Origin of the sequence: Hymenobacter negativus (assembly GCF_017571495.1) — a bacterium.
Classification (GTDB): Bacteria; Bacteroidota; Bacteroidia; order Cytophagales; family Hymenobacteraceae; genus Hymenobacter; species Hymenobacter negativus.
Window position 1 is genome coordinate 1 of record NZ_JAGETZ010000013.1, and the last position, 57,671, is coordinate 57,671.

At 58.0% G+C, this 57,671-nt stretch carries 49 protein-coding genes and 2 pseudogenes; 11 read left to right on the top strand and 40 right to left on the bottom strand.

Annotated features, from left to right (window positions below; all coding sequences use genetic code 11):
- Positions 1 to 690: 690 nt before the first annotated feature.
- Both rodA and J4E00_RS22065 read left to right on the top strand, forming a co-directional pair.
- On the top strand, positions 691 to 1,986 hold the full coding sequence (gene rodA / locus J4E00_RS22060) for a rod shape-determining protein RodA (protein WP_208177453.1): 1,296 nt from the start codon (positions 691 to 693) through the stop codon (positions 1,984 to 1,986).
- A gap of 236 nt (positions 1,987 to 2,222) precedes the next feature.
- Positions 2,223 to 3,341, top strand: coding sequence for a hypothetical protein (locus tag J4E00_RS22065; RefSeq protein ID WP_208177454.1), 1,119 nt, complete (start codon positions 2,223 to 2,225; stop codon positions 3,339 to 3,341).
- Here J4E00_RS22065 and J4E00_RS22070 read toward each other — a convergent pair.
- Both J4E00_RS22070 and J4E00_RS22075 read right to left on the bottom strand, forming a co-directional pair.
- A complete protein-coding gene (locus J4E00_RS22070) occupies positions 3,310 to 4,311 on the bottom strand; it encodes a hypothetical protein (protein WP_208177455.1) in 1,002 nt (333 codons plus the stop codon). The genes J4E00_RS22065 and J4E00_RS22070 overlap by 32 nt on opposite strands.
- Before the next feature lie 49 nt (positions 4,312 to 4,360).
- Positions 4,361 to 5,542, bottom strand: coding sequence for a hypothetical protein (locus J4E00_RS22075; RefSeq protein ID WP_208177456.1), 1,182 nt, complete (start codon positions 5,540 to 5,542; stop codon positions 4,361 to 4,363).
- Between the two features lie 37 nt (positions 5,543 to 5,579).
- On the opposite strand from J4E00_RS22075, the gene J4E00_RS22080 reads away from it, so the two are divergent.
- The 4 genes from J4E00_RS22080 (at position 5,580) to recO (ending at position 9,911) form a co-directional block, all read left to right on the top strand.
- Positions 5,580 to 5,912, top strand: coding sequence for a 2Fe-2S iron-sulfur cluster-binding protein (locus tag J4E00_RS22080; RefSeq protein WP_208177457.1), 333 nt, complete (start codon positions 5,580 to 5,582; stop codon positions 5,910 to 5,912).
- A 165-nt stretch (positions 5,913 to 6,077) separates the two neighbouring features.
- Entirely contained in the window at positions 6,078 to 6,704 is a 627-nt protein-coding gene (locus J4E00_RS22085) for a thymidine kinase (protein ID WP_208177458.1), read from the top strand.
- A gap of 93 nt (positions 6,705 to 6,797) precedes the next feature.
- Entirely contained in the window at positions 6,798 to 9,149 is a 2,352-nt protein-coding gene (locus J4E00_RS22090) for a hypothetical protein (protein WP_208177459.1), read from the top strand.
- A 42-nt stretch (positions 9,150 to 9,191) separates the two neighbouring features.
- On the top strand, positions 9,192 to 9,911 hold the full coding sequence (gene recO / locus J4E00_RS22095) for a DNA repair protein RecO (protein ID WP_208177460.1): 720 nt from the start codon (positions 9,192 to 9,194) through the stop codon (positions 9,909 to 9,911).
- A gap of 101 nt (positions 9,912 to 10,012) precedes the next feature.
- Here recO and J4E00_RS22100 read toward each other — a convergent pair whose 3' ends face one another.
- The 5 genes from J4E00_RS22100 to J4E00_RS22120 all read right to left on the bottom strand — a co-directional run bounded on the left by J4E00_RS22100 (position 10,013) and on the right by J4E00_RS22120 (position 14,359).
- Positions 10,013 to 10,969, bottom strand: coding sequence for an FKBP-type peptidyl-prolyl cis-trans isomerase (locus J4E00_RS22100; protein WP_208177461.1), 957 nt, complete (start codon positions 10,967 to 10,969; stop codon positions 10,013 to 10,015).
- A gap of 64 nt (positions 10,970 to 11,033) precedes the next feature.
- Positions 11,034 to 11,534, bottom strand: a complete 501-nt coding sequence (locus J4E00_RS22105; protein ID WP_208177462.1) for an FKBP-type peptidyl-prolyl cis-trans isomerase — start codon at positions 11,532 to 11,534, stop codon at positions 11,034 to 11,036.
- A gap of 14 nt (positions 11,535 to 11,548) precedes the next feature.
- Complete coding sequence (locus J4E00_RS22110; protein WP_208177463.1) at positions 11,549 to 12,142, bottom strand: FKBP-type peptidyl-prolyl cis-trans isomerase; 594 nt, start codon at positions 12,140 to 12,142, stop codon at positions 11,549 to 11,551.
- Positions 12,143 to 12,230: 88 nt separating this feature from the next.
- A complete protein-coding gene (locus J4E00_RS22115) occupies positions 12,231 to 13,274 on the bottom strand; it encodes an FKBP-type peptidyl-prolyl cis-trans isomerase (protein ID WP_208177464.1) in 1,044 nt (347 codons plus the stop codon).
- A 38-nt stretch (positions 13,275 to 13,312) separates the two neighbouring features.
- Entirely contained in the window at positions 13,313 to 14,359 is a 1,047-nt protein-coding gene (locus tag J4E00_RS22120) for a DHH family phosphoesterase (protein ID WP_208177465.1), read from the bottom strand.
- A 220-nt stretch (positions 14,360 to 14,579) separates the two neighbouring features.
- On the opposite strand from J4E00_RS22120, the gene J4E00_RS22125 reads away from it, so the two are divergent.
- A complete protein-coding gene (locus J4E00_RS22125) occupies positions 14,580 to 14,990 on the top strand; it encodes a nucleoside-diphosphate kinase (RefSeq protein ID WP_208177466.1) in 411 nt (136 codons plus the stop codon).
- Positions 14,991 to 15,101: 111 nt separating this feature from the next.
- On the opposite strand, the gene J4E00_RS22130 is transcribed toward J4E00_RS22125, so the two are convergent.
- The 7 genes from J4E00_RS22130 to J4E00_RS22160 form a co-directional block, all read right to left on the bottom strand.
- Positions 15,102 to 16,196, bottom strand: coding sequence for an AAA family ATPase (locus tag J4E00_RS22130; RefSeq protein ID WP_208177467.1), 1,095 nt, complete (start codon positions 16,194 to 16,196; stop codon positions 15,102 to 15,104).
- Positions 16,197 to 16,245: 49 nt separating this feature from the next.
- Positions 16,246 to 17,529, bottom strand: coding sequence for a nucleoside permease (locus J4E00_RS22135; protein ID WP_208177468.1), 1,284 nt, complete (start codon positions 17,527 to 17,529; stop codon positions 16,246 to 16,248).
- Positions 17,530 to 17,671: 142 nt separating this feature from the next.
- Entirely contained in the window at positions 17,672 to 18,802 is a 1,131-nt protein-coding gene (locus tag J4E00_RS22140) for an alkene reductase (RefSeq protein WP_208177469.1), read from the bottom strand.
- Between the two features lie 263 nt (positions 18,803 to 19,065).
- A complete protein-coding gene (locus J4E00_RS22145; protein ID WP_208177470.1) occupies positions 19,066 to 19,680 on the bottom strand; it encodes a superoxide dismutase in 615 nt (204 codons plus the stop codon).
- 101 nt (positions 19,681 to 19,781) lie between these two features.
- Positions 19,782 to 20,213 (bottom strand): nucleoside deaminase, encoded by a 432-nt coding sequence (locus J4E00_RS22150; RefSeq protein ID WP_236050052.1) that lies wholly within the window; start codon positions 20,211 to 20,213, stop codon positions 19,782 to 19,784.
- A 56-nt stretch (positions 20,214 to 20,269) separates the two neighbouring features.
- Positions 20,270 to 20,821, bottom strand: coding sequence for a hypothetical protein (locus J4E00_RS22155; RefSeq protein ID WP_208177471.1), 552 nt, complete (start codon positions 20,819 to 20,821; stop codon positions 20,270 to 20,272).
- 226 nt (positions 20,822 to 21,047) lie between these two features.
- Positions 21,048 to 21,482, bottom strand: a complete 435-nt coding sequence (locus J4E00_RS22160; RefSeq protein WP_208177472.1) for a hypothetical protein — start codon at positions 21,480 to 21,482, stop codon at positions 21,048 to 21,050.
- A 443-nt stretch (positions 21,483 to 21,925) separates the two neighbouring features.
- Between J4E00_RS22160 and aspS the strand changes: the two genes are divergently transcribed.
- The gene (aspS, locus tag J4E00_RS22165; protein ID WP_208177473.1) at positions 21,926 to 23,689 is read left to right on the top strand and encodes an aspartate--tRNA ligase; all 1,764 of its coding nucleotides are present in this window, start codon (positions 21,926 to 21,928) and stop codon (positions 23,687 to 23,689) included.
- Positions 23,690 to 23,770: 81 nt separating this feature from the next.
- Here aspS and J4E00_RS22170 read toward each other — a convergent pair whose 3' ends face one another.
- The 11 genes and pseudogenes from J4E00_RS22170 to J4E00_RS22220 form a co-directional block, all read right to left on the bottom strand.
- Positions 23,771 to 24,805: a phytanoyl-CoA dioxygenase family protein gene (locus tag J4E00_RS22170; protein WP_208177474.1), complete on the bottom strand. Its 1,035-nt coding sequence runs from the start codon at positions 24,803 to 24,805 to the stop codon at positions 23,771 to 23,773.
- Between the two features lie 124 nt (positions 24,806 to 24,929).
- Entirely contained in the window at positions 24,930 to 25,439 is a 510-nt protein-coding gene (locus tag J4E00_RS22175; protein WP_208177475.1) for an NADH-quinone oxidoreductase subunit J, read from the bottom strand.
- Positions 25,440 to 25,511: 72 nt separating this feature from the next.
- Complete coding sequence (locus tag J4E00_RS22180) at positions 25,512 to 26,090, bottom strand: NuoI/complex I 23 kDa subunit family protein (protein WP_196281458.1); 579 nt, start codon at positions 26,088 to 26,090, stop codon at positions 25,512 to 25,514.
- Positions 26,091 to 26,223: 133 nt separating this feature from the next.
- Positions 26,224 to 27,303, bottom strand: coding sequence for an NADH-quinone oxidoreductase subunit NuoH (gene nuoH, locus J4E00_RS22185; RefSeq protein ID WP_208177476.1), 1,080 nt, complete (start codon positions 27,301 to 27,303; stop codon positions 26,224 to 26,226).
- A gap of 91 nt (positions 27,304 to 27,394) precedes the next feature.
- A complete protein-coding gene (locus J4E00_RS22190; protein ID WP_208177477.1) occupies positions 27,395 to 28,408 on the bottom strand; it encodes a 2Fe-2S iron-sulfur cluster-binding protein in 1,014 nt (337 codons plus the stop codon).
- A 132-nt stretch (positions 28,409 to 28,540) separates the two neighbouring features.
- A complete protein-coding gene (nuoF, locus tag J4E00_RS22195; RefSeq protein WP_208177478.1) occupies positions 28,541 to 29,881 on the bottom strand; it encodes an NADH-quinone oxidoreductase subunit NuoF in 1,341 nt (446 codons plus the stop codon).
- A gap of 30 nt (positions 29,882 to 29,911) precedes the next feature.
- Entirely contained in the window at positions 29,912 to 30,484 is a 573-nt protein-coding gene (gene nuoE, locus J4E00_RS22200; RefSeq protein ID WP_208177479.1) for a complex I 24 kDa subunit family protein, read from the bottom strand.
- Between the two features lie 18 nt (positions 30,485 to 30,502).
- A complete protein-coding gene (nuoD, locus tag J4E00_RS22205) occupies positions 30,503 to 31,690 on the bottom strand; it encodes an NADH dehydrogenase (quinone) subunit D (protein WP_236050053.1) in 1,188 nt (395 codons plus the stop codon).
- A gap of 93 nt (positions 31,691 to 31,783) precedes the next feature.
- Positions 31,784 to 32,341 (bottom strand): NADH-quinone oxidoreductase subunit C, encoded by a 558-nt coding sequence (locus J4E00_RS22210; protein ID WP_208177481.1) that lies wholly within the window; start codon positions 32,339 to 32,341, stop codon positions 31,784 to 31,786.
- 109 nt (positions 32,342 to 32,450) lie between these two features.
- Positions 32,451 to 33,008 carry an NADH-quinone oxidoreductase subunit B gene (locus tag J4E00_RS22215; RefSeq protein ID WP_213017978.1) on the bottom strand — a complete coding sequence of 186 codons (558 nt, stop codon included), beginning with the start codon at positions 33,006 to 33,008 and terminating at the stop codon, positions 32,451 to 32,453.
- A gap of 166 nt (positions 33,009 to 33,174) precedes the next feature.
- Positions 33,175 to 33,555: pseudogene (locus J4E00_RS22220) on the bottom strand (NADH-quinone oxidoreductase subunit A); the annotation flags it as partial.
- A gap of 278 nt (positions 33,556 to 33,833) precedes the next feature.
- Here J4E00_RS22220 and J4E00_RS22225 point away from each other — a divergent pair.
- Both J4E00_RS22225 and J4E00_RS22230 read left to right on the top strand, forming a co-directional pair.
- Positions 33,834 to 35,000, top strand: a complete 1,167-nt coding sequence (locus J4E00_RS22225; protein ID WP_208177483.1) for a sensor histidine kinase — start codon at positions 33,834 to 33,836, stop codon at positions 34,998 to 35,000.
- Positions 34,981 to 35,382: a two-component system response regulator gene (locus J4E00_RS22230; protein ID WP_208177484.1), complete on the top strand. Its 402-nt coding sequence runs from the start codon at positions 34,981 to 34,983 to the stop codon at positions 35,380 to 35,382. Before J4E00_RS22225 ends, J4E00_RS22230 begins: the two co-directional genes overlap by 20 nt.
- Before the next feature lie 125 nt (positions 35,383 to 35,507).
- Here the strand turns inward: J4E00_RS22230 and pruA are convergent, their stop codons facing one another.
- The 12 genes from pruA to J4E00_RS22290 form a co-directional block, all read right to left on the bottom strand.
- On the bottom strand, positions 35,508 to 37,172 hold the full coding sequence (gene pruA / locus J4E00_RS22235) for an L-glutamate gamma-semialdehyde dehydrogenase (RefSeq protein ID WP_208177485.1): 1,665 nt from the start codon (positions 37,170 to 37,172) through the stop codon (positions 35,508 to 35,510).
- Positions 37,173 to 37,740: 568 nt separating this feature from the next.
- Entirely contained in the window at positions 37,741 to 39,075 is a 1,335-nt protein-coding gene (locus tag J4E00_RS22240) for a hypothetical protein (RefSeq protein WP_208177486.1), read from the bottom strand.
- A gap of 150 nt (positions 39,076 to 39,225) precedes the next feature.
- Entirely contained in the window at positions 39,226 to 39,774 is a 549-nt protein-coding gene (locus J4E00_RS22245) for a hypothetical protein (RefSeq protein WP_208177487.1), read from the bottom strand.
- A gap of 151 nt (positions 39,775 to 39,925) precedes the next feature.
- Positions 39,926 to 40,123 carry a PID-CTERM protein-sorting domain-containing protein gene (locus J4E00_RS22250; protein ID WP_208177488.1) on the bottom strand — a complete coding sequence of 66 codons (198 nt, stop codon included), beginning with the start codon at positions 40,121 to 40,123 and terminating at the stop codon, positions 39,926 to 39,928.
- Positions 40,124 to 40,200: 77 nt separating this feature from the next.
- Positions 40,201 to 44,256: an Ig-like domain-containing protein gene (locus J4E00_RS22255; protein ID WP_208177489.1), complete on the bottom strand. Its 4,056-nt coding sequence runs from the start codon at positions 44,254 to 44,256 to the stop codon at positions 40,201 to 40,203.
- 301 nt (positions 44,257 to 44,557) lie between these two features.
- A complete protein-coding gene (locus J4E00_RS22260; RefSeq protein ID WP_208177490.1) occupies positions 44,558 to 44,923 on the bottom strand; it encodes a hypothetical protein in 366 nt (121 codons plus the stop codon).
- 231 nt (positions 44,924 to 45,154) lie between these two features.
- Positions 45,155 to 45,850: a YjjG family noncanonical pyrimidine nucleotidase gene (locus J4E00_RS22265; RefSeq protein ID WP_208177491.1), complete on the bottom strand. Its 696-nt coding sequence runs from the start codon at positions 45,848 to 45,850 to the stop codon at positions 45,155 to 45,157.
- A gap of 59 nt (positions 45,851 to 45,909) precedes the next feature.
- Positions 45,910 to 46,848: a geranylgeranylglycerol-phosphate geranylgeranyltransferase gene (locus J4E00_RS22270; protein WP_208177492.1), complete on the bottom strand. Its 939-nt coding sequence runs from the start codon at positions 46,846 to 46,848 to the stop codon at positions 45,910 to 45,912.
- 140 nt (positions 46,849 to 46,988) lie between these two features.
- Positions 46,989 to 47,183 (bottom strand): cold-shock protein, encoded by a 195-nt coding sequence (locus J4E00_RS22275; RefSeq protein ID WP_208177493.1) that lies wholly within the window; start codon positions 47,181 to 47,183, stop codon positions 46,989 to 46,991.
- Between the two features lie 154 nt (positions 47,184 to 47,337).
- Positions 47,338 to 47,574, bottom strand: coding sequence for a Fe-S cluster assembly protein IscX (gene iscX / locus J4E00_RS22280; protein ID WP_208177494.1), 237 nt, complete (start codon positions 47,572 to 47,574; stop codon positions 47,338 to 47,340).
- Positions 47,575 to 47,714: 140 nt separating this feature from the next.
- On the bottom strand, positions 47,715 to 48,050 hold the full coding sequence (locus J4E00_RS22285) for a 2Fe-2S iron-sulfur cluster-binding protein (RefSeq protein WP_208177495.1): 336 nt from the start codon (positions 48,048 to 48,050) through the stop codon (positions 47,715 to 47,717).
- A gap of 69 nt (positions 48,051 to 48,119) precedes the next feature.
- Complete coding sequence (locus J4E00_RS22290) at positions 48,120 to 48,920, bottom strand: Rossmann-like and DUF2520 domain-containing protein (protein WP_208177496.1); 801 nt, start codon at positions 48,918 to 48,920, stop codon at positions 48,120 to 48,122.
- Positions 48,921 to 49,143: 223 nt separating this feature from the next.
- Here J4E00_RS22290 and J4E00_RS22295 point away from each other — a divergent pair, with 223 nt between their 5' ends.
- On the top strand, positions 49,144 to 52,761 hold the full coding sequence (locus J4E00_RS22295) for a T9SS type A sorting domain-containing protein (RefSeq protein ID WP_208177497.1): 3,618 nt from the start codon (positions 49,144 to 49,146) through the stop codon (positions 52,759 to 52,761).
- A 112-nt stretch (positions 52,762 to 52,873) separates the two neighbouring features.
- On the opposite strand, the pseudogene J4E00_RS22300 reads toward J4E00_RS22295, so the two are convergent.
- The 3 genes and pseudogenes from J4E00_RS22300 to J4E00_RS22310 all read right to left on the bottom strand — a co-directional run bounded on the left by J4E00_RS22300 (position 52,874) and on the right by J4E00_RS22310 (position 57,646).
- Positions 52,874 to 53,628: pseudogene (locus J4E00_RS22300) on the bottom strand (IS5 family transposase).
- Positions 53,629 to 53,934: 306 nt separating this feature from the next.
- The gene (gene ccsA, locus J4E00_RS22305; protein ID WP_208177498.1) at positions 53,935 to 56,535 is read right to left on the bottom strand and encodes a cytochrome c biogenesis protein CcsA; all 2,601 of its coding nucleotides are present in this window, start codon (positions 56,533 to 56,535) and stop codon (positions 53,935 to 53,937) included.
- Between the two features lie 22 nt (positions 56,536 to 56,557).
- On the bottom strand, positions 56,558 to 57,646 hold the full coding sequence (locus tag J4E00_RS22310) for a hypothetical protein (protein ID WP_208177499.1): 1,089 nt from the start codon (positions 57,644 to 57,646) through the stop codon (positions 56,558 to 56,560).
- Positions 57,647 to 57,671 lie beyond the last annotated feature (25 nt).

Below are 57,671 nucleotides of genomic sequence, written 5' to 3' on the forward strand. Positions count from 1 at the left end.
GTCGCCGCCAACCTTGTTGCCCAATGCCCCGCGCCGCTTTCACCAGCCGCCCGGGGCATTTTGCGTTTTAAGTGTTTGTATTACTGCTAATCCGTCAAATACGACTCTGCGCTAGGGCATACGAGTGTAGGCTTAAGTTACTGCCTTTATAGTAACTAGGCAGCGCAAGACATATACATCTTATGTGTCTGCCTGTGAGCCGATGCATTGTTTCTCGGTTATAGATAGTGGAAGTTGACGTTTCTTATCCGCCGCTTTATCTGACTGCCTCGGCCATCGGCTTAACAGTTGAAGCAGACTATCTTGTGGTTGTTGTGAGTCAGTCGGTTTGATGGGGTGCGCCAATACCTGATATGCGCATGAGGCTTTGAAAGCGGATGTATTCTTTTGTATGTGATGACCATGCTACAAGGATTCTATTTTTCAGTCATGGCTCAGTCATAGCATTGAAGAATAAGCATTGACACTGTTCAAATTCATCTGGAATTTCGGCAATCTTGCTGTTTTTGCAGCGATTGTGATTTCCAAAGCTTTAGAGCTACTCTAGGCTACCATTTGCCCAACTGTATTGTATGAAATCTGTCCAGGCTTACTTCTTTGCCCAGTTTTACCGGACCAATTCATAGAAGCGAATTAGGTGCGTATTTTTGTTTGATTATTTCTTATTATATAATCTTAAATTAGTGATTGGTGCAAGTCTCTCCCGCACGTTATAGTCGTAGTATTGATTGGATTACAGTACTGCTTTATGCATTACTTGTTGGATTAGGGTGGGTTTGCATTTATGCTTCTAGTTATTCGCCTGATGCTCCTGCTAATCCACTGAAAAGTATGGGTTTTGACAAACTGATGGCATTTAACTGGTTCAAACAATTGCTGTGGATTGCTACAGCGGTGGTATTGATAGTGGTGCTACTGGTAGTGGATTACAAAGCCTACGACACCTTTGCTTATGCGCTGTATGGTGGGATGATAGTGCTACTATTGGTGACAATGGTGATAGCACGTCCAATTGCGGGGTCAAGGTCTTGGTTAGAATTGGGGCCGGTTCGTCTGCAGCCAGCTGAATTTGCCAAATTCACCACTGCTTTAGCTGCCTCACGATTTATGGCCAGCATTAATCTGCGATACCAAAATTGGCGGGACCAGTTGGTGCTAGCTGGCCTTACTTTATTGCCGCCACTGCTGATTGTGGCTTCGAATGAATCTGGGCAAGCGCTGGTTTTTGGGGCATTGTTGCTGGCGTACTTTCGAGAAGGTATGTCACCGCTTATTTTATTGCTGTTAGCGGTAGCAGGTATTATTTTATTATTGGCCTTGCTGGTGCCGAAGTTATGGCTGGTTACAGGGTTCACGTTGATATTAGTAGGTGTTCTGGCTTTGAATCGGCGCGTGCTGCGCCATCATTTGATTTTGGCATTGGGTGTGTGGTTGGCAGTGGTGGGCATGGTGGTAGGGGTAGATTTTTTCTACAATAATGTACTACAGCCCCACCAGCGGCAACGCATTGAAATACTCATCAATCCTTCTTCCGACCCATTAGGCAAGGGTTGGAATGTGACTCAGAGCAAAATTGCTATTGGTTCGGGAGGATTGTTAGGCAAGGGTTTCTTGCAAGGGACTCAGACGAAGTTTGATTTTGTACCCGAGCAGAGCACCGATTTTATCTTTTGCACGGTGGGGGAGGAGTTCGGCTGGGTTGGAAGTCTGGTTGTCATAGCGCTTTATCTGACGTTGCTTTGGCGGATTATTTACGTGGCCGAGCGTCAAAAAACAGTATTTGGAAGGACTTATGGGTATTGTGTGGCATGCGTCCTTTTTTTTCACATCACTGTGAATGTGGGTATGACAATAGGATTGGCGCCAGTAGTGGGCATTCCGTTGCCCTTTTTTAGCTACGGGGGGTCGTCGCTGTGGTCGTTTACCATCCTGCTTTTTAGCCTGCTGGCATTGGATGCCTACCGCAAGCAGGATTTGTTGCGCTGATGATTGGCGGGCGGGTACCACGCTGGGTATGGAGTGTATTGGTGTTGGCACATGGGCTGGCTTTGGCCTGGACGCTGCAAACAGCTAACTGGAGCTTTCCTGATTCGGATAGATACGTGCAGGCTGCACTGAATTTGAGGGAACATAGACAGTTATATGCGCGTCCGTGGCCTGTAGCGCCACCGGTAGGGCAAGCGGTACAGGAGTTTTCAATTCGAACTCCGGGTTATCCAGTCTTGATTTTAGCACTGGCAGGTGAAGGTTCACGACCGGTGGTCTTATTGATGTTTCAAAACTTGTTAAGTCTGTTTGCTATTGGAACGGTATTTTGGGTTTGGGCCTGGTGGGCCCGGCCTTGGGGACGGCAATGGGTTTGGGCCGTGTTGTGCGCGCTCACGTTTCCTGCGCAACTCATTTATGCCAATGCAATAATGAGTGAGATTATGCTGCAAGCCGTGGTGCTGGCATTGTTGGCGGCTTGTCTAGCCTATATCAAAACGCTGAAACTGATTTATTTCTTTGTAATAGCTGGTACTGTAGTTACAGCGCTGCTGCTTAAGCCCGTATTTTATCCTTTTGCGGGGTTTGTAGGTATAATGGGGCTAATTGAGGCGTGGCGTATGAAGCATTGGAAACCGGCGCTGGTGGGCTTGCTTCCGGTGTTGGCTGTGGTGGCATATATGGAGTGGAACTATCAGCGAACGGGCTACTTTCACTTTTCCAGCATTACGGATATTAATATGCTGCATTACAATGCGGCAGGCGTTGTACGACAGTTGAATGGCCCAGAAGCTGAAGAAGCCTGGGTTGCAGGAGTGCTGCGCGAAGCGCACAGGCAACCTGATTTTGCGGCGCGACAGCAGCTAATTCAGCAGCGAGCAGGTGCCGTGCTGCGAGCACACTCGATAGTATATGCCAAGCAGCATATACTAGGCATGGTGACTTTTTTCCTTGACCCTGGTCGTTTTGACCTCAGTGAATTCATGAATTTAGCACCATTAGCAGGAGGGGGGCTATTGGCACAGGTGAGAACTGGGGGCTTATGGGCAGCAGTACAGCGTTTGCCATGGGGCTTGCTGGTGGGATTGGGGGCTGTGCTATTGGCCAATGCCGGGCGGCTGGTGCTGGCGGTGCGTGGCTTTCTGCGCTTGCGTGGCGGGCCTGGCTGGGTCCATTATGGCCGCTGGGTAGCATTTGGGCTGCTAGGCTACGTGGCCTTGCTAACAGGACCGTTGGGAGCGGCGCGTTTTCTGGTGCCCGTATGGCCACTACTGCTTGGATTAGCACTGGCAGGCATCAAAAGCCGCAAAAATGCTGTTCCGCCTACGCCTGCAACAGCCGCCGCCAATGAGTAAAGGCCAGCGCCAGCATGGCACAGAAGGCCGGCGCCGCTAAGTATCCCATCCGGCCAAGGTCACCGGAGAGAAGCATGTGTGCTCCTACAACAATAAATAGCCCAAGCTCAGCCTTGCCTATGCTGGCAAAAATAACGGTATATGTTGGATTTCGACGGGACTCAATCCAGCGGGCTAGAATCGGAATCAGTGTGAACAAACCAAATATGCTGAGCAACTCCCCAATGCCTTTGGGGGAGCAGGCCCGGCGAATCGAATACAGTAAGTTGTCTGCGTGAGCCAGGGCATTGGAAACAGATTGGGTAGCAGGTGCACCCAAGTGGCTGTCGATAATGTAATGCACCATAAACAAGACGGCCAAGCCCGTGCTTAAGGCCAGCAACTGCCGAGGCCAGGTAAGCGCCGGCCGGCCAAACCACAGTAGCCACGGCACTAAAAAGAAGAAGGATTCTTTGGCCAATGGTCCAAGGAGCAGTGCTGCTATCAGCGCCCATGCACCACCTACACCCCGGCGCACACCGTAGTAGCCCAGGCCAAAAACCAATAAGTAGAGGCTGTCGGTAAGGGGAAGGCCGGCAGCGTATTCGGCCCATCGGCTGCTGAGGACGGCTATCATGGCGAGTACTGCCGCTTCAGGTGATGCGCCAGCCTGGCGGGCGCCATTGAACCAACAGGCGCCGGCGGCCGCTAGTAATAAGCAATTGACTATGTAAAAAGCGAAGCGCAAAGGCCATTGGCCAGCCGGACGTTGTGGCCACACCTTGCCGTATACCTTTGCAACTGGGGCCGCCACTACGGCCGCAGCAGCGGGCACTAGTATGCGGTAGCGGTGCGTGACCCGGATGCTATCGAACTGACCGGCTGCCATCCGCAGGTAGCTGCGCGTATCCGGTGAATGCGAAAAATCGAAGTGCACGTACATCGGGTATGCCAGGTTGGCCAGCGTGGCTAGGGCTAGCAGCCATGGCAACAGCCAACGACGGGCCTGGGGTCTAAAAGAGAGCCCCGAAGAAGCGGAACTAGGCAAATTTGCGCTCAATGAGTTTGAGCAACTTGTTGACATGTTCTTCCTTGCGGCTCCAATCGTAGCGCTGTGAAAGGTCGCCGGTGACGTAGGCGCGGGCTTGGTCGGCGGTGGGCAAAGAATCAAGGTGTTGAATGGCAGCGTGATAATCCATGTTTTCGCCACCAAAAAGCTCGTTAATAAAGCTGAAGCGTTGGTTGATGGAAATGGCTTCGCGCAGGGTTTCAACTTTAGGGCCCGACCGTTCAGCCAGGGAGGCCGGGACGGCCGCACTACGAAGCGTCTCGGCCAGTGCGGGGGCGGCAGGCTGGGTGGCTTTCAGCTTTTCGTGCAAGGGAACGTTAGCAAGCTCGGTAGCTGGCAAGGGGCGCGCTGGTGCCGGGGGGGGCATTACCATTGGCTGTTCGGGAGCAGGAGCGGGTGCAGCAGGTTGTGGAGTAACGGTAGCAGCAGGTGCCACGAAGGTTGGCGGTGTTACTGGCACAGGGGCTTCCGGTGCAACTGGGGCAGTTTCTGGCGTTGGTGATGTCGGCGCTGAAACGGGCCCGTCTTCCAATAAGTCGGCGGTGGTGAGAGGCAGCAATGCGCTGAGCTCAGTCACAAGGCGCTGCATGGGCTGGTGCGCTTTGTAATTGGCAGCATGGTACAGCTCGAAACGATGGATCAGGAAGTCGTGGCTGAGGTCGTTGCTTGCTGGCAGGCTATCGACGAAGCCCTGATAAAATGGCTTGTCGATATCAAAATAGCGCAGGCCATCGCGCAGGCTTGCCAGCGTAGGTTGCTCAGTGGAACCAAGGAGCAGACGTTGGAAACTGCTGACTGGGTCGGCTACAATGCCGAGCGCATCGGCAGCGGCCTGGGCCAGCAACGGCTCGAAAATGGCGCGACTTAGGCTGATATGGCGGGAGAGCACATTCATGAACTGCGTTAGCGCTGTTTGTACAGGCGCGGCTTCGAAATCGAAGTAGGGGCTGCGCAGGCGAGCCGTTTCGGCCTGCCACTGGCCCAGGAGCTGCCGCATCACCAGCAGATTGAGCTGGCGAATTGGGGTGAATTTGAGCACGGCCGGGCCGTCGAGTGTCGCAGCGGCTTGAGCGCCGAAGTACTGGTCACAGAGCCGGGCAGCCAGGCGGCGGCCGTAATGGGCGCACTTGGTGGGGCTATATTTGTCGTTCATAAAAAGGCCGTTTTTCGGTGGCCGAAGTTAGGCACAAATGCCCCTGCTAACGATTGAAAACTTGCCCGGTGCCGTAGTAGACGTGCCTGCTGGTGCCAATTTATTGGCGGCCCTGCAAGCTGCCGGACACGACTGGATGCACGCCTGTGGAGCCAAGGGCCGCTGTACCACCTGCCGTTTGCAAGTATGCACCGGCTTGGAAAACCTGAGCCCGCTCACGTCTGCTGAACTGCGTTACCGCACTGCTGGCCGCTTGCGAACCGATGAGCGGCTGACCTGCCAGGCCCAACTGCCCACCGGTGATGTACTGGGCCGGGTGCCCGAGGCCACCCAACTGCCTCACCTGCGCTACCTCGCCAACGACGTATAGTGCTTTCATCGCTCAGTAGAAATCCTGGCTTCGCAAGCCATTGGTTGTGTGTAAATAACCTCCAAAGGCTGGCCGGCAAGCTTGAGGCAACCCGACGCAGGCCGTACTTTAGAGGTTCCGTTTGGGAGCTGCTGCTCCAATTGTTCACCTGCTTATTTCCTGCTTGTGTTTATAGAACCCCGCGTCGGCAATCGCCACAATGCTCCGCGCCGGGGCTGGATTGAAGTAGTGTGTGGCTCCATGTTCTCGGGCAAAACCGAAGAGCTGATTCGCCGCCTTACCCGTGCCCGCATTGCCCGGCAACGGGTCGAAATTTTCAAACCTGCCCTCGACACCCGCTACCACGCCGAAGACGTAGTGAGCCACAACGCCGCCCGTATTCGCTCGACACCGGTGGCCATTGCCTCCGAAATTCTACTACTCGCGGCCGGTTCCGACGTGGTCGGCATCGATGAAGGCCAGTTTTTTGACAGCTCCTTGGTAGATGTTTGTGCGCAACTGGCCAACAATGGCACCCGTGTCATCGTAGCTGGCCTCGATATGGATTACCTCGGCCGGCCCTTTGGCCCCATGCCAGCCCTACTGGCTACGGCCGAGTTTGTGACGAAAGTGCACGCTGTATGCGTATGCTGCGGTGAAATTGCTTCCTATTCCTATCGCATCGCAGCCAGCGAAAGCCAGGTACTGCTCGGCGAAACCGATTCCTACGAAGCGCGTTGTCGGCCCTGCTTTCTGGAGGGCATGCAGGTGAAGGCGCCCAACCCGGCAGCCAGCTCCGCGGCTGCGCACTAAATGGCGGGCTTGTGCGTTGGCACAATGGCCCTTCTGGCTTCCGTTTTCCAATCTTGTGTTCTTGCTGAGCGTATGCTTCACCTCTTCCGTTTTGTGCTTGGTCTCGCCGGGCTATTGCTGATTACTACGTCATCTTGGGGGCAAAACACGGCCGGTTATGGCGACTGGCAGCTCCACTTGCCCACCAACCATCCCTTGCACCTAGCAGATGCTGGCGACCGGGTGTACGTAGTGACCGAAAACTCCTTTTATTTTCTAGATAAGAACCAAAACACCACCCAAACGCTGTCGAGCCGCGACGGCCTGAGTGATGTGGGGGTGGTAGCAGTAGCCTACGATTCTGTAACCAAGCAGACGGTGTTGGCTTATAAGAATGGCAACATTGACATTCTACGTCCCAACGGAAGTGTGCGTAATTTGGGCGATGTGTTGCGAAAGCTGAGCCAGGGCAGCATTCAAGCGGGTGATGCTCCTATAAAGCAATTATCCATTGCAGGAGGAAAAGCCTATCTGTCGACCAGTTTCGGGGTTGTTGTTATTGACTTGGCTAAACTCGAAATCAGCAATACCTATACGAATATTGGGCCGGGAGGCAGTGTGGTTACGGTGTATGATGCGACGTCAAACAATGGCTATCTGTACTTGGCCACGTCCGCCGGCCTGATGCGAGGACGGCTAACTGATAATTTGCTTGACTACAATAGCTGGCGTATTTATACCCCTACCGGCCCCGCTGCAACGAACGGGTCGACGTATCCATTCGTGGTTTCTTATGGCAGCCAAGTTTATGCAGCTGCTGGGGGCTCGGTGTATAAATATGCCCTCACTACTGACAACTGGGTATCAGTAAATAATACTTATACAGGTCAGTTTCGCAAGCTGCGTACGACCGGAGCTGGTGTACTTATCATCAACGATGACTACGGGGTACGCCTTATTAATCGCAATGAAACATTGTCGACCATTATACCGCCTGCTGACATCCTTATAGATGCTGTGCGAATACGTGATGGGAGCTATTACCTTGCCAATTATTACAAAGGCCTCCAACGGATTAAGTTGGGTGCGGGTGGAATGCTGGAACTGTATGCCGCTAATGGTCCAACTAGTGCATATGCTTTTAGCTTGCTAGCTGATGCACGCAGTAATAAGGTGAATATTTTTACCGGTCAATACTCCGAACGCTACTTCCCTTCCGGGCGAGCTGAAGGATTTTATGAGTATGCGGCTGGGCAGTGGACTAATTTCAACTCTCAGGCGTTTCCCAGTCTCACCGATTTCCCCAATCCTACCAGTCCAGTCCGCGGCACTCGTACTCCTAATGGTACACTATATGTAGCCAACTACGGGGGCGGCTTATTGGAATGGAACGCACCCGGTAACTTCCGGCTGTTTGGCGAAGGCATTCCGGCTGGTAGCCCACTCTTTGGTACATTTGGACTTGGTAATAGCCGGGTTGAAATCACGGACTTATTGGCTACTACCGAGGGCAAAGTTTGGGTTGTAAACCGTCACATGATACCGCGTATTTCGGGCCTGTCTCTGTTTGACCCAAGCGCTAATACATGGCAAACAATTCCTTATGTAGATGGGCTCGATGCGCTGGAGCGAATTGCCTTGGATGACAACGGTTACGTTTGGGCATCGGTAGCGCGTAAGTCGGACCGAAGCAACGGTACAAAAGCCGCGCTGGGAATATTCGCCATTGACCCAACTAACACCAACCCGCCACGGTTTTTCACTAGCTCATCCGGGCTGCCTTCGGAAGAGATTTATGAGCTGGCCAAAGACCGGCGGGGCTATATCTGGGCGGCCACTATCAAAGGCGTGGCTGTTTTTAATGACCCTAGTGGCCCATTTTTGTCGCAGCTAGGATTCAGCCTGCCTATTGTGCGGCGGGGCGATGGTACCGGCTTTCCTGCGTTGTTCAGTGAATCTGTGCGGTGCTTGGCTGTAGATGGTGGCGACCGCAAGTGGTTCGGTACCGACAATGGTCTGTGGCTCTTCAGCCCTGATGCTGATGAGGCCTTGCTCCATTTCACTACCGATAATAGCCCGCTGCCCTCCAATCGCATTGTGGACGTGAAAGTGAACGACAAAACAGGTGACGTGTGGGTGGCGACCGATGCTGGGGTGGTCTCTTACCGGGGCTCGGCCACAGTCACCGAAGGTGCACCACACTGCTCTGCCGTATTTCCCAATCCCGTCCGGCCCGATTTTGCTGGTACCGTTGGCATCAGTGGCCTGGCCAACAACGCGCTGGTGAAAATAACCGACGTGGCCGGGCACCTAGTGTACGCTACCACTGCCAGCGGTGGCACAGTGACTTGGAACATGACCAATCCAAGTGGTGAGCGGGTGCGCTCCGGTATCTACTTGGTATTATCGTCGGATGCCGATGGCAAGAATGGCTGCGTAAGCAAAGTGGCCGTACTTAGCAAATGAGGACTAAAGCCCGCCGGCTTTCCTCATTCCTCTTTTCCAGCTATGCTAATTAAAACGCGGGGTATCGTCCTCAGCTTCCTCAAATACCGCGAAACCAGCATTATTGCCCGGGTGTACACCGAGCGACTGGGGGTGCAGAATTACATCGTGAACGGTGTGCGAAAGGCTAAGCCGCCAGGACGCATTGCCCTGTTTCAGCCCTTCACGATGCTGGAGCTGGTGGCCTACGTGGCGCGGGGTAACAGCGGCCTTACCCGACTATCGGAGTATCGCTGTGCCGAGCCGTTCCAGACCTTGCCCTACGAGGTGCAAAAGAGCAGTGTCGTCCTATTTCTTTCCGAAGTGGTGAGCCGGGCCGTGCGCGAGGAAGAGCAAAACGAACCGCTTTTCCAGTTTCTGCACGATTCTATTTTGGCCTTTGACCGCGAAACTGTAGGGACCGAAAACTTTGCCCTGACGTTTTTGCTGGAACTGGCTACTTACCTGGGTTTTGGCATCAGCTCTGGGGGCGAATTGACCGACCAGGTAATTATGGCTGGTCATGCCGCGATGACACAGGGAGTAACGGGGCCGCCTACGCTGCGTCTGCGTGAGTTCGACGGCTACTTTGATGAACTGCTGCGCGACTCTGCCACCAGCACTATCCCCAACGGCCGCGTGCGCCACGAGCTACTGCACGTGCTCATTCGCTATTACCAGCTGCACGTGGAGCAGATGGGCGAAATTCGCTCCTTAGATATTCTATCAGAAGTGCTGAATTAGTGCCCGTAATAGCGCAGCCGAGGGGCGACCCGCGTGCAACAATGCGGGCCGTTTCGGCTGCGCTCTGAATAGACTAGAATTGGATGAGTGATTCTCCACGGCTATTTAAAGTCCACTAATTCTACTTCGAAGCGAAGCACAGAGTTAGCCGGAATATCGGCACCCATGGCTCGGGGACCATAGGCCAGCGGCGAGGGAATAAGCAGTACGGCTTTGCTGCCTTTGGTGAGCATGGCAATGCCCTGGTCCCAGCCCTGAATAACCTGGCCAGCCCCAAGCACAAAAGAAAAAGGGTCGTTGCCGTGCTTGGCCGAGGCGTCAAATTCCTGGCCCGTGGTCAGGATTGTGCCGCGGTAGAGTACGCGCACAGTCTGGCCTTTTTTAGGCGGCAGGCCGGTACCAAGCTTCTTGATGATATAATAGGTGCCACCGGGCGTTTTGCGGGCTGTGGCATGGTTCTTTTTCAAATAAGCTTGAATGGTAGCATCATCCTTTGCTGTTTGAGCTGCTGCCAGCAGTTTGCCCTGCTTGATGTTTTCTTCCTGGGCTTTCTGATGGCGGGCATTCATTTCGGCCATTGTGACCAACTCGCGGGCACTGGCCAGCACCACCAGTGTATTACCGCTTTTTTTGATAAACGGCGGCACCGGCTGGCGGAATGTTTTGGCAAAGATGGTATCGGCCGGAAAGCGGAAGATGGCGCTATCGCCGGGCAATAGCAGGCCCAAGGCTTCTTCCATGCCACCAGGCGCAGTCTGCGCGGGTAATGCCACCGGCTGGGGCAGTGGCTGCATCAGGCGAGAGTTCATCAACACCGAGTCGCGACCGGTACGAAACTCCATGAAAACAGTGAGCACCTGCCCAGCACGGCTGGCATAAGGCGCGTCGGTAGGCGCGAGGGCGCGGGGCTGGTAGCGTCCGGCGGCGTCTTTTCGAAACAGCCGGTACTCGGTGCCCGTGGGCAGGCGTGAGAATTCGCCGCTCGAAGAGGTTTGAGCGAATGCCGGATTAGAACAGGCAAACAGGGCGCAAAAAGCAGTCAGCAAAAAGAGCTTCATTTTGGTCAGATTTCTTCTAAACAGTATATTCTTGGCTGCACAATCAGCCTGCTAGCAGCGGCAGTTACCGCACACTCACAACCAATAGCTCAAAAAGCAACTCGGTATTGGGTGGAATTAAAAAGCGGGTATCGTCTTCGGGGTCGGGTACGCCCTTGGCGCCGTAGGCCAGGGCGGCCGGTATCCAGGCCCGAACCCGCGAGCCTACGGGTAGCTCCGGCATCAGTTCATCAAGCCCCGCAATTACCTCCTTGCGTCCCACCCGAAACCGCAGTGGCCCGCCCGATGCCGCCGAGGCATCAAAAATGTGCCCATCGGGCAGAAAGCCGGTGTAGCGCACAGCTACACGGCTGCCAGGCGTGGGCAAGGCGCCCGTGCCACGCTCCCAAAACACAAAGCGCACCCCTTGCTGCGTGTATTGCAGTTGGTGGTGCGCCGTGTCGGGGGGAATGTTGGTGGGAGCCACTGGCTGCGGCATTACCTGTGCAGTGGCAGGCCGAGCCATTAGCAAAACAGCTGTGGCCAGCAGCCCTGCATATTGCCAGCTATGCCGGTAGAGCTTCATTGGGGCGGGTACGCTTAGTAGACGTCAAGGATTTCGACGTCAAACATAAGGGCTGCATCGGGCGGGATATTCGAGTTGCCAGCTGGGCCATAAGCCAGGCGCGACGGAATGAGTAGCAGTTTACGGTCGCCTTTGCGCATCAGCAGCAGGCCTTCGTTAAAGCCAGCAATGGCACCGCTGCCCGCTGTGAAAACTGCGCAGCCACATTTGGAGTGGTTTTCAGTAGAGTTATCGAAAATGGACCCAGCGGGGTACAACGAATTACCGTACGAAACGGGATAGCCCGACGATTCGGGGTGGGCACCGTTACTCAGAAAACGGCCGATGTACTTTACGCTCACTTGCCGGCCCGTTGTAACAGGCGTACCCTGGCCATCCACGAGGCTCACTACGTAGAGGCCCGAACTGGTACGCGTGGCTTTGTCCAGCAAGTTGTTGCGCACCAGGTAATTGTGAATGGTGTCCTCGTCAATGATTTTCAGCTGGTTTTCGTGGTCGGCCAGTTGCTTCTGGTAAGTGGTTTGCGTGTTGCAGCTCCAGATGGCTGGCGCGGTCAATAAGCCCAGGGCCAACCCAAAGTAGCGGAAACGAAGCAAAGATTTTTTCATGGCGAGAAGGATAAAAAGATTCCGGCCAACGGTGGAGCAGGCAGTTGCGCCGCACCGCCCGTTGGCCGGAATCAGAGCTAATTAAAGGCTATTGAACATCAACAAGTTCCACCTCGAAGCGCAACGGCGAATTGGCGGGAATGTCGGTGCCCATGGCGCGGGTACCGTATGCCAGCGGCGAAGGAATGAGCAGAATGGCTTTGCTGCCTTTGTTGAGCAACGAAATGCCTTCGTCCCAACCCGGAATAACGGCGCCCTGGCCGATGGGGAATTCAATTGGTTTGCCGGCTTTGGCAGACGAGTCAAACTCCTTGCCGCTGAGCAGCGTGCCCAGGTAGTTCACGCTCACGCTCTGGCCGCTTTTGGGCGTAGCGCCCGTGCCGGGCTTTAGTACTTGGTAGTAGATGCCGGAAGGCGTCTTCTTCACGGTCAGGCCGTTTTTCTTGATGTAATCCTGCAGCAGTACATCTTCCTTCTTCATCTGCTCTTGCACGGCGGGCGTAGCCAGCATTTTGGCTTGCGCGTCCTTCTGGTCCTGCATCTGCTTCTGATACTCCGGCGAAGCCATGCGCTGCTTCAACTGAGCGGCGCTGGCGCGCTTCTGTAGCTCGGGCTGCATGGCCTGAGCTTCGGCTTCGGTGATTAGTTTAGGCTCGGTGGCTACGTACATCAGCACCACGTTGCCGCCCTTGCGCAAGAACGGGGGCACCGGCTGGCCCGATTTCGGCTTAATGAGCGAATCGACCTGGAAGCGAAACACGCCGCTGTCGCCGGGCTGGAGCAGGGACAGGGCCTCATCGGGCATGCCTTTCTGTTTCAGCTCTTTCAGGGGTAAGGGAACAGCCATGCCTACGTCGCGGCGGGTGTTTTGCAGCACTGAGTCCTTGCCGGTGGTGTAGCGCATGTGGCCGAGGAGGAATTTGTTCAGGCGGTCCTTATAAGTCGGGTCGCCGTCGGGGCTGATTTCGCGGCGCTCGTAGCTGCTGCCGACTTTTTTGTAAATCTTATACTCGATGCCTGACTTAGTCTTGGCAAACTCACCCCCGTCTTTGTTACAAGCCGTGAGGGAAGCGAAGCTCAGCACGCCGGCCGCCAGGGCCAGCTGCCGCGCAGAGCGGGAGGAAAAACGCATGAAAATGTTAAAAGTGAAGAGTCAGAAACGGTTCAAAGTTACGCCACCGGCGGCGCTACGGCGGCGGGGACGCCCGTCAGCTGCTCCTTATACTCGGGCAGGATGCCAAGGAAGCGCTCCACGGTTGCATCCAGCGTCTGGTAGCTGATGCCGCCGGAGGCGTTGTGGTGCCCGCCACCGTCGAAATGACGGCGCGAGAAGTCGCTGACCGAGAAGTTGCCCACCGAGCGAAAAGAAATTTTTACAGCCACGCCCCGGTCGATGAAAACAGCCGCAAATACGATGCCCTCAATACTCAGTGCGTAGTTCACGAGGCCTTCGGTGTCGCCGGTTTTGCTTTGGTACTGGCGCAACTCTTCCTGCGTGATGGCAATGTAAGCCGTGTTGAACTCGCGGTTTACCACCAGCTTATCCTTCAGAATAAAGCCTAGAAAACGCAGCCGGATTTCGGAGTGCGAGTCGTAGATGCGGCGGTGTACCGACGAGAGGTCGATGTTGACTTTAAGCAACTCGGCAATAATCAAGTGCACATTACGCGAGGTGCTGGGGTGGCGGAACGAGCCTGTATCGGTCATGATGCCCGCATAGAGTGCTTCGCCCATGCCTTTAGTGATGAGGTCCTGGTCGCCGAGGTCGCGGATGATTTCAAAAATCAACTCGGCTGTGGCGGCAGCAGTAGGTACCGAAAAGGTAATATCGGCAAAGTCCTCGGGCTCCTGGTGGTGGTCGATGAGGACCTTGATGGCGCCAGCCTGACGCACGTATTCGCCCAGTTCGTTGATGCGGCCCAGACAGCTAAAATCGAGGCAGCAGATGACCTCGGCACGGGCTACCAGGTCGCGCACCTGGCGGTCGTTCTGACGCTTTTCGTACACCACCACTTCGTCGTTGCCCTCCATCCAGTTCAGGAAAGCGGGATAGTCAGAAGGTGTAACTACGGTTACGTGGTGGCCCTTTTGTTTGAGGTAGCCGGCCCAGGCCAGCGACGAGCCCAAGGCATCGGCATCGGGCTTGTGGTGCGTAGTGATGACAATCTGCTTTGGTTGCGCCAGCAATACCTGCAGAGCGGAAATGGAACTAGACATCGACAACATAAATGGCCCTGTAACAGAAAGCGGGCCGGTGGCTTACAAATAATTGGGCCGGCAAAAGTCGGAAGAAATCTTGTCTTAACAACGCGCCCCCCCCGGAAGGTTCTCATTGGCTATCTCAATGGTCCCTTGGGCCCGATGAAGAAACGACGTCGGCTTTGTGGCTACTTTTGCAGCTAAATAAGTTTTCAACCAACCCTCTTTAGCCCTACAAATGGCCACCAACCGCACATTCACGATGATTAAGCCCGATGCCGTTCAGGACAACCACATTGGTGGTATCCTGAGCATGATTGAGGCCGGCAGCTTCCGCATCGTGGAACTCCAAAAAGTTACCCTCACTGCCGAGCGCGCTGGCCAGTTCTACGCCGTGCACGCCGAGCGTCCTTTCTACAACGACCTCGTGAAATACATGTCGAGCGGCCCCATCGTGGCTGCTATTCTCGAGAAGGACAACGCCGTGGCTGATTTCCGCACCCTCATTGGTGCCACCAATCCCGCCAACGCCGAGGACGGTACAATCCGGAAGAAGTATGCCAAAAGCATCGAGGCCAATGCCGTGCACGGCTCGGACTCAGATGAAAACGCCCAAATTGAAGGCGACTTTTTCTTCGGTACGAAGTAATTCGCACTCAGGAAATTGCTAAAAAGTCCGCTCTACATTGCGCAGAGCGGGCTTTTTATTTGTGCCAAATACTGACTTTTTTTATACCAAATTTGTATTGATGAGCTAAGGCTAGCGGCTAAATCCGATGCGCTTGTTGCTGGTTTCCAATTCGGTAAAGGTATTGGGTTCGCGGTTATAGAGCTCGGCTAGCGAGGTAGGCTCCGTAATGGGTTCCGTTTGACCGAGGGAGGTGGCGAGGGCTTGGGCCTTGTCCACCGACAAGGGGCCAAAATGGTAGGCCGCGATGAGCCGGCCCTTACGCAGCAGGGCTTTATCGATGCGCGACAACTCGGTGTTGAACGTGCAGATAATCTGGATGTGGAAACCGTCGGAAAGCAAGCCGTCGGACAGGTTCAGCAGGTTGCTGACGGCATTCCCGCCTACGCCATCACGCTTAACGAGCAACTCTTCAGCGTCCTCAATGAGCAGGATAGAATTGGTATTATCGTGAAGTTGATTGATGAACTCTGGGTCGGCAATGCGGGCGGCCAAGTTAGGCGGAATGAATAGCTTGGGCTTATCCGTGAGGCCGCAGAGGTGGCGAATGTAGCTGGTTTTGCCGTTGCCGGGCGGGCCGTAAAGGATGATGATGCCCTTCTCATTTGGCTTCTGGAGGCGCTGCAGAATGGTTTCGTGGGCGGGCAGCAGGTCGTCGTTGTAGTGCGTGGCCAGGTTCAGCTCCGGGATGGTGATGGGCAGGGGACTGAACTCCATGTCGCCGGTGGTCAGGCGCAGCACCTGGATGCGCTTGTGCTCCACTTTGCCGGTTTCGAGGTGTGCGGTGAACAGGGCCCGGAGCTGGGCCAGCAGGGCCGGGTCTGTTTGGGGCGAATAGTACAGCTGCGCTGCTTGGTCGCCGTAGATGCCGCGGTCGTAAAACCAAAGCAGCACATGCGGAGCTAGCGTCAGGGCGTGGTACTGGAGTTCGGGGGCCTTGCCAACTTCTTCCACGTACACGGAATGCACCACCGTAGCGCGGTCCATGTCGTGGGTTTCAGCCAGGGTATTTAACACGGCCTGACGGGCTTCGGTGGAAGCCAACTGGTAGATTTCGCGGCGGGGCAGCTCACCAAAAGTTGCGTAGAACCATGCCACGGGCTGGAAGCCGTGTTGGGTGTAGCTCAGCGAAAGGTCGGGGGTAGGGGAAACGGAAGAGGGCGTCATGCCAGGGAATCAGGCCAGGGGAAGCAATGGGTGAGAGTGGCGTCAAAGGCTAAGCCTGCTCCACCGAGAGCAGGCCTTCGGGATGGGTTTCCGGCGCTGGCTGCGTGGTGTGCTTATGTTTGAATATAAGCACGAAGAGCACGGCTATGGCCAGCGAGTAGCCCGCGAAAGTGAGCCAGATGCTGTGCCAGTCCTTCGCACCATTGGCATCGGTGAAGTACCGCTGGATGATGATGCCGCTTAATGAGCTACCCAGCACGGCCCCAAAGCCATTGGTCATCATCATAAACAAGCCCTGGGCGCTGGCGCGAATGCTTGGCTGCGTCTGGGTTTCAACGAAAAGTGACCCCGAGATATTGAAGAAGTCAAAGGCCATGCCGTACACGATGCACGAGAGAATAATCATCCAGAGTCCCAGACCGGGGTTGCCATAGGCAAACAGGCCAAAGCGGAGTACCCAGGCAATCATGCTGAAAAGCATCACCTGTTTAATCCCAAAACGCCGAAGAAAGAAGGGAATAGCCAAAATGAACAACGTTTCGGAAATCTGCGAGATGGACATGATGATGGCCGGATACTTCACCGTGATGGTGTCCTGATAGGCCGGGTTCTTGTCGAAATCGTGCAGGAAGGTGTCGCCGTAGGCATTGGTCAATTGCAGCGCGGCACCCAGCAGCAAGGCAAAAATGAAGAAGGTAGCCATCTTCCGGTCGCGCAGCAGTGCAAACGACTTGAGGCCCAGGATTTCGAATAGGCTCTGGTTGGAGGAATTGGCCGACTGCGGCGGGCACTTGGGCAGCGTGAACGAATACAAACCCAGTAGAATGGCCGCGCTGGCCGCTACGTAGAATTGGCTGGCTGATTTCTCAAAGCCCAGCAGACTGACCGTCCACATGGCCACAATGAAACCGATGGTGCCCCATACCCGAATCGGCGGGTAGTCCTTTACCACATCCAGCCCTTCGCGCTTCAGTACCGAGTACGACACCGCGATGGACAGCGACAGCGTGGGCATGTAGAAAATCATGTTCAACAGTATCACCCAGAAGAACAGGCCGGGGTCCGTGACCATGGGAATGGTGCAGAGGGTAATGCCGCCCAGAATGTGCAGGATGCCGTATAGCTTCTCCGCGTTCACGTACTTATCGGCCACGATGCCCATGAGTGAGGGCATGAAAATGGACGCAATGCCCATGGTAGAGAAAATGGCCCCGAACTGCGCGCCCGACCACTGCTTCGTCTGAAACCAATAGGCACCAATTGTTATCAACCAAGAGCCCCAGATGAAAAACTGGAGAAAACTCAGGATAGTAAGACGCAACTTCGTATTCATGCGGGGTGGGCAAGAGCAGTGAAATAAGGGAAGCAAAGGCCGGGAAAAGGCCGGGACCGTCAAAGATAAATAAAAAAGCCCCTGCAAAGCGGCCCATCGCTGAGTCGCTTCGCAGGGGCTTCCGGAGCCACTAGGGCCTGTTTTAGGCCTCGTAGCTGGGCGAGAACGTGCCAGCAGGTTGGCCGTCGGCCGTGGGATAATCAGTATAGCCGTCGGCAAAGCCGTTGGGGCCGGGGGCGTAGAAAGTAGCCTGGTCGGCTTCGGCCAGGGGCAGGCCTGCTTTTAGGCGTTCTACCAGGTCGGGGTTTGAGATGAAGGGACGGCCGATGGCTACAAGGTCGGCGGCACTGTCGAGGGCAGCATCAATCTGGGCTACCGTGTTGTAGCCACCGCTCAGAATGAGTGTGTTGGTAAACTTCTCGCGGATAAGGGGCACAACTTCAGTCGGCACGGCGGGGGCCCCCATGCTCTGGTGGTCGACAAGGTGCAGGTATACGACGCCGATTTTTTGCAGCTCCTCGGCCAGGTAAGCGTAGGTTTCGTTGGTTTCGGGGTAGTTCGGCATGTCGTTGAACACGCCCCAGGGCGAAAGGCGAATGCCGGTGCGCTCGGTGCCAATGGCTTCGGCCACGGCTTTGGTTACTTCGAGCACGAAGCGGGCGCGGTTCTGCACGCTGCCGCCGTACTCGTCGGTGCGCTGGTTGGAGGCAGGATTCAGGAATTGCTCCAGCAGGTAGCCGTTGGCACCGTGCAGCTCCACGCCATCAAAGCCGGCTTCAATGGCCAGCTTGGCGCTGTGCACGTACTCGTCGCGCACGCGGGTCAACTCGTCGGAGCGCAGGGCGCGAGGAGTAGGCTGGTCCTGCATCTGCTGCTGGTCGGTCCACATCTGGCCCTGGGCAGCTACGGCCGAGGGGGCAACGCCTTCGGCACCTTCGGGCAGGTTGAGGTGGTGGAAAACGCGGCCGGCGTGCATAAGCTGCACGAAAATGTGGCCGCCGTGATGGTGCACGGTTTCGGTCACACGCTGCCAGTTGGTGACGTGCTCCTGATTGAACAGGCCGGGAATGCGGGCGTAGCCCAAGCCATCGGCCGAGGGCGAAACGCCTTCGGTGATGATGAGGCCAGCCGTGGCGCGCTGGCGGTAGTACTCAGCCATCAGCTCGTTGGGCACGTTGCCGAGGGCACGGCTACGGGTCATGGGAGCCATCGCAATGTGGTTGGCGAGGGTGAGCGAGCCAAGCTTGGCGGGCTCAAAAGCTTTATTTGACATGTTCTGAAAGTAAGGCCGCACCGTGTGAGGCGCGATAGGAATGAATGAAACGCGGCTATAAAGCAGGTAGGTACACGAATAGTTTTAGCTACCTAAATTATTGTTGCGCTACCCATCGAAGCAGTCGGGCTAAAAATCAGAAAAGCCCGTTCCACAGCGTGGAACGGGCTTTTGAGCAGCAAGATAATAGCAGCAAGTTAAGACTAGCGAAGAGCTTTTCTCAGGTCTTGCTATTTGTTACCAACGTCTTGCTACCACTGAAACTAGGCAGGGTTGGCTTCGGCAAAGCGGCGGTTCACCTCATCCCAGTTGATGAGGTTAAAGAAAGCGGCGATGTAGTCGGGGCGGCGGTTCTGGTATTTGAGGTAGTAGGCGTGCTCCCACACGTCGAGGCCCAGAATCGGGAAGCCTTTGCAGCCGGAATCGGGCATTAGCGGGTTGTCCTGGTTGGGCGTGGAGCAGATTTGCACCGAGCCATCGGCCTGCTTGCACAGCCAGGCCCAGCCTGAGCCGAAACGCGTGGTAGCAGCTTTGGCAAACTCTTCCTTGAACTTGTCATACGTGCCGAAAGCCGTGGTGATGGCTTCGCCCACGGCGCCGGTGGCCGGGCCGCCACCGTTGGGCGACAGGATGGTCCACCACAGCGAGTGGTTCCAGTGGCCGCCGCCGTTGTTGCGCACGGCTACGGGAGCTTTGGCAATGTTGTGCAGGATTTCCTCCAGCGACTGGCCTTCCATCTCAGTGCCGGCAATAGCAGCGTTGAGGTTGGTCACGTAGGCCTGGTGGTGCTTGGTGTGGTGAATTTCCTGCGTTTGTGCGTCGAACGTGGGTTCGAGGGCGTCGTAGGAGTAGGGGAGTTTGGGCAGTTCGAAAGCCATAGTTGAAAAAGGTTTGGGTGGTGATTTGGTGTGATGGTGTTGCTGGAACAGCCGGTTCCGTGCATGGTTACGGCTGCTAGCTACTTAAGGCCAAATGTAGATTATTTACGCTTCAAATTGAAAAACGCCCGCATCAGCGCGGCGCACTCCTCGTGTTGCACGGGGCCGCGCAGCTTGGTGCGCGGGTGCAGCAGCTGCCCGTGCCGCCGAAATCCCACTTTGGGCTCCTCGGCCCCGAACACAACGGCCTTCAGCTGCGCCCAATAACTGGCGCCGGCGCACATCACGCACGGCTCGATGGTAACGTAGAGCGTGCAGTCGGCGAGGTATTTATTGCCCAGGTGATTGGCGGCGGCGGTCAGGGCCAGCATTTCGGCGTGGGCCGTCACATCGCGTAGGCGTTCGGTTTGGTTGTAGCCGCGGCCGATAATCCGGTTTTCGAATACAACGATGGCACCGATGGGGATTTCATCGGTTTCAAAGGCTTTTTGAGCCTCGGCCAAGGCGTGCCGCATGAAATACTCGTCGGTCATGGCTGGTTGCTGCAGCACTTTAGCCCGGCTATTCACACGCGGACTAAAAGTTGGTGCTACTTCATCACAATGGCATTCATCACGGCCTGTGCGGTGGGTTGCCACTGCGCCTGCTCATCGGCCGGAGCCACAAAGGTGAAGACATAAAGCTGCGAGCCCAGGATGGCATATTGCACCGTCTGATACTTCTTGATAGGAGCTAACGGGCTGCCGTTTCGCCGTGCGTCGGACACCGTGGAGATGAATTCGAAATACATGTAGTCGCGCCCGTTCACGGTGCGGATGTCTTCTTTGATAAAGTCAACCTTCGAGTACAGCCGCTGAATGCTGGCTTTGTAAATTTTAATCAGCACGCCATAATCGAAGCTTTCGAAGGTGGTGGGCCGCAGGGCCACGCTGAAATCCACGCGCCCGCTGGGGTTGGAAAACACGGCCAGCGGCTTGCGTGGCGAGGGGTATTTCACCGCAATGCCGTCGTCGGGCAGCGGGGCAAAACCGGCCGGCACGCCCACCGTCAGGCCCGAAGCAAGCTTGGTGGACGTCAGCTTGGGATTGGGTGCGAAGGCTGTGAGGGTAAGAAACAGCAGCAGAAACGATAGGTTCTTCATAGCAGCATCAAATGGGAACAATAACAAAGAACGTCATGCTGAGCGCAGCCGAAGCCGCTCGCGTGCGCCGGCTGCCATGCTGAAGAAAGAAGAATCTTAATCAACGCAGAACGTCAATCGCTCTGTTTGGGTAAGGTCCTTCGTGGTGTTCAGATGACAGCCGGCGCGCATGCGAGCTACTTCGCTGCGGGCAGCATGACGCTCTTTTCAGGCCTGCTCGTTCCAACTACCGGCGGGCGGCTGGGTACTTAATCCGGACCTTTTTCCAGTACACGTAGTTGCCGGTTTTGGCCTCTACCAGATAAGTGCCAGCCGGAATCTTGCCCAAATCTACCGGCGCGCCGGTATTGTTGACCGGGTCCAGCTCGGTCTGGTACACTACTTTGTTCTTGTAATCAGTCATCACCAGCGTGCCAGGCTTGGTGAATTGCTGCGTGAAGCTGAGCATGATGCTCGTGGAGTTGGGCTTGGGAAATACATCGATGCCCGACAGCGTTTCGACGCGCTTAATGGGGCCGTCGAGCGTGACGGCGCCGGTGCCTTTAGATTTAATCTCCGTGCCCGAGGCATCGGACTTCGTTTTGGTCTTGATTTTCTGGGCCTGAGCCGAGCCGGCGGCCAGCAGCGCGGCGGCCAGTGCCAAAGAGGGGAGGAGTTTCATGAAATTTTGAAGGGATTGAGAAGACAAAGGAACGCAGCTACGGCGGCCTTTGCATATCCCGTACCAAAAACAGCCAACGCGGGTTGCTGACCTCTTGGTGGGAAGCTTGCAATGAAAGCAGCGCAGGCACCGACGTTTCTGCGGGTTGCCCGTGGGAGTTCCTACGAGCCCCCATACTTTTCTATAATGGTCTGTAGGACGTGCTACGGGCACCTATACTTTTCTGCAACGGTCCGTAGTATGTGCTACGGGTACCTATATTTTTCCCAAGTGGTCCGTAGCACGTGCTACGAGCATTCATAGATTTCTTGAGTGGTCTGTAGCACATGCTACGGGCATTTAGCTCTCGGTTGTGCGCCGTTTGGGGGCGCGAACCAGAAAGTTGGCGCTACGGTGGCAGGCCCCGCCCGCAAGGCCTAACTTTGCCCGAAATCCCTATTGCCATGTTACGTACCCACACCTGCGGCGAGCTTCGCGCCGAACACATTGGTCAAACCGTCACGCTTTGCGGCTGGATGCAGCGCACCCGCGACAAAGGCGCTATCCTCTGGATTGACCTGCGCGACCGGTATGGCCTCACCCAAGTAACGCTGGAAGGGGGCATTGAAAGCGATGCGCTCCTTGAAACCGCCCGCCAGCTCGGCCGCGAATTTGTGCTCCAGGTAACCGGTAAAGTGACCGAGCGCTACTCCAAAAACGACAAAATCCCCACCGGCGCCATCGAAATTCGCCCCGAAAAAGTGGAGGTGCTGAACCCGGCAAAGCTGCCGCCCTTCCTCATCGAGGACGAAACCGACGGCGGCGACGACCTGCGGATGAAGTACCGCTACCTCGACCTGCGCCGCACGCCGGTGCGCAACAACCTCATGCTGCGCCACAAAATGGCCCAGGCCGTGCGCCGCTACCTTGATGGCCAGGAGTTCATCGAAGTCGAAACGCCGGTGCTCATCAAATCCACGCCCGAAGGCGCCCGCGACTTCGTGGTGCCCTCGCGCATGAACCCCGGCGAGTTCTACGCCCTGCCGCAGTCGCCCCAGACGTTTAAGCAGCTGCTCATGGTGTCGGGTTTCGACCGCTACTTCCAAATCGTGAAGTGCTTCCGCGACGAAGACCTGCGCGCCGACCGCCAGCCTGAATTCACGCAGATTGACTGCGAAATGGCTTTTGTGACCCAGGAGGACATCCTCGACATGTTTGAAGGCCTGGTGCGCTACCTGTTCAAGGAAATCAAAAACCTCGATTTCCCCAGCGTGCCCCGCATGACCTACGCCGACGCCATGCGCGACTACGGCAACGACAAGCCCGACACCCGCTTCGAAATGAAGTTTGCCAACCTCACCGAAACAGTAAAAGGCCAGAACTTCCCCGTCTTCGACAGTGCCGAGCTGGTGTTGGGCATCAACGCCGCCACCTGCGCCGCCTACACCCGCAAGCAAATTGACGAGCTGACCGAATGGGTGAAGCGCCCGCAAATTGGGGCCACTGGCCTCGTCTACGCCCGCGTAGAGGCCGACGGCTCGGTAAAATCCTCGGTCGACAAGTTCTACTCGCAGGACGAGTTACAGAAGTGGAGGGCTGCCTTCGACGCCAACCCCGGCGACCTGCTCCTACTGCTGGCCGGCCCCGAAGCCAAAACCCGTAAAGCCATGAGCGAGCTGCGCCTCGAAATGGGCCGCCGCCTCGGCCTGCGTGACCCCAATACGTTCTCGCCGTTGTGGGTAATTGACTTCCCGCTGCTGGAATTCAGTGAGGAAGAAGGCCGCCACTTCGCCATGCACCACCCCTTCACCTCGCCCAAGCCCGAGGACCTCGCCCTGCTCGACAACCCCGCCACCATCGGCCAGACCCGCGCCAACGCCTACGACCTCGTGATAAATGGCGTGGAAGTGGGCGGCGGCTCCATCCGCATCCACGACCGCGCCGTGCAGGCCCGCATGTTCTCGCTTCTCGGCTTCACCCCCGAAGAAGCCCAGGCCCAGTTCGGCTTCCTGCTCGACGCCTTCGAGTACGGCGCGCCACCCCACGGCGGCCTTGCCTTCGGCTTCGACCGTCTCTGCAGCCTCTTTGGCGGCTCGGACTCTATTCGCGACTTCATCGCCTTCCCTAAAAACAACTCCGGCCGCGACGTCATGATTGACTCGCCCTCGCCCATCGCCGACGCGCAGTTGAAGGAGTTGAGCATTGCCACAGCAGTGGTAGCGAAGTAGGTTGTGAAATGGTAGAACCAGAAGCGGCGCCTGATGCATCAGGCGCCGCTTTTTATTAAATAGCAGAGCCTTTCAAGCCCATTACAGCCAAACGGTGTTTTCCTTAAAATCGACCGGGTACATGTTCAAGTATTGCACGAGACGTGGGTAGGTGCCGTGGTTGGGGCTGCTGCCGTGGGGCAGGAAGTGGTGCCAGATAATCATATCGCCGGCTCCGGCGGCAATGGGTTGTACCTGTGCCGTTAGGTCGACGCGGCGCGGGTCGGTGCCGGAAGGCAGGGTGGCCAGCCACGTTTCCAGTTGGCGGTGGAAGCCGGGTACGCAGCTAAAAGCTCCTTGGTGGGCTGGCGTGTCGCAGAGGTAAATGAGGCCTTGGGTACCGAAGCGGAAGGGCGGCTGCAAACTCATATCCCAATGCAGGGGCGTGCCCTGGTGCTGATAAGTGGCTGTTTCGGGCGGGTTGAGGCTGGTGCGGTCGGTAGTCGTCCATAGGTCGGCGGTGCCCCAAAGCTGGGCAAATGCCTTGTGGATGCGTGGCGACTGGCGGTTGGCTTGTAGGGTGGGATGGTGGTAGAAATCCATCATAATGCCCTTGCCGATGGGTTTGTTATACCAGGTAGCCGCATTGTATCGGTCCATGCCTAAGGCTTCCCACACGGCATCTTGAGTAGCTTGTGCTTGCTCTTGCGAGATGGCCTCCCGCAGAATGACGTAGCCATGCTCGTTCCAAAAGGCCAGGTCGGCCTTACTCAGCACATTCGCTACTGCTTCGATTTCGCGCAACTGCTGCCGTAACGTCTCTGGGTACGGCTGGTTCGAAAACAGGCAGTTGAGGCGCTCGATTTGCAAAGCTCCAATTTGCCCATTATTCTTGGCAAGAACCCAGTTCTCAAACTCCGCGAAGCTGGGTACCGCTTGCATCAGGTAGCGCGTGGTTTCTTCCAGCGGCAAGCTTAGCCCGTTCAGAAGCAAGTTGTCGAAGCGCCAGCTTCTTTCTGTTTGCTCAACGAAAACGCCATTGCGCTGTGCCAACGACTGCGACCAAAACCGTTTCAAGTGCTTCACGCCGAGGTCCCCGGTTTCTTCCAAATCAGCAAGGATGTATCGAGCTTCCATACGCGTTTAAACTACTGAACTACCCCGCCCAATGCTTTTTTGGTGGGCGGTAGCCTACAGGCGAATATAAAAAAGCGGCCACTGATATTATATCAGTGGCCGCTTTTTCGAAATAGCTTTTACGTTAGAAATTCCGCTCGCCTGTTTCACGCTTGCCCAGCATCACCGAGCCTACCATAGCGGCCAGCAACAGAATGGAAGCCAACTCAAACGGCAGCGCATAGTCCTTAAACAGCACCATGCCCAGCTTATCTACCATGCCAATCTGCGAATCGAAGTTGGCCGGGTCGTAACCAGCGGGGTTCACATTGCGCAGGGCTGCTACTAGAATCAGCAGCAGTGAGCCGCCAGCAATAGCAGCAGCAAACTTGGCCAGTGCAGGCTTGTGCGGCTCAGTTTCCTCGTTCAGGTTCAGGAACATAATCACGAACAGGAACAACACCATGATAGCGCCAGCATACACAATGATGTTCACAGCCGCAAGAAACTGCGCGTTCAGCAGCAGGTAGTGACCCGAGAGTGTGAAGAACGTGAGGATGAGGAACAGGACGCTGTGTACCGGGTTTTTGGCCAGCACCACGCCCAATGCACTCAACAGGGCCACGAACGAGAGAAAGAGGAAGAGAGGGGACATTAGAATCAAAAAAGAACGTCAGAGAAGAACATCATGCTTCGACTATGCTTAGCATGACGACCAAGCACGAAGTTACGCCAGTTGCGAGCGCAGCTTGTCGGCCTGTTCGGGCGTGAGTTGGATGCCGCGCTTCGAGCGGTTATCAGGCGTCACAGGTTCCACCAGCCGGTCCTTACCGTAGATGAACTCGTCGCGCTCGAAGCGCGGCGGAGCCATTTTGTCGGCCTGCAGGTACACCGCGGCTTTAGGGCAGGCTTCTTCACACAGGCCGCAGAAAATGCAGCGCAGCATGTTGATTTCGTAGCTGACGGCGTATTTCTCCTCGCGGTAAAGGTTTTCCTCCCCCTTTTTACGTTCGCCGGCTACCATCGTGATGGCTTCGGCGGGGCAGGCTACAGCGCATAGGCCACAGGCGGTGCAGCGCTCGCGGCCGGCTTCGTCACGTTTCAGAACGTGCAGGCCACGGAAAACAGGGGAGAAGGGACGCGTCTCTTCGGGGTAGCGAATGGTGACTTGTTTTTTGGTTGCAGCCCGGAAAAAGTGCTGCATCGTAATCGACAAGCCCTGAAAGATGGCCGGCAGGTAGGCCCGCTCGGCCAAGGTCATGGGCTTTTTGGTCAGGACTTTGGCGCGTTTGCTTAAGGATTCCATAAAGGTTGCTGTCATGCTGAGCCTGCGAAACATCTTATCCGGTTCGCAAGCCGCAGAGGTAACTAAGTCTGACGAAAGCAGCAGTAAATTAAGATGCTTTTGTCGGTACGCCAGATGGGCGTGACAATCAGAATTATTTAATGATGCCGAACGTAATCAGGCCGCCCGTCAGCATAATATTGAAAATGGCCAAGGGGATGAGGATGGTCCAGCCCAGGCGCATCAATTGGTCGTAGCGGAAGCGCGGCAGGGTCCAGCGCACCCACATGAAGAAGAAAATAAAGCCAAAGATTTTGGCGAATAGGCCCACCAAACCAAGGATGGTAATGATGTTCTGAGCCGTCACCAGCTCCAGTCCGCGGCTCGATACCAACCAGTCGCGCAACTCATATTGGAAGGGGAAATTGAACCCTCCGAAATAGAGGACGCTCATCACAGCAGAAGCCACGAACACGTTGATATACTCAGCAAACAGGTACAGGCCCATTTTCATGGAGCTGTATTCTGTGTGATAGCCACCAATCAACTCCGTTTCGCACTCGGGCAAATCGAAAGGCGTCCGATTGGTTTCGGCGAAAGCGCAGACGATGAAGATGAGAAAGCCCAGCGGCTGCTTGGCAATGTTCCAGAAGTGCCACTCGCCAGCTACGGATTGCTGTAGCGTGATTTCGCGCAGCGAAAGCGTGCCCGACATCATCAGCACAGCAATCAGGGCCAGGCCCATTGCCAATTCATAGCTGATGTTTTGCGAAGCCGCACGGATGGCTCCCAGCAGCGAGAACTTGTTGTTTGAAGCCCAGCCGCCAATCATAATACCATACACGCCCAGCGACACGATGCCGAACACGTAAAGCATCCCTACGTTGATTTCAATGCCTTGCAGGTGGATAATAGTATCGCCGAACTGCAGGAAGTTGCCGAACGGAATTACCGCCGACGACATCAGGGCCGTAACCATGGCTAGGCAAGGCCCGAATACGAACAATGCACGGTTGGCACCAGCCGGAAAAAATTCTTCTTTGGTGAATAGCTTTACTGCATCAGCCAACGGTTGGAGCAAACCGAAAGGGCCGGCGCGGTCCGGGCCTACCCGGTCTTGCAGAAAGGCAGCAATTACGCGCTCCGCGTAGGTGCAATACGTGGCAATCAGCAGCGAAATGCCAAAAGTTGCCAGAACGACGAGGCCTTGCCAGCCCAGAGCGGGAAGAGTCATGTTTTTTGAGCTTTTAGCTGATAGCTGTCTGCTATTAGCTTTTGCAGAAGATTTTATAAGAAGCTGATAGCGAACAGCTATCAGCTAAAAGCTAATTAAGGCCGCCCAACCGCAACGGCGGGTTGCGCTCCAATTCCCGGGTAGTGCTTTCGGGCAAGTCCTGAATGACCTGCGGATTCACAACCGGCAATTCGTAATGATTTTGGGCGATAACTGATGCACGGTTAATATGCGCAGGGCCTTCCAATACCCAGTCCGAAGTTTCCTTTTTGTCGAAGCGGCACTCGTTGCAAATCCACTCCTTAACCTCGCCGTATTCGTCCTTGCGAGCAGTTACGCGCAGGACATCTTTGCCTTTGTACCAAAGGGTTACGCGGCCGCCGCACTTGTCGGTTTTGCAGTCGCGGTGGGCATTCACAGGCTTTGTGAACCACACGCGCTGCTTGAAGCGGAAGGTTTTATCGGTCAGTGCACCCACCGGGCAAACGTCAATGACGTTGCCACTGAACTCGTTATCGATGATGTTTTCGATGTAAGTACCAATTTCCGACGCATCGCCGCGGCCCAATACGCCGTGCACACGCTCGGGCGTGAGCTGGTCGGCGGTGTACACGCAGCGGTAGCACAGGATGCAACGCGTCATGTGCAATTGGATGAGGGGGCCAATGTCGATTTTTTCAAACGTGCGGCGCTCTTCCTCGTAGCGGGTGGTGCTTACGCCGTGCTCAAAGGCGAAATCCTGCAGGCTGCACTCACCGGCCTGGTCGCAAACCGGGCAGTCGAGGGGGTGGTTGATGAGCAGCATCTCCACGATGCCTTTGCGCACATCCATCACCTGCTGGTTGATGGTGTTTTCCACCACCATGCCATCCTGTACCGTTGTGATGCACGAGGCCACGAGTTTGGGCATGGGCCGTGGGTCTTTGGCCGAACCGGCCGACACCTTCACCAAGCAGGCGCGACACTTGCCACCCGAGCCCTTCAGCGGGGTGTAATAGCACATGGCGGGTGGCACGATGCCACCGCCAATCTGGCGGGCCGCATTTAGGATGGTGGTTCCGTCCGGAACTTCCACCTCAATGCCGTCGAACGTTATTTTAGCCATTGGTATAGTATTGTCATGCTGGACGGCGTGAAGCGTCTTATCACGCCTGCACAGCTTTTAGTTAGTATTGCCTGATGAAGGCAGCGATGATAAGATGCTTCCTTCGGTGCACCAGATGAGGCATGACGGGCATTAAGCCAGTACAGCCTTACCACGATATGCCGCTCCGGGTGCCGTAGCCTCTTTGGGATTCGTTACGTGCCACTCAAACTCGTGGCGGAAGTGGCGTACGGCAGCCGCTACCGGCCACGCCGCAGCTTCGCCGAGCGGGCAGATGGTATTGCCTTCAATCTGCTTGGCCACGCTCACTAGCAGGTCTATGTCGTGCATCGAGCCGTGGCCGTGCTCCAGCCGGTGCAGTACTTTTTCCATCCAGCCAGTTCCCTCGCGGCAGGGCGAGCATTGCCCGCACGACTCGTGGTGATAAAAGCGCGAGAAGTTCCAGGTATTCTTCACGATGCACGTCGTTTCGTCCATCGCAATGAAGCCGCCCGAGCCCAACATGGTACCCGTTACAAACCCCCCGTCGCTCAACGACTCATAGGTCATTAAGCGGTTTTCGCCGGCCACGTTTTTCAGGATGAGCTCTTTGGGCAGAATCGGCACGGATGAACCACCGGCTACAACTGCTTTCAGGTCGCGCCCTTTCCAGATGCCGCCGCAGTACTCATCCGAATAGATGAACTCCTCTACCGGCACACCCAATTCGATTTCGTAGATGCCCGGCTTATTTAAATGACCACAAGCCGAAATTAGCTTGGTACCGGTGCTTTTGCCTACACCAAGCTTAGCGTATTCGTCACCGCCTTCGTTAATAATGGGAACTACCGCGGCAATGGTTTCCACGTTGTTTACCACCGTGGGGCGGGCGTAGAGGCCCTGCACTGCCGGGAATGGCGGCTTGTTGCGCGGGTTGCCCCGCTTGCCTTCGAGGGATTCCAACAGCGCAGTTTCCTCGCCGCAGATGTAGGCGCCGGCACCGGGGTGCACATGCAAATCGAGCGAGTAACCCGAACCGAGGATGTTTTCACCGAGGAAACCGGCCGCGTAGGCTTCAGCAATGGCTTTTTCCAGAATGCGCAGCACATACAACAACTCGCCGCGGATGTAGATGTAGCTGGTGCGCGCCCCCAATGCGTAGCTGCCCGTAATCATGCCCTCGATGAGCAGGTGGGGCAGTTTCGACATCAACTGACGGTCCTTAAAGGTGCCAGGTTCCGATTCGTCGGCGTTGCAGACGAGGTAGCGCGGCACGCCCTCCGGCTTGGCTAAGAAGCTCCACTTCATGCCTGTGGGGAAGCCCGCGCCGCCGCGGCCACGTAGGCCCGACTTCTTCACTTCTTCCACCACTTCGTCGGGCGTCATGGTTTTGAGCGCCTTTTCCACGGAGCGGTAGCCGCCGTGCTTGCGGTACACTTCGAAGGTATTGATACCCTCGACGTTGATATGTTCAGTTAATAGCTTGCGGCCCATAGTGGTAAGCGTTGTGCTGATGGCCAGCTTTTAGTAATTCTTCAACGAGTTTGGCAAGCCTGTTTCTTCCCAAGGAAGGATAGGGCGATGCACCAGACTCCGCAACTCATTCAGCATCGCATCTACTGCTTCAGGTGTATCGAGCTGCTCATAGTATTTCTCGCGGACCTGCACGATGGGAGCAAAGCCGCAGGCGGCCAAGCACTCCACTTCTTTCAGCGTGAAGGTGCCATCGGGAGAAGTGCCACCGATTTTGGCGCCGGTGATGCGCTCTAGGTGTTCGGTCAACTCGTCGGAGCCGCGCAGCATGCAAGGGCCAGTGCGGCAGATTTCCAGTACGTGCTTGCCTACCGGATTCAGGTTGTATTGGGTATAGAAGGATGATACCTCGTATACTTCAATTGGCTTGATACCAAGGGTTTCAGCTACCAAATCCTGCACTTCGGGGCTCACCCAGCCACCAAATTCGGCTTGCGCGATGTGCAGAATCGGCAGCAGAGCCGACTTGCTCCGCTCCTCGGGATAGTGCGTAAGCAGGCGTTTGATTTCCGCCTGGGCAGCGGGAGAAAATTGCGGTTTGGTGGGCGCGGTGGTCGGCTCCATAATCAGATTCAGCAAAAACTAAGCGTCCAATTCGCCAGCGATGACGTTCATGGACGAGAGAATGACAATGGCATCCGACAGCGTCGTGCCCACGGCCATTTCGGGATAAGCCTGGTAATAGATGAAGCACGGCCGGCGGAAATGCAGGCGGTAAGGCGTGCGACCACCGTCCGAAATAAGGTAGAAACCCAACTCGCCGTTGCCACCTTCCACGGAGTGATAGACCTCGCCGACGGGCGCATCAATCTCGCCCATCACGATTTTAAAGTGGTAAATCAGCGCCTCCATGTTCTTGTACACTTCCGGCTTGGTGGGCAGGTAGTAGTGCGGGGCATCGGCGTGGTAAGGACCGTCGGGCAGCTTGTCGAGGGCCTGGTTGATGATGCGCAGGCTCTGCCAGATTTCCTCGTTGCGCACGATGAACCGGTCGTAGGTGTCGCCGTTGGTGCCCACTGGAATGTCGAACTCGAAGTCTTCGTAGCTTGAATATGGGTTCATGGCGCGCACGTCGTAGTCGACGCCGGCGGCCCGCAGGTTGGGTCCAGTGAAGCCATAGCTCAATGCCTTTTCCGCCGAAATCGGGCCCACGTTCACCACGCGGTCCATGAAAATGCGATTGCGGTTAAACATGTTCTCGAACTCCTTCATCACCGCCGGGAAGCTTTTCAGCCAGGCACGGAGCTTGTCGAGTGCAGCCGGGGAAAGGTCGCGCTCCATGCCGCCCACGCGGCCCATGTTGGTGGTGAGGCGGGCGCCGCACACCTCCTCATAAATTTCGTAAATCTTCTCGCGCTCCTGGAACACGTAAAGAAAGCCAGTGAAAGCTCCAGTGTCTACGCCCAGAATCGAGTTACAGATGAGGTGGTCGGCAATGCGAGCCAACTCCATCATAATCACACGGATGTACTGCGCACGTTTTGGTACGGTCACGCCGAGTAGCTTTTCCACCGTCATGTGCCAGCCCAGGTTGTTGATGGGCGACGAACAGTAGTTCATCCGGTCGGTGAGGGTGGTAATCTGGTAGAACGGCTTGCGCTCGGCCAGCTTCTCAAAAGCGCGGTGGATGTAGCCAATGGTAGGCACACCGGACACGATGCGCTCACCATCCATTTGCAGGATGTTCTGGAAAATACCGTGGGTGGCGGGGTGCGTGGGGCCCAGGTTCAGCGTCGTCAGTTCTTGGCTGAAGTCGTTGAGAATGGGCATCAACTGGCCGGGGCGCTGGGCGGCGGCCTCTTCGTGAATCTTGTGGGTGCCTTCCAGCGTGTCGTTTACTGCCATGATGTAATAATCAGGGGCCTAGCGGCCGAAAAACAGGTCGGTTTTGTCTTCGCGGGTACCGTCTTCCACGGGATATTCGCGGCGCATCGGGTGGTAATCCATATCCTCCACGTTGAGGATGCGGATGAGATTGGGGTGGCCGGTGAAGATGATGCCGAAGAAATCGTAGGCTTCGCGCTCCATCCAGTTAGCCGTGTTGTAGAGGTCAGTCAGGGTGGGCACCACCGGGTCGGCAATGGGGAAGAATATTTTCAGGCGTAGCCGGATGTTCTTCGTCATGCTGTGCAAGTGGTAAATCATGCCCAACTCCTGGCCCGGGTTTTCGGGGTAGTTGATGCCGCACATCGTGGTCAGGAAGTGAAACTTCAATTCTTGGTCCTGCTGCAGACCGGCAACAATTTCGTGGATGCGTTCCCGGGTGGTGGTGGCGGTCAGCAAACCGTAGGGCTCATTCACGTTGGTGAAGGTGCCCTCGCCAAACAGGCGGGTGAGCAACGCCAGCACCTGCGCGTTCTGGGCCTTTATTGGGTCTTCGGCAACGGGCGCTTCGGGCGCGGCGGCATCTTGAGGAGTCATTTCGTCGTAGCTATTAGCTTTTTACTGCTAACTGTTAGCTTTTTATGTTCACCAGAAATCTGTTTGCTCAAAAAAGCCAACAGCTAACAGCTAGGGGCTAACAGCTGGTTTACTTTATGTTGTAAGATGCCAGCAGTTCCTGGTATTCAGGAGCGTTGCGGCGGCGGAAAGATTCGCTACGAGCCAGGTCCTGCACGCGCATGAGGCCGTCGAGTACTTGCTCGGGGCGGGGCGGGCAGCCGGGCACGTACACATCAACCGGGATAATGCGGTCGATGCCTTGCAGCACGGAGTAAGAATCGAAAATGCCGCCCGAACAGGCGCAGGCACCCATGGCCAGCACCCAGCGGGGCTCAGCCATTTGCTCGTACACTTGTTTCACGATGGGGGCCATTTTCTTGGCGATGGTACCCATCACCATCAGCAAATCAGCTTGGCGGGGCGAGAAGCTGGGACGCTCGGAACCGAAGCGGGAGATATCGTAGTGTGAGCCCATGGTGGCCATGAACTCGATGCCGCAGCAAGACGTGGCAAAAGGCAGCGGCCAGAGGGAGTTGGCACGGGCCATGCCCACTACCTTCTCCAGCGAGGTTGCAAAGAAGCCAGCGCCTTCGATGCCCTCAGGCGCTTCGACGGTTTTTATTTCAGGAACTCGGTTATCAGCCATGTTGAATCAGTGGTTAACGGTTAATGATTAGAGGTTAATTACTAGCTGTATTCGTTGCTAGCCATTCACCACTGACCATTAATAATTAGGCGGCTTTCGCTACTTGAGCGGGCCGATTTTCCAACACCGGCGCGGCGGCGAAAGTTTGCTGCGCGGGCTCTTCGTTCCAGCGTAAAATGCCTTTTTTGATGATGTAGAAGAAGCCGGCCAGCAGCAGGGCCATAAACAGAATCATCTCGATGAAGCCGGCCCGGCCGAGCGCGCGGAAGTTCACAGCCCAGGGATACATGAAAATAACCTCCACATCGAACAGCACAAATACGATGGCCGTGAGGAAGTATTTCACCGAGATGGGAGTGCGGGCGTTGCCCACAGACTCGATGCCGCACTCGAAGGCTTCGTTCTTAACCTGGCTGGTACGCTTGGGGCCCACAAGGTGCGAAACCACCATGGCGAAGGCCACAAAAGCCAGGGCCAGACCAAATTGAATGATAATCGGGAGGTAATCGGAGGGCTGATAATTGGCAGCCGGCAGGGCTAGGTACATAGTGGTCAATTATATAGCAAACAGGCCTCACGGGCGCTGAAGGGCAAAGGTAGCGCCCACGGGCTTGGGGCGCAATGTTGAGTTGGTAACCGTTTGCAACTGGGGGAAGTTGCGCCGCAGGTTAAACAGGTTGACTATTGGTTAGCAGTCGGTATTTAGAACCGAACTAGGTTTTATTTGGATTGAATGTGCTTTCTTTCGGTTGTAAATAGCGGGCTTTGGCAGCTTTTCGTGTCGAATCAACGCACCACAGCGGCTGTGGCCAATCAACTTTCATTATGGGGGCTTCCGAATATTTTTCTGCTGGCTCAAATGCTGCCATCACGGCTTTAGTGGAGCGGGAGCATCAACTCTCGGTTTTCTTTAATACCGTTGCGGATGTGACCTTTCTGCTGAATGTGGAAGATGACGGCCGCTACCGGTTCCTTTTTGTCAATAAAGCTTTTGAAAAAACGACGGGTTTGCCGGTTGATAAGGTGGAGGGCAACTATGTGGAAGATATCATCCCCGAGCCGTCGCTCAGCTTAGTGCTAACAAAATACAACGAGGCGGTGACGACGCTGCAACGCGTGGTGTGGCAGGAAACGTCTGATTACCCAACGGGCCAAGTGGTCGGAGAAGTGAGTGTGACGCCCGTGTGTGACGAAATCGGGCACTGCCGCCAACTTGTGGGAGTGGTGCACGACCTGACTAAGGAAAAGCAGGCGGAAGTACGCCAGCAATTGCTGACGGAAAAGCTGATACGGCAAAATTCGGACCTGCAACAGTTTACTTACATTGTATCGCACAACCTACGGGCCCCACTTGCCAATGCGTTGGGGTTTGCCGACCTGCTTCCCCGCTTGGATAGCGATTCTGAGGCATTCAAGATGTCTTTGCAGCACCTGGGAACCAGCCTCCGGCAGCTTGACCAGATAATGACCGACGTCAACGACATTCTCTCGATGCGGGACCTGAAGGACGGCTACCGGTCCGAGCCCGTGGCCGTAGCGGAAGTGTGCCAGCAGGCCTTGTCTGGCTTGCAGGAGGCGTTGCAGGCTTGCGGTGGGCAACTGCGCAATGCCATTCCAACTGCCCTGCGTGTGCCGGGCAGCCGCGCCTACTTTCATAGCATTTTCCACAATTTGATTTCCAATGCCATTAAGTACCGGTCGGATGCTCGTCCGTTACGTATCGACATTGAGAGCCGAATGGAGTCGGACGCCGTCACCGTGGTGGTGCGCGACAATGGCTCGGGCTTCGACCAGCAGAAAGTGAGCAAGGATATTTTTCAACTCTATCAGCGATTCCATCCCGGCGAGCCGGGGCGAGGTATCGGGCTGTACCTGGTGAAAGCGCATGTGGAAGCCATGGGTGGGAAAATTTCCGTACGAAGCCACGTAAACGAAGGCACCGAATTTATTCTCCACTTCAAGGCTCGTGCGGATGGAAACCTATCTCATTGACGATGACTACCTCGCCATCTACCTCACCGAGCAGCTGTTGCGGGCCGAAGGCTTCTCGAACTCCATCTGCACGTTCCAATCGGCTAAAGAGGCGCTGGCCAAACTAGTGAAAGAACGGGAAACAGTGGTGCCCCACGTAGTATTTCTCGACCTGAACATGCCCGAAATGGACGGCTGGCAATTCCTGGACGCCTTGGCCCCCTACGAGGAAAAGCTGCGCGGCAACTGCGCCATTTACATCCTCACATCGTCACTGGCGCTGGCAGACCTGGAAAAGTCGAAGCATTACGACTTGGTGGCAGGTTTGATTCATAAGCCATTAGACAGTGAAGAAATCCGGGCCATCCAGTCGCGGCTGGAGGATGGGCCAGCATCCGCCTGATTAACTCCGGCGCTGATTGCAGCACGCAGGGGCAATGTTATCAGTACTGTTCGAGGTAACCACAATAATTAAAAAATCCCCGCACTGTCGAAGTGCGGGGATTTTTATTAACTAAACGGGGTCGACTACAGTCCCTTGTCGCGGTTCAAATCTTCGGCGGGGGCGGCACCGAGGAAGGGGTAGCGGTAGTCGGTGACGGGGACGAAGGTTTCTTTGATGGTACGGGGCGATACCCAGCGCAGCAGGTTGAGGATGGAGCCGGCCTTGTCGTTGGTGCCGGAGGCGCGGGCACCGCCGAAGGGCTGCTGGCCCACCACGGCGCCGGTGGGCTTGTCGTTGATGTAGAAATTGCCAGCGGCGTGCACCAGCTTCTTCGAGGCCAGGTCGATGGCGTACCGGTCCTGAGCGAAGATGGCGCCGGTGAGGGCATAGGGCGAGGTGGTATCGACGAGGTCCAGGACTTCTTCGAACTTGTCGGCATCGTAAACATGCACTGTGACAACAGGGCCGAACAACTCCTCGCACATCGTCACATATTTCGGGTCTTTGGCCAGGATGACGGTGGGCTCGATGAAATAACCTTTCGACTTGTCATAACCGCCGCCGGCGATGATTTCGACGTTGGGGTCGGCTTTGGCGCTGTCGATGTATTTGGCGAGCTTATCGAAGGAGACTTCGCTGATGACGGCGTTGATGAAGTTACCGAAATCTTCAACGTCGCCCATTTTGAAGGAGGCGAGGTCTTCTTTCACGTAGCCGAGGATTTCATCGGCGAGGTTGCTGGGGAGGTAGATGCGCGAGGCGGCGGAGCATTTCTGACCCTGGTACTCGAAGGCGCCCCGGCTGATGCCCACGGCCACGGCTTTGGCGTGGGCCGAGGGGTGGGCAAGGATGAAGTCTTTGCCGCCGGTTTCGCCCACGATGCGGGGGTAGGACTTGTAGGTGGCAATGTTCTGGCCGATTTCCTGCCAGATGGTTTGGAAGACTTTGGTAGAGCCGGTGAAGTGAATGCCAGCAAAGTCGCGGTGCTTGAACACGACGTCGCCCACCACGGGGCCGTCGGCGTAGACGAGGTTGATAACGCCATCGGGCACGCCAGCTTCCTTGAACAGCTCCATCAGCACTTGGGCGGAGTAGACTTGGGTGTCGGCCGGTTTCCAGACCACCACGTTGCCCATCATGGCCACGGAGGCAGGCAGGTTGGCGGCAATGGAGGTGAAGTTGAAGGGCGTGAGGGCGAAGACGAAGCCTTCGAGGGGACGCTGCTCGAGGCGGTTCCACATGCCGGGCAGGCTCTCGGGCTGCTGCTCGTACACCTGGCGCATGTAGTGCACGTTGAAGCGGAAGAAGTCGATGAGCTCGCAGGCAGCGTCGATTTCGGCCTGGAAAGCATTTTTGCTCTGGGCCAACATAGTGGCCGCGTTGAGGCGGGCGCGGTAGGGGCCAGCGAGCAGGTCGGCGGCTTTGAGGAAGACAGCAGCACGGTGCTCCCAGGGCATATCAGCCCAAGCAGAGCGGGCGGTCAGGGCGGCCTCAATGGCCTGGTTTACGTGGCTGGCAGTGCCGTAGTGGAAGTGCCCGATGGTGCGCTGGTGGTCGTGGGGCGGGCTGATGCGCTTGAGGTCACCGGTGCGCACTTCCTGCCCGCCGATGTGCATCGGAATATCCAGCTCCAGACCATGGAGGCTTTTGAGCTGCTGTTGCAATTCCAGACGCTCTTTGGAGCCGGGCGCGTAGCCCTTGACGGGTTCGTTGATGGGGACGGGGACGTTGAAAAAGCCGTTGGCCATGAGGGGGCGGGTTAGGTTACTGGATTCAGGTGGGCAAAGGTAAAGCAAGGTTAGGGAGGGACTGTCTCGGGTCGTTAGGGGACAGGTGGTGGGTATTGAATTAATGTCGACAGGTGTTGAGCCGATGCCGGCAAGGGTTGAACCGATGACGGGAGGGGTTGGAACGATGTCGGCAAGCGTCTTAGCGCTGCCAGTAGGGGTTGGATTGATGCCGGGAAGGATTTTATCAATGTCAGGAAGGGTTTCAGTGAGGCCGGGACCTGTTTAAGTGGAGCCGGGAGGGGTTCCAGCGATGCCAGGAATCGTTGAATCGATGTGGGTAGGCGTTGAAGCGGTGTTGGCAGATGTCGAAGCATTGGCGTTCTGTATTTGTGTTAGCCGAATGCTGTTCCAACAGCTTCCAGGGGTGCGTCGGCGCCTTACGGTCTTGCCGCCTAAGAAAGCCTGAGAGTGGGAAACCTCGTGCAGCGGCCCTTTGCAATCACGAAATCAGGATGCAACTGCGAAGTGCCTTCAAGCATTTTACTTCTGCTGCCTGCACCTGTACAGCTTCTGTTAGTGAGGGGCGCTACCACAGGCCCCGCGCCCGCAGCATGCGGGCCAGCGGGGTGCCGGGACGCACCAATGGGCGCAACTCGGCGTAGGGAATAAACCAAGTAAACGTTTCGCGGGGAAAGGCCTGAATGTAATTGCCCCGCCAGTCGGCTATTTCCAGCCCGGTCCCGGTCAGCAGACTTTTCCCGACCGAGACGGGGGTGTTGGCTAGCAACCAGCGTGTGGTAGCCGCCAGCGTATCGGGCCGGGTGCGGAGGTAGGGAGTGAGCTGCCGCCGCCAGGTACTGTCGTGGCGAATGAGCCAGTACTCATCGTCGTATAGCAGGTGGTGGGCCAGCAGGCGGGCCAGGCCGGCTTGATAGTCGGGAATGAGCTGGCTCATGGGCGTTAGCCAGCGTCCGGCCCGCAGGTCGAGCAGGGCGTAGCGGTACCGCTCGTCGGCCGCGCCACCGATGATGCTGCAATACTCCTCGTAGGAATAGCTGAATAGGCCGAAGTCGTTGAGCTGCACGCTCAGCTTCTGGTCGGTGATGCAGTCGCCGTCGCCTCCTTCGAGCAGGAGCCCGCGGCGGCCGGCCGGCCCGGGCGATAGTATCGGGCGCAGGGCCGGGGGCACGCTCGCCGGGTCGGGCAGGTGCATGAACTCGTATCGCACCACTGGTACGGCGCTATAGCGCCGGCCATGTGCGTCGGTAATGGTGTAATTGCCGTGGACCCACCAAGTCTGAATGGCTAGGCGCACGCCGTTGGTATAGTCTTCGCGCAGCATCACAGGTTGGAACCGGCCTGTGGGGCCGCCGCGCCAGGTGCCCGTAAGGGTAGCGCCTGGCTTGCCGTGCAGCCGCCACTCGCTCGAACTGCCGCTCCAGCCATATGCATCCACTGCCAGCACCCACCCCCGCCGCTGAACGGGGTGCTGGGCGGGCGGAAGCGGAGTGCTTAGGCGGTATCCCGGCCCTCGGCGGTGCAGGTAGAAGCTGCCCGAAACCGAATCGGGGTTTTGCCATTCGAGCAGGGCGGTAGCAGGTTGCCCGCCTACCGTGCCCACGTAACGGTGCAGCAGCCGGGGCCGCCGCGCCCACCAGTTACCGCGTGTAAACACCGGACGCGGGGTGCGTTGCGGCGCATGCTCGGTTTGCACGGGCGGGGTTGTGGGAGCGGGCGAGGCCAGCGCCGTCAGCGAAGGCTCGCTCACGGTCGTTGAGTCGGGAGGGGCCGCTGGGTTGGGCGGCTGGGCGGCCAGCACCGGCTGGCCGGGCCACCGGACGGCGGCTTCGTAGGCAGCAACAAACAACAGCAGCAGCACCATGGCCGCCATCAGAAATCGGGAATTGGGAGAGGCAGGCACGCGCAGGACCGGGAAGTAAGGCAAGTTACCACACGGCCAGTGCTGCCGACAACAGCGGGGTAGGGCCAGCCGGTTGGCTTGGAAGCTACTCAGTTCCGTTTCCAGCTTGCGGTGACCAAACGGCGTGGAGACGCGAACTAAAAGTTCGCGTTACAGCCGCTTTAGCAGTTCCTGTACCTGTTGGGTGAGGTCGGCGAGGGTGCCGGTGTTGTGTAGCATGGCGTCGAAGCAAGGATAGTCGTCCATGGCAATTTCGCTGGGGTGGTTGTCATCGCGGGTACCGTCGCCGCGCTGGTGCAGCGGGTCGCCTTCCACGCGCAGCATCAGGCCGCCGCGGGCCCGGATGGGGTCAGCCTCATTAGCGAAACGGACGTCGGGCACCAGCACGAAGGCATCACTCGGCAGAGCGGCAAAGAAGGCATCGACCCACACCAGCGGCTCCCATTCGCGCAGGGCCTGGCCCACTTGCTGCAGCATTTCGCCCCGCGTACGGTGAAAAGTAGGCACCAGCTCAGCCTTGCCAGCTTGGGTATAATAAGGTGCCACGGCCTCGCCCGTGAGGGCAGCGCACACGGATTTGATGGAATCGCCAAAAGACCGAATCTGCCACTGGCGCTCGGGCTGAAGCTCTTGCAGGATGCGGGCCACGGTGTCTTTGCCGCTGCCCCGGCGGCCAGAGAGGCCAATGAGGTGAATCATGGGTAGTGCTTAGGAGCTAAGGTGCAAAAGTAGGCCGTGTGGGTTGGCACTGGTCCAAACGCAAAACGTCTCACCGCCCGGGCAGGCAGTGAGACGCTTGGCATTAAAAAGAGGAGCCGCTGATTAACCCGGCGCGAAGCCAGGCACGCGGCTACCGTTGCCGTTGCTGGCGCAAGCGCCGCAGGCCGTAAGCTACCCCGCCAGCCAGCAGCAGGGAGGCACCGCCGTCGAGCGGTACGTCGGTCGCGGGGGTAACGGGTGTGCCGGGGCCCGGACCACCGCTGCCTGGTTGCGCACGGGCTCCCAAAGCCAGGAGCAGCGCTGCGCTGAAAATAAAGTATTTAAACATCGTTTCGAGAATTTAAGCATGAGAAAGGCCCTTGGGAGCCGCCCGTTTGAAACGAGCGGCTCCGTTGTGGCGTAGCGTTATTCCACCACCAGCTTCTTGACAATGACGCCGGCACTGGTTTTCAGGTGCAAGGTGTAGACGCCCGTAGCCAGGTCGACCAGGCTCAGACGGTGGGCCGTGGCGCCCTGGGCGGGCAGCGACTGCGTCCGTACCGTGCGGCCCAAGGCATCAACCAACTCGGCTGCTACTGCCGTACGGCCCAGGGCCGCCGGCAACTCCACGAAGGCCGTGGTAGTGGCCGGGTTGGGGTAGAGTCCCACTTGGGCAGCCAGCGCGGCCGGGGCCGTGGCCAGCGGGGCCTGGGGCGAGAACAACAGCTCGAAGCGGCCAGTGAGGAGCGCCGAAGCGTTGCTTACCGTGAAGCTGTAGTTGGGCTGAGTGCGCAGGTCAATCACGGCGCCGCTTTGCAGGTCGCGCAGGTACACCGGCGTGGTGCCCAGGTTCAGCAGCTGGGCCGCGCTAAGCGTGTAGCTGCCTACTGCGGGCACGCCCACGGTCAGGGGCACGACGCGCTGAGCGGTGCCCAGCGGCGCGCGACCGTCGATGGCCAGGCGCTGGGTAGCGCTTAGGCTGGTGCTCAGGTTCAGGCCCGAGGGGTTGGGCAGCTTCTCGGTGTCAAACTGCGCTTCGAAGCGGTCGCTGGCGCCTTGCTCAAAGTACACGAAGGCCGCGTCGGTCAGGGTGCTGCCCGCGCCTTGCAGGTGCAGCTCCACCAACGGGCGGGTTTCGGTGGTGCGCCGGTAGGTGGTGGGCTGGTAGCTGGTGGGGCGGTGGCTGTTCTTGAAGGTCACCGAACCGGCCGTCTGCCCGTCGCTCACCCGCACGAAGAAGCCCTGGCCCTGCGCCACCACGGGGCTGGTGGTGCCGATGCCGTTGTTGTAGAAGTTATAGACGCCGGTGTAGGGGTTGGACGGGTCGTTGCTCTGGTACACGTACATGGTCGGGTCCACGTTCACCAAGCCGTTCTGCGTGGCGTCGCTCTGGGAGGAGGTCTGGCTCCAGTCCAGCGGCGACGGGTAGGGGTTGCCGATGAGGGCGTAGCCCGCGTCGGGGGCCGTGGTGCCGCTGTTGCGGGCCAGGCTCAGCGTGCGGGTGCCGTTGTTGAGCGCGCCGGTGAAGTTCCAGGTCTGCCCGCCGTTAATCAGCACGGTGTAGCCCTGGCCCACGGCCAGCGGGTCGGTCGCCGCGTTGGGCGAGAACCAGCCCTTGTCGAAGGCGTTCAGGTTGTTGGCGGTGCTGGCCAAGCGGGCCTGGTCGTAGCCATACACCGTGGGGAAGGTGGGCACGAGCAGCGGCGTAGGCGAGGTGTTGTAGGCCGGGTTCACCACCGGCGAGAAGCCGCTCGTGGCCAGGCTGTTCACCGTGGCACTGCTGATGGCCGGGCTCACGTGGCGGTAGCCCAGGTTGGGGTTCAGGCTCGGGTCGATGTAGCGCTGCACGGTGGTGTTGCCGTTCACCACGGCCCCGCCGTTGTTGACCACCATGGCCGTACCCGCCGCATCCGAAATCAGGGTGAAGGGGTTGCCGTTGGTCGTGAAGTTGCCGTTGAGCGCGAGCACACGCCGCACCGAAGTCACGTTCGAATTGTTGAGCTGCACCCCATTGGGGCCCACGGTCAGGCTCCAGAAACGGTTGACGCCGCTGCCGTTGACCTGGCCCAGGGCGCTGCCGCCCATCACGAGCGTGCCGCCGTTGCTGCCCGAGAAGCCATTGAAGCTGCCATTATTGGTCAGGTTGGCCGCGAGGATGAGCGTGTTGGTGGTCATCGTCAGCGAGGCGTTGGCGGCAATGCTCAGGTTGCGGGCGTTGGCCGGCGAGTTGGCTACGATAAATGGGAAGCGGATGGTCGAATTAGGGATGGTCACGTCAATCGTCGCGTCGGGTACCTGGTTGGGCGTCCAGTTGGTGGCGTCAAACCAGTTGGTGCTGGTGGTGCCGTTCCACGTCACCGCCGTCACGACCGGGGCCGCGATGGTGAGCGTGTAGGCGCGCGAACCGCTGAATGGGCCCGACGCGGCCGAGGCGTCGGTGGCCGTCACCGTGAAGGTGAACGTGCCGTTGCCTGTGGGCGTACCCGAGAGCGTGCCGGCCGTGGTCAGGCTCAGGCCCGCCGGCAGCGCGCCGGCTGTGATGGCGAAGGTATAGGGCGCCGTGCCACCCGAGGCCGTGAGGGTCTGGCTATAGGCCGTGGCCTGCGTGCCGTTGGGCAGCGTGGCCGGGGCCACCGTGATGGTAGGCACCTGGAAGGTCAGCGAATAGGCCGAAGCGGCGGCGGTGTTGCCGTTGCCGGCCTGGTCCTGGGCCACGTTGGCGGGGATGTTCACCGTGGTGGCGATGCCGGCCGTGGTGGGCGTCACGCTGAAGGTGTAGACCGCGCCCGACACGCGGGTGAAGCCCGTGAGCGTGCCGTTGTTCACGCTCACGTCGCCGGCCACGAAGCCCGTCACGTTTTCCGAGAAGGTCACGGTGAAAGCGAAGGGCGTCGTGTTCGTGCTGCTGCCGCTGGCGGCCGTGGTCGAGGAAATAGCCACCGAAGGCCGCACCGAGTCCACGGTGAAGGTGTTGGTGGCCGAGTTGGCGCTCACGGCGTTGCCGCTGCTCTGGGCCGTGGCGTAGACCGTGTGCGAGCCCTGGGTCAGGGCCGTGGGCTGGGTGATGGCCCAGTTGCCGGCGCTGTTGGCCGTGGTCGTGTTGGCCAGGACCAGGCCGTCGACGTACAGGCGGATGAGGCTGCCGGCCGGGGCCGTGCCGCCGTAGGTCGGGGTGGGGGTGCTCACGAAGCTGCCGTTAGCCGGCACGATTACCACCGGGGCTGCTGTCACCGGCTGGGCGTACTGCACGCTCACCGCATTGCTGGCCGCGTTGCCGGTGTTGTTGGCATCGGTGGCTACGCCCGCGGTCAGGCTCACCGTTACCGTGCCCGTGCCGCTGGGCGTTACCGTGAAGGTGTAGGGGCCGCTGCCCGCGCCGCCGAAGCTGGCGCTGTTCAGCGTACCGCCCGTTACCGTCACGTCCGAAGCCGTGAAGGTGGTGCCCACGCTCTGCGAGAAGCTCACCGAGAACGGGATAGGCGTGGTGCTGGTGGGGCTGGCCGAGGTAGTGCTCACCGTCGCCGTCAGGGCCGGGGCCGTCACGCTGAAGGTGGCCGAGGTGAAGGTCGTGTAGCCGTTGGTGCCGGGCAGAAGGTTGCCCACGAACACGCCGTTGAGGAAAACGTTCAGGGCCTGGTCGAGCGTGGTGCAGCACAGGCGCTGCGCGGCCTGGAAGCTGACCTGGTAGCTGCCCGTGGGCAGGGCCAGGTTTTGCTGGAGCTGGCCGTTGCCCCCGCCGTTGCTTTGCACAAAGGCCACAGCAATGCCGTTGGGAATGGGCGTGGTGGGCGTGAAGGCGCTGCCGTCCTCGGCGATGCCGGACTGGGCGTTGAAGGTCCAGAACGCGTTGGTGGGCTGGTAGCCGTAGTCGCCGTTGGCCAGCGGGTCGTACTGTTCTAAGCTGCCGTTCTGCAAGGCGCCGCTCACCCCCGTGCCCGTGCCGTTTTGCAGCACCCGCACCAGGTCCACGAAGGCCGTCACGTCGGAGCCCGTGCCGCCCGTGCCCGCAATCGTGAGCTGGGGTGCAGCGGCGAAGCTCTTGGTGATGGTGTACACCTCGCCGGCCGTGTAGGGCACGTTGCTTGGCGTGGGCGAGATACCCGTGCCGTTGACGACGTCCAGGCGCAGGGTGCCGTCGCCGGTGCCCGTGTTCACCGTCACGGTGTAGGTGGTGTTCGAGCCGCTCACGCTGCTTATCGAAGCCCCGCTGATGGACCCCGACGTGACGGTGGCAGCGAAGTTGCTGGTCGTCACACCGGCAATGGCACCAGCGAACGTCACCCGGTACCTTACTTGGGCCGTGGCCGTGGGCGAGGGGATTAGGCGCGTCACCGACGACACCGTGGTGGTCTGCGCTTGACCGGGACGAGCCAGGCCCAGCAGCAGAGCCAGCAGCAGTAGCACGAAATGCCAGTTCCCGAAGCGGGCGCGTGGCGGTGGCAGCGCATTACTCAGCGCAGTCAGAGAGTCTATTTTTCTCATACGAAAAAGGAAATAAGATGAAAGAGTGATGATAATGGAATCAAGTCAGCCCATGGAAAGTGAAGAAGTTCTGAACGTGGCATACCGCTCAGGCCGGACAAAGGTCAGCTATAGAAGGGTACGGCGATAGGGCATAAACATGTTGTTTTTCAGCGGGGTCACCCCGTGCTTGAATGGCTATTTGCATGAGTCTGCAGTTGCTTAAGCATAGGTCGATACTGGCAGCACGGAGTCCCGCAAAGGTCAGCACTGCTTCTGGTCGGTTTTGTCGCATTTTGATGCGACACGCTGGGTCCGCTCACTACTGCGCAAGCCGCCTGCCCAGGCTGAACTTCGGCTTAAGCCGGTAGCGCTGGAGTGGCCGTGGGGCATCGGCCAGGGTTGGAAGCAACTTGTAGCCCGGCGCATCTAGAACCGCTGCGGCCAGGGCAGGCACGGCACTGCTGAGCGGGGCCCTGTCGCTGTAGGTTAGGAAGATACGCTGGCCAGCCCCTGCAGCCGAAGGGGCTGGCCAGCGTATCGACGGGTAGCTGAACGGGTCGTCGGTATCGGCTGGGCACCGGTAATGGCAACGCGCGGCCACGCTGGTCGGCCGCTGGGCCGTGAGCGGATAGTAACGGTGCGGGGCAATGCCGCTGCTAGCTGCCACCGGGCCAGTGCCGGTCAATGCACGCCGTCGGGACGGTGGTCCGGATGGCAGATGCTCTTCAAAGACTGCTACTTCTATTGCATGATGCGGCGTAGCACGTCCGTGAAAGGCTGCTGGTCAATGTCGCCGCTCACGACGGCAATCTTTCTACATACTCAGTCACTCCATTTGCCCTGCGAGAGCCGACTGTCGGCACCGTGCACCACTGCCATGTATCACTCAATGTCGGGGCCGATGGGTAGCGCAGAGCTACAAAAAGTTGCGCAGCTCGCTCAGGCAGCTGATTTCGTGCGTAATTTGGGCAAAGTGCCGGCGCTTCTCGGGGTTGAAGTAGACCTGGTCGATGCCGGCGTTGTAGGCGCCGAGGACGTCGCATTCGAGGTTGTCGCCAATCATGAGGCTTTCAGCGGCGGTGGCGCCAGTGCGGTCCAGAGCGTGGGCAAACATACGCGGGTCGGGCTTGAGGTAGCCGCTGTGTTCCGAGGTAGTGAGCGACTCAAAATAATGAGTCAGGTTCGACGAGGCCAGCTTGATTGCCTGCACGTCGTTGAAGCCGTTGGTGATGAGGTGCATCCGGTAGCGCGGCTTCAGGTAGTCGAGCACCTCGTAGGTGTAGGGGAACACGGCTGATTTCAGGGGCAGCAGGTCGGTAAACTCGGCTGAGATATTGGGCGGCACTTGGCCATCGGGCACGCCAAGCTTGGCTAGCGTGCGGCTGAAACGAAGCTCGCGCAACTGGGGTTGGGTGATTTTGTTGCCTTGGTACATGCGCCAGAGCGCGTGATTGATGTCGCTGTACACGCGCACGAACTCGTCGACGGAAAAGGTGCCGTACCGGGCAAAGCCGTGCTGCTCATAAAGCGTGTGCAAGGTCTCGTTGGCGTTTTTCTCGAAGTCCCACAGCGTATGGTCGAGGTCGAAAAAGAGGTGGCGGTAATTTTTCAATTAGCGGTTATCAATGAGCAGTGAAAAATTTTGAACGGTGATGCTGGCATCACCTTTCATCACAGCGAGCCCGCCAAGGCCATGCTCAGCACGCCTGCCAGCATGATGCCCTTGCACCACGAGCTGAGATGCCTGAAGTGCCGACGCCGGTCCGCCCGGATGAGCAGGCGCGACAACTGGGCCATCGGTAGTAACACTAGTAGCACAAGCCAAATGCCCAGCGGCCAATGCCCCCCTATAAGCAACTGCGCCGTAGCCCCAAGGGTAAGCAGGGCCAGACTAGCCAGGAAAAAGCCGGCCATCCACTTGGTACGCGCCACGCCCCATACAAGTGGCAGCGTGCGACAGCCGTGCTGGGCATCGCCGCGCATGTCCTCCACATCCTTCACAATTTCGCGTACCATCGTGAGCAGAAACGCGGCCAGTGCATAGGGCCACACCACGCTGCTGTGACCATCGTGGCGCTCCAACTGCAATTGCAACTCGGGCAATAGCACGAGGGCCGCCGTGAGCATGGCAATGCTGGCATTGCCCACCAGCGCCAACCGCTTGAACCGGGCCGAGTATCCCCAAAGCAGCAACGCTGTGCCCAACGTGACGAGGCCCAGCACCGGATGCAGCCAGCCAGCCACCAGCACGCCCACCCCGCTGAGCACCATGTGGGCCAGCATGGCCATACGCCGGTTCACTACCCGGCCAATCACCAGACGGTCGGGCCGGTTGATGGCATCAATCTTCACGTCGTAGTAATCATTGATGATGTAGCCAGCCGCCGCTACCAGCAGGGCCGCCCACACCAGCAGCGTGAAGCGCGGGGCCAGCAGCGACTGCCGTAGCGGTAGCTCGGGCTGCAGCAGGCCTACCCGTACCAAGGCCATGCACAGCAGCATAATAAGTAGATTGGGCCAGCGCACCAGCGTGGGCAGGGCCGTGCGCAGCCGCTCCGGGGCAGGAGCGGCCGGCGGAGGGGCGTGCGGCTTGGGCTTGGGCGGAATCACGGGCGGGGCAGAGTGGCGCGCAAAGGTCGGCGAAAGTGGCGGGCCAGCGCTGACTACGCATGGAAAGGCCAATAAAAAAGCTTCTCCGTTGCGGGAGAAGCTTTTGAGGCGGCAGAGCCGCCAGCGTTTGTTTGTGTAGCTCAGATTTTGCGAACGTTCACAGCGTTGATACCCTTGCGGCCTTCCTGCGTTTCGAATTCTACCCGGTCATTCTGCTGTACCGTGGTCCCGTTCAGGCCCGTTACGTGAACGAAAAAGTCCTGTTTGGTCTCGTCGTCGGTTACGAAGCCATAGCCTTTGGCTTCGTTGAAAAATTTAATAATGCCGGTTTTCATGCAAAAAACTAAAAAGGAAAGGTGGATAACTGCCTAGGTAAAGGCTGCCGGAAGGCCTGAAATGGCGTTTCATGTCCACTTCAGGGCAGCTTACGCGGGAAACCAGCACGGGGTTGGCTTCGGGCGGCTATCTGCCGGCGGTTATCCCCCGTCCTTATTGGTTATCGCGCCACTCGTACACCCACTTGGCCTGAATCTGCTCCAGATGGCCCTCAGTCGCCTGCTCGCGGGTGCCGTCGAAATTGTTCAGGCTCAGCACCCACTCAATGAGGTCGGTGAAGCGGATGCGGTAGATTTTGGCCTCGGTAAAATCGTCGCCAAACTTCTCGTAGAGCGCCATGGCAATGTCCTCGTGGTCGGCCCAGTGCATGGGCGGCTCGAAATGATTCATTCTGGAAGTGTTGAGTTTTAAGGGTTGAATGTTGAATGAAAAGATGGGGCGCTGCTGAATTCAACGAGTTGTTTCGCAAACCACAAGAAATGAAGGTGACTAACTCAGCCTTCAAAACTCAACATTCAACACTTCAAAAGTTAGTGTCCCAGAAAGTGCTGGGGCGGGATGGTGACGACGAGCTGCATATCCGGCTCTACCACGCACTGGCAGGCCAGGCGGGAGTTGATGCGCGGGTTCTCGGCTCGGTCAATGAAGTCCTCTTCTTTATCGGAAATTTCGGGGAGGTCATCGCCACCCGAGTTTACGTAGATGTGGCAGGTGCTGCAGCCGCACACGCCGCCGCAGTTGTGCTGGAGCTGAATGCCGTTGTTGAGGGCCACGTCGAGCACCGATTCGCCGGAGGCCGCCACATGGGTCTGGGCCGGCTGGCCGTCGCTGAACTGGAAGGTGATGGTGGTGGCGGGAACAGACAAAACGAGAAACTTATAAGTCGAAAAAAGACAGCGTTTGAAGCCGCAAAGGTACTCCACCCCGTCCCGGCATCAAAGCTGCGCCTGAATGCTGGCCGTAAGCTGCTCATACAGCGACTGCCAGGCCGGGTGAGCCGCCAGCGCCGTGTGGTGAGCCGCCAGGGTTGGCAAATCGTGCCGCACGGCTGGTCCGGTTTGCACCGTGAAAGGCGGATTGGCGAGGGCTTTGTCCACGGTTTCGCGCACCAAGGGGGCCAGCAATTCCGGCGGCAGGGAGGCTTCGGCCAGCAGGGCGTCGGCAATGCCCAACAGGTGGTTGGTGAAATTGTTGGCAAACACAGCTGCCACATGCAGCTTGAGCCGCTGAGCCGAATCGAGTCGCCGCACGTGCTGGCTGAGGCTGCGGGCCAGGTCCAGCAAGGTAGTTTCGGCAGTTAGGCTGTTGGCCTCAATGCAAAGTGGCACGGTGGACCAGGCAATGTCCCGGCCGGGACTAAACGTTTGGAGTGGATAAAATACGCCGCCCCGCACCGCTGGCTGAACATCGAAAATGGAAAGCGGCAGGGCTCCGGCCAAGTGGGCCACCAGCGCCCCATCGGGCCAGGCAGTGCCGACCAGAAGCGGAGCCACGGCGGCATCGGGCACGGCCAGAAAATAGATATCGGCGGACGGCAGGGGAGAAGGCAGGGTTGTGACAGCCTGCGCGCCGGGCAGCTGGGCCGCCAGGACCGCGCTGGCAGCCGCGGTCCGGCTCCATACAAACGTTACCTGATGGCCTGCCGCTGCCAGAGCCGGCCCGAGTAGGCTGGCTACACGGCCGGCCCCGAGCAGGCCGATGCGTAAAGAAACGGGCAGCGGTGTGGATATTTTCAACGGAAACAGGGCGGTTGAGTGGCCAAAAAGGAGCTTGCGGATTAAGCATACGGCATTAAAAAGGCCTTAACCCGCCGCGTGTATGGCAAAAAATTAGCAACTTGTACCCTCAAAACTACTGCTGTAGTGCTTGGTTCATTCAAGCCTCATGCAGGGGTTGCGTATTTCCCGCATTTCTTTCCGCTTTTTTCCTTTTTGTATTCACCCATTTTACCCTTTTCTTATGAATCACCAATACCACCGCACGGGGCTCAACTCGCGCCTGCGGCAATTGGCTCTGGCCGCGCTTTTGGCGACTGGAGCCGTGGGCACGGCGCACGCGCAGCTGGGCTATGCAGCTGCCAACGTCGTGAACACATCAGGCACATACACCGACCTGGGCACGACTGGTACGGCCATTGCCACGGCCAGCACCGATGATGCCAACTCGGCTGCTACGCCCATTGGCTTCAACTTCGTGTTCAATGGCACGACGTTCACCAACTTCGTGCTTAACACCAACGGCTTTATTAAGCTGGGTGGCACGGCGCCTACCGGCGCACAGTACACCGACGGAGGTCAAAGCATTGTTAACGGCCCTATCGATGGAGCCGATACCAACCTGATACTGCCCTTCAACCAGGACCTGACCGCCGGCTCGGCTGGCGGCACCGAGTACCGGGTAACGACCACGGGCACCTCGCCAAACCAAGTGTGCACCATTCAGTGGAAGAACGTATCGGATAAGGCACGCGGCGCCATTGGCACCCAGTACACCAACTTCTCTTTCCAAGCAAAACTATACGAAGGCACCAACCAAATCGAGTTTGTGTATGGCACGGCTACGCCTGGTGTTGCCAGCGCCGACGTTGCAAAGTTCTGCTTGGTTGGCATCAAGGGCTCTAACGCGGCAACTGCGGTACTGGGCACGAAAGCTTCGGCCACGCCGTGGTCGGGTACCGTATTTGCCGTTGGCCCCTACACCGGCAACGGTCACAATGTGCGCTTGACGCAGCTGCCCGACCCGGGCCGTACCTATCGTTTCTCCATCCCGGTAGCCAACGACGCAGCCGTAGCGGCCATCCAGGGCTATGCTTCGGTAATTGTGCCTGCCAACAACCCCATTACCCTGCGGGGCGTGGTGCGCAACGCTGGTACCACGGCGCTAACGACGGCCACCACCGTAACCCTGACCATTAGTGGAGCCAACACCTACACCCAGACGCAAAGCATTGCCTCGCTGGCCTTGGGTGCTTCGGGCGTAGCTACGTTCTCGGGCATTACGCTGCCCAACGTAGGCCAGAACACGGTGACCATCTCGGTGCCCAACGACGGCTCCAATGGCAACAACTCCATGTCTCAGGCAATGGAAACCAGCGCTAGCACTTTCTCGCTGGCTACTCCGGGTGCTTTGGCCAGCAACAGTGGCTTCAACGCCGGCGACGACTCCTATTACGTTGCCAAAATGACGCTGAACACCCCGCGCAGCATCACGGCAGTTACCGCACTGCTGACCGACGTGGGCAACCAAGCTACTGCTAAAACCTCCGTTGGTGAAAGCGTATACGGCGTAGTTGTTGATGCTACGACCGGTACTGTGCTGGCTCGCTCGGCCAATTATGTCATTACGGCGGCTGACTTTAACGTCTTCCACACCTTCACCTTCTCGGCTCCGGCTACGGTGCTGGCTGGCGACGTACTCATTGGCATGGCCCAAACGGCTTCGACCGGTGCCCTGCCATACTACCCCTTCGGCGTTCAGGCCGAAGACCCAACCCGTTTGAATACCTACTACCGCGGTTCAGTCGCAGGTGGTGCTCCGGTAGCAACCTTTACGGCTGCAGGCCAAACCATCTACAAGTTTCCTTTCGGTGCCGTGACGGCCGCTCCGGCCAACAACGACCTTGCCGTGAACGAGATTCAGGGCTATGGCTCGGTGGCCGTACCCGTGGGCAATCCCATCAGCCTGCGTGCCGTAGTGCGCAATTCCGGCATCGTCGCTATTACAACTCCGGTTACGGTAACGCTGACCATCAGCGGTGCCAACACTGTAACGCAGACGCAAGTATTGACGTCGCTGGCTGTAGGCGCCACCGGCGTTCTGACCTTTAGCAACCTCAGTCTGCCAAACGCGGGCACCAACACGGTGACGGTGAGCCTGCCCAGCGATGACGTGGCCGGCAACAACACGGTAACTCAGACCATGGCTACCAGCGCCACGCGCTTCTCCTACATCGCGCCCGGCGTGTCGCCGGCAAGCGCCTATGGTCCGGCTGCTCCAAATGGTACAGCCCGCACGGTAGCCTTCTGTGGTAAGTTCACGGTGAATGCTGCCCGCGACGTAACCGCTGTGCGCGCCTTCATCTACAACGATACCGACCTGATACCCAGCTCAACCAACGGCCAGCAGACTACCACCGTGTACGGTGTAGTGCTGAACGCAACCACAGGCGCCGTAGTGGGCCGCTCGCCCGACTACGTGATTGCGGCAGCCGACCTGGGTCAGCTGCACACCTTCAACCTGTCGGTGCCCGTGCCAGCCGGCGATTTCCTGGCCGGTATGGCCATTGTAACGACGACTGCAACCACAGTTGGTGTGTTCCCAATGGCTTACCAAGGGGAGACTCCTGCCCGTCCAGGCTTATTTTACACGGTAGTGATTGGTGGAGCTAGCTCCACGCCGGTTGATGCTGCTGCCAACAATGCCCGCTTCATGCTGGAAGCCGAAACGGCACCGCCCGCTACCTGCCCCGTACCCACGGGCTTGGCTTTGACTGGTGCTACGGCCAACACAGCTTCGTTTAGCTTCACCGGGACGGCTGGTGCTACCGGCTACCAGATTGTATACGGTGCCCAAGGCTTCACGCCGGGCGGCACGGGCAGCACCACTTCGCCTACCTTCACTGGCACCACCTACACACTGGCTGGCTTGTCGGGCGGCACGACGTACGACTTCTACATCCGCGCTATTTGTAGCTCCACTGACCAGAGCGCCTACGCTGGTCCAGTACGTGTTACTACAGGTTGCACGCCGCCAGTCATCACGGCCTTCCCCTACACGCAGAACTTCGACGTGATTACGGCTGGTCAGACACTGCCCTGCGGCATCACCGTGACCGATAGCAACAACGACGGTTTCACCTGGCGTGCTACTGGCACTGTGGACCCCGGCTTGGCAACCGGCAACGTGTTCCGCTCGGGCCCGAACTCCATGATATATTCCTACAACTCGAACGATATCACGGTAGGTGCCAACGACTGGTTCTTTAGCCCCGCCCTGACTCTGACGCCTACCCAGACTTACCGCGTAACCTTCTTCTACCGGAGCGCTGCCAACAGCAGCTTTGCGTCGGTGGAGGGTCTAGAAGTGAAGTATGGTTCTGCCGCGACCCCAGCTGGCCAAACCACGACTATCTACACCAATACTGCTATCAACAACGGTATCTTCCGTAGCGCTGGCTCTACCAGCACGCCCGTTGTGGCCGACATCGTTGCGCCGGCTGGTAACTACTACGTGGGCTTCCACGCCATCAGCGCTGCTAGCCAAGGCTTTCTAGCAGTAGACGACTTCACGGTTACGGCTGGCCCGCTGTCTACTTCCGAGGCCCTGAAGCGCGCTGTGAGCGTGTACCCGAACCCTTCGAACACAGGCTCGTTCAACCTGGAAATCCACGGTGCCAATGCCAAGCAGGCTATGGCCGTGGAAGTAACCAACATGCTCGGTCAGCGTGTGTACACCGGCACTGCCAAAGACAACTTCCGCAACACCGTGGACCTGTCGACCCTGGCTTCGGGCATCTACTCCATCAAAGTGCGCAACGGCGAGGAGTATACCCAGCAGCAGATTTCGATTGTGAAGTAGGCTTAGGCTTTCGTTCACATTGGCAAAAGGGCCGCCCAACCGGGCGGCCCTTTTTGTTTGGAGTTAAACCTGTTGGTATGTAGGCTATGCATTCTCTGGCTACTAGGAACTGTTAACAGTCGCGCAGCCACAGGATGGTTGCGGCTAGGAGAACAAAAGCTAAAAAATGCGCATCGAGCTTATCATATCGGGTGGCCACGCGGCGGAACTGCTTAAGGCGGCTGAAAAGCCGTTCGACGGGGTGGCGCTGGGCGTAGCGCGCCGCATCGAATGGGCGCGGGTGTCGGCGCTTGCGCCGGGGCAGAATTACGGCCTGAGTGCCGCGAGCCGCGAGTGCGGTCACGAGCGGGTCGGCATCGTAGCCGCGGTCGGCAATCAGGTAGGCTGGGGCTAGTCCGTCGAGCAGGGGGAGCGCCTGCGGGGCATCGTGTCGCTGGCCGGCACTCAGGCCGCCGCGCACGAAGCGGCCCCGCGCGTCGGCCACCATGTGCAACTTGGTGGTCAAGCCGCCGCGGCTGCGGCCGAAGGCTTGCGGTCCGTTTTTTTGCGCGCCCCGCTCGCGTGTTGGTGTGCCCGCACCGTAGTCGAGTCCACGAGCAGCGTGTGCAAGGCATCGTCTGCTTGCACGGCCGCCAGCCCCCGGGCCCACACGCCCGAGGCCGTCCAGCGCTGGAAGCGCGTGTACGTCGTGTGCCAGTTGCCCCATTCCTTGGGCAAGGCCCGCCAGCGGTAGCCGTTGCGCAGTAGCCAGAGCACCGCTTCCACAAACCGGCGCTTGTCCTGCCCGCAGCCGCCTTACGTTCCTGCCCGGCCCGGCAGCAGCGGCGCAATCCGCTCCCACTGCGCGTCGGTCAGCAAATAGTCTATGCTTAAACATACTGCCTACCGTTAACACCTTCTAGCTTGTTAACCCCGCCAAGTGACACATCAACCTACTAAAGTGACCTGCCAGACCATCTGAATTCCATGTCAACTTATCCAAATGTCAACTTCTTCGAGTGGCCAGCTCGCATGAATACCGCACTAACCTACTTGGTGACGCTGTCGCTTCCTCCAAGTGTCAGGTGTACTGCGCATATCCCAACTGCTCCCGTAAGCCGGATTGCAATAGCGTTAAACGCAAAAAAGGCTATCCCTTTACTAAGGATGGCCTTCGCAATATGAGTGGTGCTGCTAGCTCACTGGCTGCGGCCGGGCGGCACGGCTGCTGGCCTCTTCCGTAGCTTCAGTTTCGGGGGCTTCTTCAGCTATCACTCCCTTGCCGCCTCGCTGGCGCACGCTCAGGCCGAAGCCGAGGGCCATGAGCAGTGTGCCGCTCCAAAGTAGGTTGATGAAAGGCTTTTCCATGGCCTTTAGAATCACGTAGTCCTTTTGGGTGGTACTCACGCCGAAGGTGAACTTGCCGGTAGCAGGGTCCACGGCGTTGAAGGTGATGCGAACGCCGAGGTCTTCCACCTCATCCGGCACGCGGCCCACCATGCGGTTGCGCACCACAAACACCGGATGCACATGGTATTGGCGCTTCTCGCCGTACACAATCATATCGGCTTGCAGGGCTAGGTCGCCTTTCTGTAGGTTGAGGCCAGCGGTTTCGTGGGCGGCTTCTACGGCGCGGAACACGGCGAAGTAGTCGTTGAGGAAGATGGTGTCCCCCACGCTAAGCACCGATTCTTTGGCCTCGCTCCAGGGCTTCTCCTTGCGTGGGTCAAGCACCGAGCTGATGTGCGTGTAGATGTCATGGCCCCAGAATTTCTTAATGGCAGGCGAGGCAAGCAGGCCGCCCATTTCCTCGTTCACTTGGGCGCGCGGATAGAGCGTGAACTGCTCACCCGACTTCTGGTCCTTGTAATTGATGCGGTAGTAGGTGTTTTCGGGCAGGATTTCCAGCGTGTCGCCGGTCTTGTAGTAGGTCTTGCCATCTACTGCGATGGGCGCGCGGGCCACGGCTTTATAGTCATCGTCGGTGCGGTACAGGAACTGCTTATCCACGTAGCCGGGTACGCCCGGTACTTCGAAATACTGGCCGGTATAGGTGAGCTTGTAGCCGCGCATGGGGGCACTTTCGTTGCGCCACAGCAGCACGTTGTCGTTGTTCAACTCATCGGTGAACTCGCGGGAATACATCAGGCCCGACACGTTGCGCGAAATCACATTGGAGTAGCCCGCTGAGGCCAAAATGCCCAGCAGCATCAGCGCGATGCCCAGATGAGCCACTGCGCCGCCCGAAAGGCGAATGCCGCGCCGCAGCAAGTTGAAGATGGTGCTGAAATTCGCCAGCACCCCAAATAGCCCCGCCAGCGTGAGCACGATGTATGGTGCCGTGATGGTTAGGCCGTTGTAGCGCACCAGCAGCACTACCAAAGCCGTGCCCAGCAGCGTGAGCAGCGTGGGAGCCGTGAGGGAGTTGATGAGCGTTTCGGCGTTGTTGCGCTGCCACCACATGATTTGGGCAATGCCCGAAAGCAAGGCTACAAATACACCCATCCAGAGCTGAAGCTTGGAATAATGGGCAATTTGGTCGGCGGGCAGGGCTACGTTGGTCTTGATGCCAATCAGACCCATAAAGGAGTTATAAACGGGAATGCTGGTGGTGAATAGCACCTGGAATGCGCCCAGGCACAACACCGTAGCCCCCACGAATACCCATAGTTCGGGGTTATAAGCGTTCAATTCCTTGGCTGAAACAGGAATTTCCTTCCAGCGTGAAATCAACAGCGCCACCGCCAGTACAGCAAAAGCGGCCAGGTAGATAAACAACTGGCCGGATAGACCTAAATCGGTGAATGAGTGAACCGAGGCATTGCCCAGCACACCGCTACGAGTGAGAAAAGTGGCGTAGAGAATGAGCACGAACGTGGCCACCACCAACGCAAAAGCAGTGCGCAGACCGGTGCGGCGCTTCTGCCACAACACGAGTCCGTGCAGCGAGGCCACCAGCACCAGCCAGGGAATATACACAGCATTCTCGACCGGGTCCCAGTTCCAATAGCCGCCGAAATTCAGCGTTTCATAGGCCCAGTAGGCGCCCATAACCACGCCCACGCCCAGCACCCCGCCGCCGATGAGCGTCCAGGGCAAAGCCGGTTTTACCCAAGCGGTAAGCTCACGCTTCCAGAGAGCGGCAATGGCGAAGGCAAAGGGCACCAGGGTAAGCGCGAAGCCCAGGAACAGCGTGGGCGGGTGAATAACCATCCAGTAGTTTTGGAGCAGGGCATTGAGGCCGGTGCCGTCTTTGGGAACGAAGTCGGGGTTCATCTTCCACACCGGCAGGTCGGTAAGGAATTCGCGAAGCAGGATGAAAGGGGAGGAGCCCACCTTCACGCCGCCCAGCACCACGCCCAGAATCATGCTCACCAAGAACAGCTGCACGCCGCTGAACACGGCCATCACTGGCGCCTCCCACTTGCGGTTAAACCGCATAATGCAGAAGCCCAGCAACACCTGCCAGAATATCCAGAGCAGGAACGAGCCTTCCTGGCCTTCCCAGAAGCAGGAAATCATGTACTGCACTGGGAGGTGGTTGGAGCTGTGGCTCCACGCATAATAATACTCGTAGCGGTGCGCGTAAATGATGTTGAACAGGCAGCCGATAACCGAGAAAATGGCCACGCCGTGCACGAAAAACGCGCCCCGTGCCAGCCGCAGCCAGCTTGGGTCTTCCTCGCCCAACGCCCGGCCCCGCGAGGACTGGAAATAGCTATACGCCGCCACCAGCGCCGCCGCAAAAGCCACGATGACGCTCAGGTGGCCCAGTTGTCCAATAAATAAGTTCATAAGCAAAGAATATCGGGCAAATTTACGGCCGCGCCGCCGGAGCCGGTAGATTCAATAACAACCGGTCGGTGAAAAAGTCCCCTCGGATGGGATGGCAGGTGATTTCGACGGCAATTTTTTCTAATCCTGCGTCCTGCCACTTGCGCACGGGCAGTTCGCCTTGGCGCGCATTGCGTGGCTGGTTGATGAGTTGCTGTGCCAGAAGCACCCGCCCGGTAGCCGGGTCGGTGACGACGATGGAAAGGCGGGCCTTGTTGGGATACTTGCGCAACGGCAGGGCCACTGCGTCGCGGTTGGGCACGGTGCCGGGCAAGGGCATGGTGGCGGCCGTGCCGTAGGCGTACCACCATTGGCGCAGGCGGGCAGCCGCGGGGCCAGTTTCGGCGCGGGTGGTCACTACTTGGTAGTCGTAGATGCCGGGTCCGGGGAGGGTATCGGCCACGGCGTAGCTGGTCTCAGGCCGGCCGTAGGTGTCGCGGCGCACGGGTACGTAGCGCACTTCGGTGCTGCGATATTGGTGAATTTCGCGGCGCATAACCCGGCAGCCGGGCGTGCTGGCCAGCGAATCGGGAATAATCCAGCTTAGCTCGACCACGGGGCTGGCCGTGGGCAGTAGCCGCGTAGGATTAGGTGGGAAATAGCTGACAGGCATGCCCGTAGCTGTTTGGCTGACTTGCAGCGTGAACTGGCAAAAGTCCTTCAGGTAGCCGTCCACATCCAGCAAATACGGCTGGCCCGCACGGAGTGAATCCAGCGTCACAAACACGTCGTCCTGGGTGCCAAGCGAGGTGCAGCTGAGCACACGATAAGTGGCTGGCTGGCAGGGCTGCCCGGTGAGAACCACCAGCTGTACACCACGCACGTCACGGCATTTCTGGCCGCCGATGTTGATAAAGTAGCGGCCCGGCGCCTCGGGCGTAAACTCGAACCACTGGTCGTTGTGGTATTCAATGCACTTACCAGTCAGGCGCTCATCTACGCAGCTGCGCTGCACAGTGCAGCCAGTTGTGCTGGAAGTAATGGTTTCTTCCAAACGAAGCACGCGGCGGTTATCAATGTTGTCGTTGGGCACCTGGGCCGCAACCGAAGAAACAGAGGCTGCAAAAAGCAATAGCAGCCGCAGCAGCCGGGGCCGG

What these genes read in the sequence shown, in the direction of transcription:
- J4E00_RS22075 (WP_208177456.1), bottom strand. Translation starts at nt 5,542, where the DNA reads ATGAACGACAAATATAGCCCCACCAAGTGCGCCCATTACGGCCGCCGC.
- J4E00_RS22080 (WP_208177457.1), top strand. Translation starts at nt 5,580, where the DNA reads ATGCCCCTGCTAACGATTGAAAACTTGCCCGGTGCCGTAGTAGACGTG.
- recO (WP_208177460.1), top strand. Translation starts at nt 9,192, where the DNA reads ATGCTAATTAAAACGCGGGGTATCGTCCTCAGCTTCCTCAAATACCGC.
- J4E00_RS22100 (WP_208177461.1), bottom strand. Translation starts at nt 10,969, where the DNA reads ATGAAGCTCTTTTTGCTGACTGCTTTTTGCGCCCTGTTTGCCTGTTCT.
- J4E00_RS22105 (WP_208177462.1), bottom strand. Translation starts at nt 11,534, where the DNA reads ATGAAGCTCTACCGGCATAGCTGGCAATATGCAGGGCTGCTGGCCACA.
- J4E00_RS22110 (WP_208177463.1), bottom strand. Translation starts at nt 12,142, where the DNA reads ATGAAAAAATCTTTGCTTCGTTTCCGCTACTTTGGGTTGGCCCTGGGC.
- J4E00_RS22115 (WP_208177464.1), bottom strand. Translation starts at nt 13,274, where the DNA reads ATGCGTTTTTCCTCCCGCTCTGCGCGGCAGCTGGCCCTGGCGGCCGGC.
- J4E00_RS22120 (WP_208177465.1), bottom strand. Translation starts at nt 14,359, where the DNA reads ATGTCTAGTTCCATTTCCGCTCTGCAGGTATTGCTGGCGCAACCAAAG.
- J4E00_RS22125 (WP_208177466.1), top strand. Translation starts at nt 14,580, where the DNA reads ATGGCCACCAACCGCACATTCACGATGATTAAGCCCGATGCCGTTCAG.
- J4E00_RS22130 (WP_208177467.1), bottom strand. Translation starts at nt 16,196, where the DNA reads ATGACGCCCTCTTCCGTTTCCCCTACCCCCGACCTTTCGCTGAGCTAC.
- J4E00_RS22135 (WP_208177468.1), bottom strand. Translation starts at nt 17,529, where the DNA reads ATGAATACGAAGTTGCGTCTTACTATCCTGAGTTTTCTCCAGTTTTTC.
- J4E00_RS22140 (WP_208177469.1), bottom strand. Translation starts at nt 18,802, where the DNA reads ATGTCAAATAAAGCTTTTGAGCCCGCCAAGCTTGGCTCGCTCACCCTC.
- J4E00_RS22145 (WP_208177470.1), bottom strand. Translation starts at nt 19,680, where the DNA reads ATGGCTTTCGAACTGCCCAAACTCCCCTACTCCTACGACGCCCTCGAA.
- J4E00_RS22150 (WP_236050052.1), bottom strand. Translation starts at nt 20,213, where the DNA reads ATGACCGACGAGTATTTCATGCGGCACGCCTTGGCCGAGGCTCAAAAA.
- J4E00_RS22155 (WP_208177471.1), bottom strand. Translation starts at nt 20,821, where the DNA reads ATGAAGAACCTATCGTTTCTGCTGCTGTTTCTTACCCTCACAGCCTTC.
- J4E00_RS22160 (WP_208177472.1), bottom strand. Translation starts at nt 21,482, where the DNA reads ATGAAACTCCTCCCCTCTTTGGCACTGGCCGCCGCGCTGCTGGCCGCC.
- aspS (WP_208177473.1), top strand. Translation starts at nt 21,926, where the DNA reads ATGTTACGTACCCACACCTGCGGCGAGCTTCGCGCCGAACACATTGGT.
- J4E00_RS22170 (WP_208177474.1), bottom strand. Translation starts at nt 24,805, where the DNA reads ATGGAAGCTCGATACATCCTTGCTGATTTGGAAGAAACCGGGGACCTC.
- J4E00_RS22175 (WP_208177475.1), bottom strand. Translation starts at nt 25,439, where the DNA reads ATGTCCCCTCTCTTCCTCTTTCTCTCGTTCGTGGCCCTGTTGAGTGCA.
- J4E00_RS22180 (WP_196281458.1), bottom strand. Translation starts at nt 26,090, where the DNA reads ATGGAATCCTTAAGCAAACGCGCCAAAGTCCTGACCAAAAAGCCCATG.
- nuoH (WP_208177476.1), bottom strand. Translation starts at nt 27,303, where the DNA reads ATGACTCTTCCCGCTCTGGGCTGGCAAGGCCTCGTCGTTCTGGCAACT.
- J4E00_RS22190 (WP_208177477.1), bottom strand. Translation starts at nt 28,408, where the DNA reads ATGGCTAAAATAACGTTCGACGGCATTGAGGTGGAAGTTCCGGACGGA.
- nuoF (WP_208177478.1), bottom strand. Translation starts at nt 29,881, where the DNA reads ATGGGCCGCAAGCTATTAACTGAACATATCAACGTCGAGGGTATCAAT.
- nuoE (WP_208177479.1), bottom strand. Translation starts at nt 30,484, where the DNA reads ATGGAGCCGACCACCGCGCCCACCAAACCGCAATTTTCTCCCGCTGCC.
- nuoD (WP_236050053.1), bottom strand. Translation starts at nt 31,690, where the DNA reads ATGCCCATTCTCAACGACTTCAGCCAAGAACTGACGACGCTGAACCTG.
- J4E00_RS22210 (WP_208177481.1), bottom strand. Translation starts at nt 32,341, where the DNA reads ATGACTCCTCAAGATGCCGCCGCGCCCGAAGCGCCCGTTGCCGAAGAC.
- J4E00_RS22215 (WP_213017978.1), bottom strand. Translation starts at nt 33,008, where the DNA reads ATGGCTGATAACCGAGTTCCTGAAATAAAAACCGTCGAAGCGCCTGAG.
- J4E00_RS22225 (WP_208177483.1), top strand. Translation starts at nt 33,834, where the DNA reads ATGGGGGCTTCCGAATATTTTTCTGCTGGCTCAAATGCTGCCATCACG.
- J4E00_RS22230 (WP_208177484.1), top strand. Translation starts at nt 34,981, where the DNA reads ATGGAAACCTATCTCATTGACGATGACTACCTCGCCATCTACCTCACC.
- pruA (WP_208177485.1), bottom strand. Translation starts at nt 37,172, where the DNA reads ATGGCCAACGGCTTTTTCAACGTCCCCGTCCCCATCAACGAACCCGTC.
- J4E00_RS22245 (WP_208177487.1), bottom strand. Translation starts at nt 39,774, where the DNA reads ATGATTCACCTCATTGGCCTCTCTGGCCGCCGGGGCAGCGGCAAAGAC.
- J4E00_RS22250 (WP_208177488.1), bottom strand. Translation starts at nt 40,123, where the DNA reads ATGTTTAAATACTTTATTTTCAGCGCAGCGCTGCTCCTGGCTTTGGGA.
- J4E00_RS22255 (WP_208177489.1), bottom strand. Translation starts at nt 44,256, where the DNA reads ATGAGAAAAATAGACTCTCTGACTGCGCTGAGTAATGCGCTGCCACCG.
- J4E00_RS22275 (WP_208177493.1), bottom strand. Translation starts at nt 47,183, where the DNA reads ATGAAAACCGGCATTATTAAATTTTTCAACGAAGCCAAAGGCTATGGC.
- iscX (WP_208177494.1), bottom strand. Translation starts at nt 47,574, where the DNA reads ATGAATCATTTCGAGCCGCCCATGCACTGGGCCGACCACGAGGACATT.
- J4E00_RS22295 (WP_208177497.1), top strand. Translation starts at nt 49,144, where the DNA reads ATGAATCACCAATACCACCGCACGGGGCTCAACTCGCGCCTGCGGCAA.
- ccsA (WP_208177498.1), bottom strand. Translation starts at nt 56,535, where the DNA reads ATGAACTTATTTATTGGACAACTGGGCCACCTGAGCGTCATCGTGGCT.